Here is a 57,671-nt window from a genome sequence, read left to right on the forward strand (position 1 = left end):
TAACGATTTGGTCATCTTTCAGAATTTGTACGTCAATTCTGTCAGTAAGCTCAAATCCTGAGTCTTTTCGCATATTTTGAATACGGTTTACTAACTCCCTAGCAATTCCTTCTTCACGTAAATCTTCATTGATAGTAACGTCTAAAGCCACTGTTAAAGCGCCTTCATTAGCTACTAGCCATCCTTCAATGTCTTGCGATGTAATCTCCACATCATCAAGTCCCAAAGTAATATTTTTTCCGTTAATCTCAACGTCTATAGTTCCATTTTGCTCAATATTCTTAATATCATCAGCACTAAAACCTCTTACTACATTAGCAATCAGCTTCATATCCTTACCAAATTTAGGACCTAAAGTCTTAAAATTAGGTTTTATCTGCTTCACTAAGATATCAGAAGCATCTTCTAAAAGTTCTATTTCTTTAATGTTAACTTCATGTTTAATTAACTCAGAAACAGCTTCGATCTCTTCTTTTTGTTGTTGATTCTGAATAGGAATCATTATTTTTTGAAGTGGCTGACGTACCTTAATTTTTTCCTTAGCTCTTAATGATAATACTAATGAACAAATAGTTTGAGCACTATACATTTTACGCTCTAAAACAGCATCAATAACATTGGTATCTGCCACTGGGAAATCTGCTAAATGCACACTTTCAAAAGTTTCTTTTTTAGTCACAGCATTTAAATCTAAATACAAACGATCCATAAAGAATGGTGCAATTGGCGCTCCAAGCTTAGCGATGGTTTCCATACATGTATAAAGTGTTTGGTATGCCGAAATTTTATCAGTTTGGTAATCCCCTTTCCAAAAACGTCTTCTACTTAAACGCACGTACCAGTTACTTAAATGATCTTGTGTAAAGTCTGAAATTGCTCGTGCTGCTTTTGTTGGCTCATATTCTGCATAGTATTGATCTACACGTTGAATTAATGTGTTTAATTCTGAAAGTACCCAACGGTCAATTTCTGGACGTTCCTCTAAAGGAAGATCTGCTTCACTATAATTAAAACCATCAATATTGGTATATAATGTGAAGAATGAATACGTATTATAAAGTGTTCCGAAAAACTTACGACTCACCTCAGCAATACCTTCGCTATCAAATTTTAAGTTATCCCAAGGATTAGCATTACTAATCATGTACCAACGTGTGGCATCTGCCCCGTATTTAGATAAGGTTTCAAAAGGGTCTACGGCGTTACCTAAACGCTTAGACATCTTTTGGCCATTCTTATCTAAAACCAATCCATTAGACACAACGTTTTTATAGGCTACAGAATCGAAAACCATAGTTCCTATAGCATGAAGCGTATAGAACCATCCACGTGTTTGATCTACACCTTCAGCAATAAAGTCTGCCGGAAATGCTTCTTTATTATCAATTAAGTTTTTATTTTCAAAAGGATAATGCCATTGTGCATAAGGCATAGAACCAGAATCGAACCAAACATCAATTAAATCACTTTCACGATTCATCGGTTGACCTGATGCTGAAACTAAAACAATTTTATCAACTACATTTTTATGCAGATCGATAGTTTCGTAATTCGCTTCTGACATGTTACCGACTTCAAATTCAGCAAATATATCTTCAGACATTACACCTGCTTCTACAGATTTTGCTATTTCAGATTTTAATTCTGCAACAGAACCAATACAAATTTGTTCTTTTCCGTCTTCTGTTCTCCAGATTGGTAATGGAATTCCCCAAAAACGAGATCGCGATAAATTCCAGTCGTTTGCGTTTGCTAACCAGTTTCCAAAACGTCCTTCACCAGTTGATTTTGGCTTCCAGTTAATAGACGTATTTAACTCGTGCATTCTCCCTTTAACGTCGGTAACTTTAATAAACCAAGAATCTAACGGATAGTATAAAATTGGTTTATCGGTTCTCCAACAATTTGGGTAACTGTGCTTATATTTTTCGACTTTAAAAGCCTTATTTTCTGTTTTTAATTGAATAGCAAGCTCTACATCTACAGAACGTTCTGGTGCTTCACCATCATCATAATATTCGTTCTTTACATATTTACCTGCATATTCAGCCATTTCTGGTCTAAACTTTCCTTGTAAATCTACTAATGGCACTAAATTACCATTATCATCTTTTACTAAAAGTGGTGGAATTTCTGGTGAGGCTTGTTTGGCAACCAAGGCATCATCGGCTCCAAATGTTGGTGCTGTATGTACGATACCTGTACCGTCTTCAACCGTTACGAAATCTCCAGAGATGATTCTAAAAGCATTTTCAGGATTATCGTTTGGTAATGCGTATGGCAATAATTGCTCGTAAGTGATACCTACTAAATCTTTTCCAACGAATTCTTTAACCACATAAAAAGGAATTTTTTTATCACCTTCTTTATAGTCTATTAATTCTGGTTTAGTTTCAACGCGTTTAAATTTACCATCAAATTGTTTGTTGACTAAGTTCTTAGCCAAAACCACATTCATAGGTTTAAATGTGTATTGATTGTAAGTTTCAACTAAAACATAGTCTATTTTAGGTCCAACCGTTAATGCGGTGTTACTAGGAAGCGTCCACGGTGTTGTTGTCCATGCTAAAAAGAAAATATCACCTTCATTCTGAAGAAATTCTGGCAAGGATTCTGCATTGGCTTTAAACTGAGCAACAATAGTAGTATCGGTAACATCTTGGTAAGTTCCTGGCTGATTCAATTCGTGTGAACTTAAACCTGTCCCTGCCTTAGGTGAATACGGCTGAATGGTATACCCTTTATATATTAAGTTTTTTTCGTAAATCTGTTTGAGCAACCACCATACACTTTCCATGTATTTAGATTTGTAGGTAATGTACGGATCGTCCATATCTACCCAATAACCCATTTTTTTGGTAAGGTCGTTCCAAGTATCCGTATAACGCATTACGGTTTTTTTACACGCTTCGTTGTAATCTTCAACCGTAATCTTTTTACCAATGTCTTCTTTGGTAATACCAAGTTCCTTTTCTACACCAAGCTCTACGGGTAAACCATGTGTATCCCAACCTGCTTTACGTTTAACTTGAAAACCTTTCATGGTTTTATAACGTGGAAAAATATCTTTAATCGCACGTGCTAAAACGTGGTGTACACCAGGCAAACCGTTTGCTGAAGGAGGTCCTTCAAAAAAAACAAAAGGTGGTTTTCCTTCTCTTGTGGTTACACTTTTATCGAAGATATCGTTAGCTTCCCAATAGTTACCGATTTCATCTGCAACGTTTGGCAAGTTAAGTCCTTTGTATTCAGGGAACTTTGTGCTCATTATTCTGTTTTATTTTCGAGGTGCGAAATTACAGAATTTTAGGGAAATAGTTAAACGTTTTATAGGCTATGTATAGAATGAAAAAAAAATCCTTTTCAGACTTAAAATATCTGTAGAATAATTGTAAAAAAAGAAGGGTAAGAAAAAAATTCCTTACCCCCTCTTTTTTAAAGCTATAAACATATGATTTATTAAAGATTATTTTACAATAATCTTCTTAGCATGTACAACACCATTAACCATATTTAACTTTATAACATAAGTACCAGCACTTAAGTTATGAACTTCGTATGCTAAGTAAGTACCGCTTGAAACATTGGTTTGATATATCGCATTTCCAAGAACTCCAAAGACCTCTAAAGTATTAATTTTTTCATTTTCTGGATTATGAATAATTATTTTATTCCCACCTGATATATTATAAAATTTAAGATTAGTTTTTGTTCTATCCGCAATAGAAAGTGCAGCTTCTTCATCTTGAAAAACAATTTCTAATCTATCATTAAATTCCCCATCTGATGATACAAATTCAAAAGACTGAGTACTTCTTAAATCAAAATACATATTGGTGAAATTATCTCTTATATAAATTTCTTGATCTTCGGGTATATTTTCAGTTTCAGTAATTTCTATTGTATAACTATAGTCTCCAGAGGACCTTAAAGTTAAAGGCACTATTTTATTAGCAGTAATTGGATCATAAGCCTGAATAACAGCAAATTCATCCGCTAATACAAGGTTTAAATCATCTGCATAGGTTTCAACATTGATGGCCTCGTAACCATAATCATAAGCGTCTGATGTGTGTTCGCTAAAACCTAAAAGCAATTCTCGCTTGGTCGCTGGCCCGTTAACAGAATTAAATTCTAAACGTATTTTTTGCATCAGGCGTTCTTCTGATGTTTCAGAATCACTTTCATTTTCGGAACTTACAGTGCTTCTAAAGAAAACAGAACCATTATCATAAGAGTCATCCGCATCAGATTCTTTGACAAATACACGTTGACTGTTTTTGAAAGCAATGGTTCCACTAGATTCAATTTCCGTAATAAACCCTTGCCCAACGGGCAAATATCTAGATGGACTTTTTGTACCATCTTGACTTCCATTTGTAGCGCCTTCTATACCAACAAATTGATAGGCGCGTGTAGAACCTGTTTTATTAACTTGTGCATAACCTCCATTATACGCGTTTAAGTAATGCGATGCTCCGCTCCATTGTTGCCAAAGTTGAATGGTACCGTCTATAACACTTTCATTATCATCAATAAACTCATGCAGATCTATCGCAGAAGCATAAGGATTCCCTAATAAATAGTCTGTTTTAGATACCGCAGCAACGGATCCATTACCACCGGTATCTGTAACGTCAACTAAAATAGTTCCATTATTGGGTTTACCTTGAAATAAATATTGCTGAGCTGTATCAGAAATACCTGTCCCTTTTTGCGTGTAACCAACGCCTGGTTCTAATGCCGTGTTTGGATCAATAGCCTCATAATCATCATAGACAACTCCATTTTTGTAAGTATACAGCCAACGCGTACTCACTTTTCCTGTTTCTTGATAGGCGGTTGTAAATTCAAAATTAGTGCCATCCTGCTTTTTAAGCATATTTAGTCTAAAAATTGAATTATTACTATTGTCGGTGCTGACTGCATTATTGTTTATAAATGAAGTCTGACCTAAAACCCCTACTGGAGAGGCCCAATAGTTATACCAATAAGCACTTGAACTGCCTTCTTGGCGTCTTAATATTTTACCTGTTGCTGAAGTTACTAAATCACTCTCTATGCCTTGTAAAAGCTGAGAGTCTTGTTGCAAATCAATAGTTCCATTTAGCTCTAAATACTTAGTGACATTGAGTTGTAAATCTTCCGCAGAGCTCCCTACCGTAAAAACAATAGACTCATCGGCTGCCGTTTTCTCATCTACTAACAGCGCTAAAGCGTGAATACCTTTTAAACCTCTTGGTTCATCACTTAAACTTTGAGAGGTTGTTAAATTAATATTATTTTTAATGTGATAGATACCCCAAGTATAGGTTTCTTCTGATTGCAAGACATGATCCGCTACTTCATCTCCCGGAATAGCCCAAAGGCTTCCATATAACCAGGTCGTTTTATCATGCCAATTTCCATCTTGTACAGTAGTAAAAGGCATTGGTGCTGTTTGAGGCTCTACTGTGTTAATATGATATAAAATAGCATCATTACCATAATTAGATGCGTCGCTAAGTTGTGTTGAAGTAATCCCAGACATTGTATAATACAACTCTAAATCATTCCATAGGAGGCTACCAATATGATGTGGTGTAATTGATCCTTTCAAATCTCCTCCGTCGTTTTCAATCTCCTGATATACAATTTCTTGAATTTCACTTTCAGTTAAATTGTCATTAAATACTCTGACTTCGTCTATAGATCCCTCAAAATAACGAGTACTTGATTCATTTTCTCTACCAAGCATAAATTTTTCCTCAGTTGCTGTAGTTGCACTTTGCAATCCAACTAGAGTTCTAGAGCCAGAATTAAAAGACTGTGATGTCCCTAATTTTCCGTCATAGAAAACACTTACAGTACCACTACTAAAATCTAGATTAACCGTGATATGTCTCCAAATCCCTGTACGGAATACATCATTATTTCCAACAGATAAATTGGAAATGGATCCATCTGAAAATTCTGCGGCTATATTTACAATAAGGCTTGAATCGCTAATAAATATTTCAACACCATTGTCTTCCCCTAAAATGAAATAGGTATTATTATCGTCAACGGCACTTTTTACCCATGCCATTAAAGTAATATTATCATTATTACTGGCATTAAAATTAGACAAGAGTTCTGGACCTACAACATAGTCATCAACACCATCAAAATCCATAGTTGCAGCAGTTACATAAACATCAAAATCATCTCTGTAATCTAAATCTCCTCCAAATAATAAATCTCCATCTGTATCTGGTAAAATAGATAAGTCTGATGGATTCTCAATAGCTTCATTAACATCAAAAAGAGGATCATTAATATTAGTTGTTTCGAAGTTATCGTCTAAACCATCTCCGTCTGCATCATTTCCTGATTGTGTATTAGCCATCCCATTTTCTTGAATATCTGGTATTCCATCATTGTCACTATCAGAATCTATAAAATCGGGGATATCATCACCATCCGTATCGATTAAGCTTATAAAGCCAGAGCCGTAATTATCGTCTACACCATCTCCATTTAGATCTACCATTGTTGCTCCACTACCACTCGGAAGAATGTAACCACCTGTAGTTTGAGCCTCAACATTATCTGGTATACCATCATTATCTGAATCGATATCTAAATAATCTAGTATACCGTCATTATCTGTATCCATACAACTCACGTTTTCTGATAAGACTGAAAAAGGAATTAATTTTTTAGAAATAGTGGCACTTGAATAAGACACACTTAAAGACTCTTGTCCATTTCGCTCAAAAAATAATATAGTAATTGGATAAGTGCCCGGAGTTAGCGCAATAGTTCCCGATCTTTCTTGTGTAGAATGTAGCCCATCATTATCAACGATCTCACTGCCATCAATAAACAATTTAGAACCATCATCAGAAGTCGTATAAAACGTATATATTTCATCTGTATTAATTGTAATAAAACCAGTATATCGAATAGCAAAATTATCACTATCCCCAGGGCTATTTAATGCCCAAAGTGCATCCACATCAATTTCAGACACACTCCCCGTTGCTGTAGCTCCTGTGGTTGGAATATTATCAACACTTGGTGAAACATTTATATTATAAAACTCATAAGACAGACTTTCGGGAATTTTACCACACAAAACACTTTCATTTACATTTAGTATACCATCATTATCACTATCTAAATCTGTAGTATCCCCTATACCATCACTATCCGTATCCAAATCCACATTAAGAACGGCACTATTTTCGATTTGCACACACAAATTAGCGGCATGTGTTACCACTAAATTGTACACATTACCATCTAACCCCGTAACATCTAAAATATTTAAAGTATTAGATGTGACATCTGTATAAACACCTCCATTGTTTAGATTTACACCATTTAATTGCCATTGGTAGTTTAGGCCTGTACTTACGTCCGTAGTGTTACTTGAATAATCTGGTACACCTGATGATGTAAACGTCGTTGTGCTTGTTGCTGTTGCACTTGTTATGGTAAAGCTTGTCCCTGTACCTGTTACGATTAACTGATCGACTAAAGCTGTATCATCTACAGCAACTTCTGTCGCGGTAGTCACATTTGTAGTTGTACCTGTGTATGCCGTAGAAGTACCTATCACTAAACCACTAGTGTTGAAACCTGTACCATCTACTTGTCCGTCTGCATTGCTATCTGCATGGCCTGCTTCTATAACATCATTACAACCATCACCATCACTATCTGTATTCTGAAAGTCAAAATTACCATCACCAGAAGTGTCTATTGGTATTGTCGCTTCCGCAGCATCGTCTACTCCGTTGTTGTTACTATCATTAAATGCTGCGTCGTTACTATCTATTACCCCATCGTTATTGGTATCTAAATTTCCGTTGCCAGATTCATCGACATCATAAATACCATCGTTATCTGAATCTAAATCTAAATAATCTGGAATACCATCATCATCTGTGTCTCTACAATTATTTTCTGATAATACGGTAAAAGGAATATCTGTTATAGAAATAGTTGCGCTCTCATATGACATACTTAAAGACTCACCTCCAGATCTTTCAAAAAACAGTATCGTGATTGGATAAATGCCCTGAGTAAGTGCTACGGTTCCTGATTTTAGGGTTACACCATGTAAACCATCGTTATCAACAACTTCGTTTCCGTCAATAAACAATTTAGAACCGTCATCTGAGCTAGTATAAAATGTATAAGTTTCTGTTGTATTAATGTTAATAAAACCAGTATATCGAATAGCAAAATTATCACTATCTCCAGGTGTAATTGCAGCCCAAAGTGCATCTACATCTATCTCAGACACACTACCTGTGGCTGTGGCTCCAGTCGTTGGAATATTATCGACACTTGGTGAGACATTTAGATTATAAAACTCATAAGACAAGCTTTGGGTCATTTCAGTGCATGCAGCACCTTCATTGACATCTAGTATACCATCATTATCATTATCTAAATCTGCACTGTCCTCTATTCCGTCTCCATCCGTATCTGTTGTACTAATATCATTATTCAACAAAGAATTAATCTGATAGCCTTCAACTACTCCTGCTTTATTCTTATAATCACAAGCTGCAACGTTACCGACATCTCCACTCATTAATCCAACGCGCATCCTAGCAAGTCCATTCTGAGCATAGGAAGGTATAGGGATAGTTATAGGTACTTGTACTGTTTTAGTACCCCCAACATTATGATTATCTTGAAACGTAAATAAGAATTGCTCACCGTCATCATCAAAATCATCATCAATTGTATTAAAATTAAGCCATACCGCAATAGTAGATAACTCGGTTTGCCATCCATTCATCGTTACAGTAATATGACCGCTTACGGTTTCACCTGCAACAGCATCAACCACATAAGTATCTAGATAACAATTATAGGTGTCTAAAACAATTGACCTTTTATTTTGAATATCATCTAATTCTACTTTAGAAACATGAAACATCCAGTCATCATAATTTTCGATATTATTAGAAGGTACAAAAGACACCCCATACCCCTTAAGAGATATAAAAAGTAATATAAAAAGTAATTTCAAATTATTTTTTACCGTCATAGCAAATCACATTAACCATTGATTTTAAGGTGATTAGGCAAAAAATCAATATTTATATAAGACAAACATAGGATAAAATCTAGAAGAAAAACGATTAAACACTTATTTATTCGACAAAACGCTTATGTATCACAAAATCAGAAGGGATGCGCAACTAAACCAAAAACCCCACCAAATCCTCAATCTTAGAGATCAATTGAATTTTAATTACTGAATTTTTAAGAGCTATTTTATTGTATTTAGATACAAAAATGGTAGAAAACCCTAATTTCTCAGCTTCCAGAATACGTTGTTCTACACGTTGTACAGGGCGGATTTCGCCAGACAAGCCGACCTCGGCGGCAAAACAATATTCTCTTGGTAAAGCAACATCTTCATTAGAAGATAGAATGGAAGCGACCACGGCTAAATCTATAGCAGGATCGTCCACTGTAATTCCGCCAGTGATATTTAAAAAGACATCTTTGGCTCCCAATCGAAATCCTGCTCGTTTTTCTAAAACAGCCAATAACATGTTAAGACGCTTCGCATTAAAACCGGTAGCAGAACGTTGTGGAGTACCGTAAACTGCCGTACTAACTAAGGCCTGAACCTCAATCATTAACGGACGCATACCTTCTAGCGTTGCTGCAATTGCATTACCTGAAAGTTCACCGTCTTTTTGAGAAATTAAAATCTCTGAAGGATTAGAAACCTCACGCAAACCAGAACCTTGCATTTCGTAAATACCCAACTCATTAGTAGAACCAAATCTATTTTTATTGGCGCGAAGAATTCTAAAGACATGATTTCGGTCGCCTTCAAATTGAAGCACCGTATCTACCATGTGTTCTAATATTTTTGGACCTGCAATATTTCCGTCTTTCGTTATATGCCCAATTAACAACACGGGTGTCGCTGTTTCTTTAGCAAACTTTATAAGTTCTGTTGTGCACTCTTTAATTTGAGAAATACTACCAGCGGAAGATTCAATATAATCACTATGCAATGTTTGAATAGAATCGATAATAACAATGTCGGGCTCTAAAGCTTCAATCTGCTTAAATATATTTTGTGTTTTAGTTTCGGTAAGAATATAGCAATTACTACTACTTGGATTAATACGTTCTGCACGCATTTTTATTTGCTTTTGGCTTTCTTCTCCAGAAACATAAAGCGTTTTATACTGTAATTTTAAGGCGATTTGAAGTAATAATGTGCTTTTACCGATACCTGGTTCTCCTCCCAAAAGTGTTAATGAACCATGAACCATTCCTCCACCAAGAACCCGATTAAACTCTCCGTCTCGCATATCTAAACGCGCCTCTTGAGAGGTATCGATTTCGTTAATTAATAAAGGTTTTATGGTGCGTTTTGTAGTTGCCGTAGGAAGTTTCCAGTCACTTTTCTCTGGTTTTTGGATCACTTCTTCTGCAATAGTGTTCCATTCTTTACAAGACGTACATTGTCCTTGCCATTTAGAATACTGACTACCACAATTCTGACAAAAAAAGGTTGTTTTTACTTTAGCCATAACATTTACCGCACTAGCGGAAATCTATTTTAAAATTTAAAACGACTAAATTAAAACAATTTTAGTTGCTGGCTTTAAGCCAGCTAAAAACAGTGAAAACTTTTAGTGTTGAGAGTTGAATATGCCAATTAGAGAAAAGGTATACTTGTAATTTATCAAATAAGGACCTTAATAAATAATCTGAAAATTTTCAATAGTTCTATTCTTCATCGACTTTGTCTTCATCAATTTCTTCGTCTAAATCAACTACAGTAAGCTCATCAATTTTTTCAAAAATATACTCTCTGTTGATATGACTTACATCATTTAATGTAAGCGCAGATTCATAAAGCTTCTTTGCTTTTTTAGTTTTACCTAATCGCTCTGCAGATTGTGCTAAATAATATGTACCTAACAAGGATTCTGGGTGAAGCTTACTCGCTAAATCTCCTAATTTTGCAAGCGATTTTAAATCTTCACGTTGTTCTGCAATCTGAGCTACTTTCTCTATTTCTTCAGTACTAATAACCTTTTTAATTCCAAATAGCTCCTCAATTCGGTCGTATCTGTCAGTTAAATAACGATCTAGGGTTCCTTCATATGGCAAAACTTTTTCTTCTAATTCTTTTTCTCTAAGCGGATTATAGATATCGAAAATCTTTTCAAAAGATCGAGCCAATGCACTTGTTACTAAAGTATAATGAGTTTCATTTGAAAAATCATCGAAATAATAAGTTAAATGCTGATTATCTACGACTGAGATTTGGTCGTTAGTAGAAAGAATACTTTCTCTTATTTGAGGAATATCCTTCTCTGCAGTTGCCATGTAATAAAAGATATCGCTTTTAAAAAGTGATAGACGCTTAGATATAAAGTTATTTATTGAGCCTGAAAAATCAGGACTAATACACACGTAAGCCTGAAACGCTAAGTCTTCTTTAAATAAATAAGAATTAATAAAATTACCCATAGTATCATGACCAACTGCAACCCTAAACTTACTAGTATTGTATTTATTATCGATATATGGTAACAATTCATCGGAAACAAAATCATGAAATCTCAGTCCAGATTCTGTTGGTAAACCTGTTGCAGGATCATAATAAGCATCATAGAAACGATTTTCCCCTTGCATAACACCAACAATAATGGAGCCAGGCATATTATCAAAATAAGTTTGAAAATCTACTTGACCAGCTACAGGTTCAAATAAATAATCTCCGTCAAATACTATAATAACAGGGTACTTTATATCTGCTTTGGGATCGTAGTTTTTTGGAAGCTTAATTTTTAACTTACGTTTAGTATTTAACTCTGAAGAAGCTATTTGCTGATAAGTAACTTGTGCAAACGAAACTGCATAGATAAAACAAGCAAGAACTATAAGAATAGTTTTTCTCATGATAAGTAATGTTTAAATTTGGGAATTCAAACATACTTAATTATTCATTAATAATCGCTAAGTTGTATTATTTTTTCGATGAAATACAAATCTATTTCATTTTATCTTGAATTTCATACATTTTATCGAGCATAATATCTTTGTCTATAGTTTGAGAAGGCTCTAATAATAAACCAGATTTATAATGTTGTAATGCTCTTTTAAGATTTCCTTCTTTTTCATTACACATCCCAGAGTAATAAGCACTTAACATAGATTTTGAATATGTTTTATTAATTAACTTAGAAAGTTCTTTTAAAGATTCTAAATCATCTCGCTTATTACTTGCAGCAGCAATAGCTCTGATATCATTTTCGATTATAGTTTTTTCAAAACCATAGAAATGTTCAATCGCTTCATATTTTTTAACCAAGTACTCAAAAGGACTGCCGTTAAAAGTCAGTACTTTCTCTTTATATTCTTTAGCATTAATAGGTTTAAATGGCGTGAAAATTTGATTTAATGCTTTTGGAATCCCTCTTCCAACTAATGAATAATGATTAGCATCTTCGAAGTCATCGAACTCATAAATTAAATTTTTATTCTCTATTGCTGATATAGCATTGTTGTTTTCTATTATTGATGCTCGCATCGATTTTATATCTGCGTCTGCTGTTGCCATATAATAAAAGGTCTCTTGTTGTAAAATAGCAAGACGCTGCGTTAATCTCCCGACCATTTCTGGTGCAAAATCTGGGCTTAATGCTACATAAGCTCTAAATATAGGCTCATCTTTAAATAAATAATAATTAATAAAATTAGCACTTAAATCATGACCTACGATGATTCTAAAGTTAGAAGTATTATAATTACTTTCAAGAAAAGGCAATAATTCTGCTGCCATAAATTCATAAAATGCAGCACCGTTATGTGAAGGAAAATTGGTTTCATCATCATAATAAAAATCATCCGTTCTAGTCGTTGCTTGGTTTATACCAACAACGATACAATCTGGAATATCTTCCCAATACGACTGATAATCGATATTACCCGCAACGGGCTCAAATAAATAATCTCCATCTAAAACAATAATTAAGGGATATGATCGCTTTTCATCTGGATTATAATTTCTAGGTAATTGAATTTTTAATTCGCGTTCCCCTTCAAGCTTATAAGAATCAATAGTTTTATAAATTGCCTGAGCATAGCTATTTAACCCTATAAAAAGAGTCATCAGAAGCAAGTAAAAATTCTTCATATTGTACATGGAGTAAAAATTTTATAGAAAGGTAAAAAATAATTTATAATGTCCTATTTTTTCTATTGTAAATAGGTAAATATAACAAAGATACCCCCCCTAAAACAATAATAACTAAAGTTTGAGTTGACCACATAATCCATCCAAAAGCTCTGCTTGGATCTTCTGCTATTCCAAATAAAGAAAATGCAATAACTACAGCTTCGGGAAAAGACCCTATACCTCCATTGGTTGCTGCAATACTAAAACTAGCAAGTATAAAACCAATAAGCACTGGTGTTAAAGTGATATGCTCTAATTCTGGTAAAGCGTTAGTAGTGATGTAAAACATAAGCACATACATAGACCAAATAAACAAAGTATGACCTATAAATGCCCATTTATTCTTCATCTTAAAAATGCTTAACGCTCCCTCTAAAAGACCAATAATAAAGGATTTAACTTTCACAGCGAGCTTAGAATGACTTTTTTTTATAAATAAAAATATTAAAAGCACAGCTATGACAGATGATATCCCTACTAAAATTAACGATAATCCTGATGGATTAAATTTTTCTACAAAAAAACTATAGATAAATTCAAATTCTAAAAAAAAGGCAATTCCAACTATTGAGAGCAACATAATGGTATCTGCAATACGCTCGGCGACTACCGTCCCAAAACCTTTATCAAAAGGAATGCCCTCATAGTTTGTTAGGATTGTAGCTCGGGCGACCTCACCTGCCCTGGGAATCGTAAAATTAATAAGATATGCTGAGTACACTGCCATAATACTATTTGCAAACTTAGGCTTAAAACCCAAAGGTTCCGCCATATACAACCAACGATAAGCACGAGATAAATGACTTAACACTCCTAGTATAGCTCCCAAAATAATCCAACTATAGTCAGCATCTTTAAAATATTGAACTAGTATAGGCACTGAGATTTTAGACAAAGAATACCACACCAATCCAACTCCTAAGAGTAAAGGCAACACAATTTTTAAAATGGTTTTAGGTTGACCCACCAATTTATTTTAACAAATTGGTAGCTTCGTCTGGAAACACTAATGAAGGATTAAATACTTTGGCTTCTTCGATATCCATAGTACCATAAGTAATTAAAATTAGAATATCACCAACAGCCACTTTACGAGCTGCTGCTCCATTAAGCGTAATTTCACCACTGTTACGTGGCCCAGGAATACAGTAAGTTTCCAAACGTTCACCATTGTTATTATTAACAATCTGAACTTTTTCACCTTGTATAATATTAGCAGCTTCCATTAAATCTTCATCAATAGTAATACTACCAATATAATTTAAGTCTGCTCCTGTAACTTTTACACGATGAATTTTCGATTTTACAACTTGAATTTGCATGCTACAAAGATAATTAATTTAAAGCGATATTATCTATTAATCGTATATCGCCTGCATATACCGCAATAAATGCTCTATATGTATTATTTGATGATTTTATTTGTATTGGCTTTAAGGTTGCTACATCTGCAATTACAAAATACTCTAATTCTAAAAGTGATTGTGCTTTAAATTGCTCACTAACCCATTCCGTTACTACTTCTGCACTTTCTGTGCCAAACTTAGCCTTAGCGGTATTAATTGTTTTATAAATAAATGGTGCCACATCCCTATGCACTGCAGTTAACCTTGCATTTCTAGAACTCATAGCCAAACCATCTTTTGCTCTATAAATTGAACAACCAACGACTTTAACAGGTATTTGATGCAATTCAACCATTTTTTTTATGATCTGAAGTTGCTGAAAATCTTTTTCTCCAAAGTAAGCCACATCTGGTTTTACAATTTCGAATAAACGTTTCACTATAGTCCCCACTCCATCAAAATGACCTTTTCTAAAAGCTCCTTCCATTTCATGCTCTAAACCCTCAAAATGAAACGACTCAGAAACAACCTGATCCCCATATATATCTTCATTAGACGGTGTATAAACAATAATCTTACTATTGCTCACCGTATTTAACAATTCAATATCAGCATCAATAGTTCTAGGGTAATTAGTTAGATCTTCTGGATTATCGAATTGTGTTGGATTAATAAAAATACTAACAACAACAATTTGATTATCCCTTAGTCCTCTATTCACTAATGATACATGTCCATTGTGTAGAGCTCCCATTGTAGGCACAAACCCAATGGTGTTTCCTTCTGCCTTTAAAGCATCTATGTGATGCGATAAATCAATTTTATTTAAAAATACTTTCACTTTGATAATAAAAATTAACGCGTGCAAACATAATATAATACTAGCAATCTGCCCAAATTTTTGTAATTTTGCATGTTTTTTACTATTAATTTCAAAAGCAGCAGATTTATGAAAGATAAACGAATATTATATGTGTCTTCGGAAGTAGTTCCATATTTACCAGAAACTGAGATTTCTTCAATGTCATTTGAAGCACCGCGAATGGTAAACAAACAAGGGGGTCAGATAAGAATATTTATGCCTCGCTTTGGTAATATTAATGAAAGAAGACACCAGCTTCATGAAGTGATTAGACTTTCTGGGATTAATTTAGTGATTAACGATCTAGACATGCCTTTAATTATAAAAGTAGCATCTATCCCTAAAGAAAGAATTCAAGTTTATTTTATAGATAATGAAGATTATTTTAAAAGAAAAGCAACTTTAACAGATGAAAACGGAAACTTATTCCCAGATAATGACGAGCGTGCTATTTTCTTTGCTAAAGGCGTTATAGAAACTGTTAAAAAATTAAATTGGGCACCAGACATTATACATGTTAATGGTTGGCTTGCATCCTTACTACCATTATACTTAAAGGAATTTTATAAAACCGAACCATTATTTACAGAAAGTAAAATAGTAACTTCTGTATACAATCAAAGCTTTGAAGGTACGTTAGATAAAGACATGATCTCTAAAGTAGGTTTTGACGGGCTAGATGCAACAGCTACAGAATTATTAAAAACGCCTAATTATGTTAATTTAATGAAAGTGGCCATAGATAACTCTGACGCTATTATTAGAGGCTCTGAAGAATTACCTGAAGAATTAGACACGTATTTAACCGATTTAGAAAAACCAGTATTAGACTATTATTCAATTGAAGAATTTGCAGATCCGTATACTGATTTTTACAATAATACTGTATTAAATAGCTAATATTACTTATGAAAAAGAATAAAATTATTTTACAGCTTATAGCGTTTAGTTTAATTATAATCAGCTTTATAGCTTGCGAAAGTGATTTTGCAGACCTAGAATCTGACGTCTTAAATAGCGATATAGCAACTACGTTTGATACTGACTCTGATCAATACGATGTAATTACCTACACTAAGGCCTTAAATCCTGTACAAACAAATAACTTAATATTAAATACTCTAGGGGTTTATGATGATGCTTACGGACGAACAACATCGAGCTTTGTTACACAATTAACACCTTCAACTTACAGTCCTGATTTTGGAGATGAAGTAATCGTTGATTCTGTTGTTGTAACGCTTCCCTTTTTCAGTACTGCAACAGGCACCGATACTGACGGAAACCTTACTTATACTATTGATTCCGTAATATCTACAGGAGATAGCTATAACGACATAAAATTAAGAATCTTTGAAAATAATTATTTTCTTAGAAATTTTGATCCTAGTGGTGATTTTGGAGAAAGTCAAGCTTACTATTCTAATAAAACAGCATCTTCCTCAGAAATAATATCTGAAGGAGCTTTAGAAGGTACAGAATTAGATTTTTTAGCAGCACAAGAAACTTCTCACACAGCAGACACTAACATCATAAATATTAGTGAAGAAGTATATGTATTGGAAACAGCAGACACCGAAGATGATGATACAGATACTGTAGTAACCGAAAGACAAGCACCAGGAATAAGAATAAAACTTGATCCTACTTTTTGGGAACAAAAAATAATAGCAAAAGAAGGAGACCCTGTTCTAAGTAACGAAAATAATTTTTTAAATTATTTTAGAGGTCTTTACTTTAAAGCTGAGGCCGTTGATAACAAAGGGAGCTTTATGTACTTAAACACAAGTAGTGGTAATAATGCTAACGTTACCATTTATTACTCTAAATTAACAGCATCGACGACTGATGAAGCTGACGCAAGGGATAACGCAACATATGTGCTGAACCTAGCAACTAATAAAGTTAATTTTCAAGTTAATGATTTTACATTACCAATAAATGAAGGAGATTCTGATAATGGAGACAGTAGACTTTATCTTAAAGGTGGAGAAGGCGCTGTTGCAGGAATAAAATTATTTGATGGTGTTGACGATGAAACAGGACTAAGTAATTTTGATAAATTTAGAAATAAATTTGTCAATCTTGAAAACAACGAATACACAAGTTCTAAACGCTTAGTTAATGAAGCAAACCTAATATTCTATGTCGATAGAGATCAATTAGATATTTTAGGTGAAGATCCAGAAAACGAACCGGACCGTATATACCTATATGATGTAGCAAATAACAGGCCATTGACTGATTATGATAATGACTTTACAAATAGTATTTCACCTTCATTTTCAAAAACTAATCACCTTGGTCGTCTAGAACGTGTTGATGGAGAAAACGATGGAAAGGGTATAAAGTACAAATTAAAAATCACTGAACATATTAATAATTTATTATTAAGAGATTCTACAAACGTTGAGCTAGGTTTAGCGGTTTCAATGAACGTAAATCTTGAAGGAGCTTTTTTACAAAATAAGATCCAAAATTCTGATGATTCTAATTCAACACTTCCAATAAGTTCTATTTTATCACCTAGAGGAACCATATTACATGGTAACAATACATCTGACGAGAGTAAACGAGTATATTTAGAAATATACTATACAGAACCAAATTAATTAAAAAATAATCTATGTGTGGAATTGTTGGATATATCGGTCATCAAGAGGCTTATCCTATTATTATTAATGGACTTCAAAGATTAGAATATCGAGGTTACGATAGTGCTGGTATTGCCTTATATGATGGTACCAATATAAAACTATCAAAAACTAAGGGTAAAGTTTCTGATTTGAAAAATAAAATAGAAAGTGAAATTTCTACAGATGGCACCTTAGGTATTGGTCATACGCGTTGGGCAACTCATGGAGTTCCTAACGACGTTAATTCTCACCCACACAGTTCTAATTCTGGAGACCTTGTAATTATTCACAATGGAATTATTGAAAATTATGATTCTCTAAAGAAAGAATTAATCAAACGTGGTTATACTTTTAAATCAGATACAGACACAGAGGTGTTAATTAACCTTATTGAAGACGTACAAAAAAGTGAAAACCTAAAACTAGGTAAAGCCGTTCAAATTGCGCTGAACCAAGTTGTAGGTGCATATGCCATCGCTGTATTTGACAAAAAGAAACCAAATGAAATTGTAGTTGCAAAATTAGGCAGCCCTTTAGCTATTGGTATTGGAGATGACGAATTTTTTATAGCCAGTGATGCTTCCCCTTTTATTGAATATACTAAAAATGCCATTTATCTTGAAGATAAAGAAATGGCCATTATTAGACGAGGTAAAAAGATCAAAGTTCGAAAAATCGAGAATGATACTGAAGTTGACCCTTACATCCAAGAGCTAAAATTAAATTTAGAGCAAATAGAAAAAGGAGGTTACGAACATTTTATGTTAAAAGAAATTTTTGAACAACCAAGCGCTATTCTAGATACTTTTAGAGGTCGACTTCTCAGTAATGAAGCGATTATTAAAATGGTTGGTGTTGAAGATAACATGAAAAAATTCTTAGCCGCAGATCGTATTATAATTGTGGCTTGCGGTACATCTTGGCATGCAGGCCTAGTTGCTGAATATATTTTTGAAGATTTAGCAAGAATACCTGTTGAGGTAGAATACGCTTCAGAATTCAGGTATAGAAATCCTGTTATAACAGAAAAAGATGTTGTTATTGCAATCTCTCAGTCTGGCGAAACCGCAGATACTTTAGCTGCAATAAAATTAGCCAAATCTAAGGGAGCTTTTGTTTTCGGAGTATGTAATGTCGTAGGTTCTACTATAGCAAGAGAAACGCATGCAGGTGCTTATACACATGCCGGTCCAGAAATTGGAGTGGCTTCAACTAAAGCATTTACAACCCAAATAACAGTATTAACATTAATAGCCTTACGTTTAGCAAGAGCGAAAGGCACAATGTCGAGCTCAGAATTTAGACACCACTTAATTGAATTAGAAACTATTCCAGGCAAAGTTGAAGAAGCATTAAAATCTGATGCATATGTAGAAACTGTTTCTGAAATTTATAAAGATTCTAAAAATTTCTTATATCTAGGACGTGGCTTTAATTTTCCTGTAGCATTAGAAGGGGCTTTAAAATTAAAAGAAATTTCTTATATCCATGCAGAAGGTTATCCTGCTGCAGAAATGAAACATGGACCTATTGCCTTAATTGACGAACAAATGCCTGTAGTTGTTATTGCGACTAAAAAAGGACATTACGAAAAAGTAGTTAGTAACATTCAAGAAATAAAATCTAGAAAAGGTAAAATTATAGGTATTGTAACAAAAGGAGATACAAGTGTAAAAGAATTAGCAGATCACGTTATTGAAGTGCCTGATACATTAGAATGCTTATCACCACTATTAACCACAATACCATTACAACTATTGTCTTATCATATTGCTGTAATGTTAAATAAAAATGTGGATCAACCTCGTAATTTAGCAAAATCAGTTACGGTGGAGTAAGCGTAATTATTACATACAATTTTTATAACCGACTTAAAATTGAAATTATTCAATCTTAAGTCGGTTTTTTTATACCCTTATCACAAGCATTTATATTACAACAGAAATAAATCTTCCTGAGCTCAATATAATCTTAAGTAATTAAACATCGACAACATATTAAAAAGCACCGCAATTAAGTATTATTCGATTTTAAGATCTTATTTTGTCAATATGAAACTATACAACTACATTTTTTAAGAATTTATTTATAAATTATCATTTATTTAACTAAATTGCTAATCTAAATAAACTAAATCTCTAACATGAAGACAATCTTAAAGCTTTTTATCATGCTTTTTTGTGTGGTATCCTTTGGTCAAACCACAATAAAAGGTGAAATCACCGACAATACAGGATTACCATTACCTGGTGCAAATATTATTATAGTTGGCACAACTATAGGTACCGTATCTGATTTCGACGGAGTTTATACCCTAACCACAGATCAAAGCCCACCTTTTTCCATTCAAATTACATATACTGGATTTGAAAATCAAACTATAAAAGTCACCTCAAGCAGTCAAACAATTAATGTAACCATGGCTGAAGGCAACGAACTTGATGAGGTTGTGATCTCTGCATCTCGTACACCCGAACGTATTTTTGAATCGCCTGTAACCGTTGAGCGATTTGGACTTAAAGAAATTAAAAATACGGCATCTGCAGATTTCTATGGTGGATTAGAAAATCTAAAAGGAGTGGATGTAAACACAAGTAGTTTAACTTTTAAATCGGTTAACACAAGAGGATTTGCCACAACAGCTAATACACGATTTATGCAATTAGTAGACGGAATGGATAACTCTACCCCTGCTTTAAATTTCCCAATAGGAAATCTTGTTGGCCTTATTGAAACAGATGTGCAAAGTGTAGAATTACTGCCAGGCGCGTCATCTGCTTTATATGGTGCAAATGCCTTTAATGGTGTTTTATTTATGCGAAGTAAAAACCCTTTTGATTATCAAGGGATAAGCGCTTTTGTTAAAAAAGGAATCACTTCTCAAAAAGCTGCTGGCGATAATGAATATACAGATCTAGGTATAAGAATGGCTTATAAGTTTAGTGATAAATTTGCAGCAAAAGTAAACTTCGGTTATTTAAATGGTACAGACTGGGCAGCAACAAGTGAAGTAGATAGTGACTTATTTGGTGGTACAAGAGCAACCAATTTAAACTATAACGGTATTAACGTTTATGGAGATGAAGTATCTGCTAATATTAACGATTTAGCAGGAGGAACAGGTATTGTTCCAGATGTATTTGTAAGTAGAACAGGTTATAATGAACGTGATTTAACCGAAAATAAAGCACAAAGTATTAAAGCAGATTGGGGATTATATTACCGCCCAATAACAGATAGCAATTTCGAAATACAATATGTAGGTAAAGTGGGTACAGGTACAACAATATACCAAGGTACTAATAGATATAACATCGACGGATTCTTTCAAGAACAACATAAACTAGAATTAAAAAATGACAATTACTTTGTAAGGGGTTATGTTGTAGCCGATAAAGCTGGTGATTCTTATGATATGGTATTTACAGGAATTAACATTAACAGAGCTTGGAAAAGTGATGCCGATTGGTTTGGAGATTACATCAATACTTACGTGGCAGCAACATTAGGTGGTGGTGCTACAGATACACAAGCACATGCTGCAGCAAGAGCCGCTGCAGAAACAGGAAGATTTGAACCTGGCTCAACGCAATTTAATAATGCATTCAATAGAATTATTAAAGATCCAGATTTAGCTACTGGATCCCAATTCCAGGATGCTTCTAAATATTACCATGCAGATGGTAATTACAATTTTAGTCACTTAACAGATATAGCAGATATTCAAGTTGGTGGTTCTTATAGACAATATAAGCTGAATTCTTTCGGATCTATCTACACCGATTACGACGGGACCATTGATTATAGTGAGTTTGGTGTTTACACACAAATTCAAAAGGAATTAGAATTAAATGACGATATGAATTTAAAAATAACAGCCTCTGCGCGTTATGATAAATCAGAGTATTTTGACGGCTTTGTTTCACCTAGATTATCTTTAGGATTAACACTTAATGAAAATCATAATATTAGAGCCTCTGCCCAAACTGGTTTCAGAAATCCAACAACCCAAGATTTATTTATTGGTTTAGATGCTGGTAGAGCCATATTAGTGGGTTCTGCACCAGATAATTTAGAGCGTTATACAAGAGATTTCACAGCAAGTGATGGAACGGTATATACACAAACAGGTGCTGCTGCATACAATAACTCATATTCTGCATCATCAGTACAAGAGTTTGGTGAGACTGGTGATACCTCAGTATTAAGAGTGGCAAATCCAGATCTTGTATCTCCAGAGAAAGTAACTTCTTTTGAAGTTGGCTATAGAGGTAAATTCGATAAATTAACCATCGATTTTAGTACGTATTATAATAAATACCAAGATTTCATTTCTTCAGAAGTGGTTATAGCCCCGCTATATGGTTCTGTTGATGATGGTTCTGCAATTGCAGCGATAGCAAGTAGCGATTTTACCACTTATAGTGCTTACACAAATTCTCAAGTAGACGTAAATTCTTACGGGGCTTCTATAGGTTTATCTACAAAAGTATTAAGTGATTTCGATTTAGGCGGAAGCTACACGTTTACAAAACAAGATTTTGACCAAGCAGCTAATCCTAATTTTGAAACCAATTTTAACACACCAGAACATAAATTTAAAGCGCATTTTGGAAACACAGAGTTATTTAAAAATTTCGGTTTTAACGTAGCTTATAAATTTAGCGATGATTATTTCTGGGAAGCTACATTTGGAGATGGTATTGTACCAGAATTCCATACGGTGGATGCCCAAATTAATTATAAAATCCCAAGCTTAAAGTCGACTATTAAAATAGGTGGAACAAACATTGGAGGCAAAGAATATTTCACGGTCTTCGGATCGGGCTATATCGGTTCAATGTATTACGCTTCTTGGACAATTAATAACTTATAAACAATACAAAATGAAAAACATAAAATATGTATTACTGTCAGCAGTCCTTATAGGATTTACAGCTTGTAATGATGAAGAGGATTTTGAAGACCAGTTAGACAATCCCACTACAGAAGTGGTATTGCCAGCATTGACACAAGGTGAAGCCGACTTTTCAAAGTATATTGCTGTTGGTGCATCATTTTCTGGAGGGTTTATGGATAATGCATTATTTATTGCGGGGCAACAAAACTCATTTCCAAATTTACTATCTCAAAAATTTGCTTTAGTTGGTGGTGGCGAATTTACGCAACCATTAATGAATGACAATATTGGAGGATTTGTATTAGGAGCTACTGTTGTCTCAGCACCTAGGTTATATTTTGATGGTAGTGGCCCCGCGCTTTTACCTGCAACACCAACAACACAAATATCAGATGTATTATCCGGGTCATTTAATAACTATGGTATTCCTGGAGCTAAAAGTTTTCATCTCGGAATAGCTGGTTATGGCACTTTAAATCCTTATTTCGGCAGAATGGCCTCAACTCCAGCAGCTACCATTTTAGGTGATGCTATCGCACAAAACCCAACGTTTTTCACCTTATCCGAAATAGGTGGTAATGATGTACTATCATATGCTACTTCTGGAGGAACTGGCATCGATCAAACAAATAATTTCGATCCTTCAACTTATGGAACAAATGACATAACAGATCCTAATGTGTTTGCAGCTTCTTTTGGCGCCACTGTAGATGCCTTAACAGCAAATGGAGCAAAAGGAGTTGTTGCTAATCTTCCATATATTACAACATTAGCACATTTTACAACAGTACCATATAACCCGTTAGACCCAACCAATGAAGCTTTTGGACCTCAAATTCCTTTATTAAATTCTATTTTTGGGGCATTAAATCCAATTTTCGAAGCCGTAGACCCAAGTAGAGCTATCGTTTTTTCTGAAACCGATGCCAGCGCGGTAGTTATTAAAGATGAAACACTTGTTGACATTTCTACTACAATTGAAGGAGCCCTAAACGCAAGTCCAACATTTCCCGCATTTATTGCACAATTTGGTTTACCTGCAGAGGCAGTGCCTTTAGTGGCTAACTTACTAGGAAATACTTACGGGCAATCGAGACAGGCCACAGAAGATGACTTATTAGTTTTACCGAGCAGTTCAATAATTGGTACTGTAAATGAGGATTATGCTGAAGCCTTAGAGTTACAAGGATTACCAGAAGCGCTTGCTGCGCAGTTTGCTGCTGAAGGAATTACACTTCCACTAGAGGATAAATGGGTTTTAATTCCCAGCGAACAATCATCGATAAGAGTCGCAACAGATGCTTACAATGATATTATTGATGATATAGCAACCAGTAAAGGGCTCGCTTTTGTAGATTTTAAATCTATTTTAGAACAAGCCTCAACAACAGGGTTTATTTCAGGAAACTTTATTTTAACTACAGATTTAGTCACTGGCGGCTTAGTTAGTTTAGACGGAGTTCATTTAACGTCTAGAGGATATGCCTTAATGGCAAATGAAATGATGCGAGCTATAGATGAAACCTACGGATCTAATTTTGAAGCCTCAGGTAATTTTGTAAATGCAGGTGATTATCCCACAAATTTTCCGCCAACACTACAATAAATTCAACTTAAAAACAGTAATTTAAACGCCCGCTGTTTAAGGGCGTTTTCTATGCATAAAAAAGCCGCAAATTTTGATGCGGTATTTAAATTAAAACTCATATCTTTGCAGCGCGAAAAACCGACGTATTCAAGTAGATTGATTAAGTCTTTTTTTTACATTTAAACAATTGCAAAACAAAAACATAAGAGTAATGTCAAAAGTTACAGGTAAAGTTGCACAAATCGTAGGTCCAGTTATCGATGTAGAATTCGCTACTGATTCAGAGCTTCCAAAGATTTATGATTCATTAGAAATTAATAGACCAGATGGTTCTAAATTAGTATTAGAAGTACAATCTCACATTGGTGAAGATACTGTACGTACTATTGCTATGGATTCTTCAGATGGGTTAAGTAGAGGAACAGAAGTTCTTGCTACAGGTTCTCCAATACAAATGCCAATTGGTGAAGATGTTTATGGACGTCTTTTCAATGTTATTGGTGATGCTATTGATGGATTAGGTGATTTACCTAAAGCTGGTGAAGCGGGTTTACCGATTCACAGACAAGCTCCAAGATTCGAAGATTTATCAACATCTACGGAAGTTTTATTTACAGGTATTAAAGTAATCGATTTAATTGAGCCTTATGCTAAAGGGGGGAAAATTGGTTTATTTGGTGGTGCTGGTGTAGGTAAAACGGTATTAATCCAAGAGTTGATTAACAATATTGCAAAAGGTCACGGTGGACTTTCTGTATTTGCAGGTGTTGGTGAAAGAACACGTGAAGGAAACGATTTACTTCGTGAAATGTTAGAGTCTGGTATTATCAAATATGGTGATGACTTTATGCATTCTATGGAAGAAGGAGGATGGGATTTATCTAAAGTTGATAAATCTGGAATGAAAGAATCTAAAGCGACTTTCGTATTCGGACAAATGAATGAGCCTCCCGGAGCTCGTGCTCGTGTAGCGCTTTCAGGATTAACTATTGCTGAGTATTTTCGTGATGGTGCTGGTGAAGGACAAGGAAAAGATGTATTATTCTTCGTAGATAATATCTTCCGTTTTACACAAGCTGGTTCAGAGGTATCTGCATTATTAGGTCGTATGCCTTCTGCAGTAGGTTACCAACCAACATTAGCAACCGAAATGGGTGCGATGCAAGAACGTATTACTTCAACAAAAAGAGGTTCTATTACATCTGTACAAGCGGTTTACGTACCTGCAGATGATTTAACGGATCCAGCTCCAGCAACAACGTTTGCCCATTTAGATGCAACAACAGTATTGTCTCGTAAAATTGCAGAGTTAGGTATTTACCCAGCGGTAGATCCATTAGATTCTACATCAAGAATCTTAACGGCTGATATTTTAGGTGCAGAACATTACGATTGTGCACAACGTGTAAAAGAGTTATTACAACGTTATAAAGAATTACAAGATATTATTGCCATCCTTGGTATGGAAGAATTATCTGAAGAGGATAAAATGGCTGTTGGTAGAGCAAGACGTGTACAACGTTTCTTATCACAACCTTTCCACGTAGCTGAGCAATTTACAGGTCTTAAAGGTGTTTTAGTAGACATTAAAGAAACGATTAAAGGTTTTAATATGATTATGGATGGTGAATTAGATCACTTACCAGAAGCAGCATTTAACCTTAAAGGTTCTATTGAAGAGGCTATTGAAGCAGGAGAAAAAATGTTAGCTGAAGCGTAAATCAGTTAGCAGTAATCAGTCTTCAGTCTCTTCCGTGTGACTGCAAACCGTAAACTGCAACTGCAAACTAAAAGAATATGTATTTAGAAATTGTATCACCAGAAAACACATTATTTAGTGGAGAAGTTACTTCTGTTGCTGTTCCTGGCGTTAATGGTGAGTTTGAAATGTTAACCAATCACGCACCTATTGTATCTATTCTTACAAAAGGACATATAAAAGTTGCTGGTAACACTATTCAATTAGAAAAAGAAGTTGAAGCTAAATTTACAAAATCTGATAAAGGAGTTTGGTTAGCTATCAATTCTGGAACATTAGAAATGAAAGATAATAAGCTAATTATTTTAGCAGATTAATATTGAGTTCCATTATAAAATAAAAAAGCGCGAAATAATAATTTCGCGCTTTTTTTTGTTTCAAAATTCATCTAATGTTATAATCGTTTTATAGCTTCAAGTTCTACTTTAAGCTCTTGAAACATCGTCATAATACTACTTAATTTTAGCTCCTTTTCATCATACTCTTGGGTATTAATACAACATGTAAATTCCCAAATTTCTAAAATATTTTCACGAGCAATTAAATACGGTTCATAAGATTTATTATCAGAACTTAATAATAAATGAACAAGATCCCCTTCAGGTATATAAACACGTTTATACACCAAGCCATCATCTTTAGTTAAGATAATATAAGTTCTCCCATTTTTAACATCCGCAATAGCATCAACAAATTTAGCCACGATAAAAGCACCGTCTTTTACCGGCAACATAGAATCTCCTTTAATAGGAAATGCACGATGCGTACCAGTAGGTAAAAAAGGCAATTTTATTTTTTGAAGTTGCTCTATATATTCCGGATCATCATAACCAGAAAGGTAACCTGCAGAAGCTTTAGCGGGTATAATTTCTATTAAATCCTCATTGTCTTCATTAACCGTTACCGGAAACAAGACACGCTTATTACCAACCTCAATAAAAGAGGTGTTTTTTGCTTTGCGCAAATCGTTTCTGACTAATATATCTATAGGAATACTAAAATAACTAGACAAGTCGATCAATCGATCTATTGGGGGTTCTGAGCGTCCTTCTTCATAAGAACCAATCATAGACCGACTCCACGCTAATTCGTCTGCCAAACGTTCTTGAGACATCTTTTTTAGCGTCCGAAGATGCTTTATATTAACTTGAATTGGTTTCATTTATAATTTTATTTTGTTAGTCATCAATTAAAAACAAGGCATGTTAACATTATAAATCCGCAAAACTCATAATCCTTACCCTCTTCACTATTCATTATTCATTATTCACTATTTTAAATATTACTACAAATGTAAGCAATAAAAACTACACATAGTAGCTAATTTTACAAACCAATTAGGAACTATGTATTTAAACTGCCACACCTATTTTAGCCTTCGTTATGGAACCATACAACCAGAGCAATTACTTGCTATTGCCTCAGAAAATGGAGTTCAAACGCTTGCTTTAACAGATATAAATAGCACATCTGCTTGCTTAGATGTTATGCGGTTATCTAAAAAGTATAAAATAAAACCGGTGCTTGGTGTCGATTTTAGAAATGGTGCACAACAGCAGTTTATTCTTATTGCTAAAAATAATTTAGGCTACCAAAACATCAACACATATTTATCAAAATTGCTTCATAATGCGGAATTGCAAATACCCGAAAAGCCCGAGGAAGATTTAGAGAATTGCTTTGTAATTTACCCGTATAAAAATGAAGAGCAATTCAATCTAAAACCTAATGAATTTTTAGGTATTGCACCACAAGACCTCAACCGTTTAAAATTTTCCAAATGGAACCAATTCAAACATAAACTCGTCATTTTAAAAACAGTCTCTTTTCAAAATAAAAAAGGCTTTAATACACACCGCTTATTGCGTGCTATTGATAATAATACCTTGTTAAGTAAACTTCCTAAGTCTGAAGAAGGTAAAGAAAGTGACCAAATGCTCCCTTACAATGATTTATGTGAAACTTATGCAGAATACCCAAATCTTATTACAAATACAGAAGCACTCTTAAAAGACTGTTCTACCTATTTTGAACTTGAAAACCCAGAACCAAAAAACCAAAAATGTTTAACAGAAAATGAAACATCAGATTTTCAATTATTAAAACAATTAGCCTACAATGGTATTGCATATCGTTACGGAACTGAAGTAGAACAAAAGGTGTATGATCGTATTGAAAAAGAATTGCGCATAATTGAACAAAAAAGTTTCGTTTCTTATTTTTTAATCAACTGGAAAATTTTAGAATACGCACGCAGTAAAGACTATTACTACGTTGGTCGTGGTAGTGGAGCTAATAGCATTATTGCTTACCTATTACAAATCACAGATGTAGATCCAATTGAACTCGATCTATATTTTGAGCGCTTCATTAATCTATTCCGTCAGAATCCACCCGATTTTGATCTCGATTTTTCATGGAAAGACAGAGATGATATTACAAAATATATTTTCAACACCTTTAAACACACAGCGCTTATTGCAGTATATAACACCTTTAAATTTAAAGCTTCCGTTCGCGAATTAGGAAAAGTTTTTGGCCTACCAAAGTCCGAAATGGATAAACTCACCAGAGGAAAATACACCCTTAATCAACTCGATAACGTATCGCAACTCGTCATTAAATACAGTACGTATATTGAAGGATTTCCTAATTATTTAGGCATTCATGCTGGCGGTATTTTAATTTCAGAAGAACCAATTCACGCATACTGCGCTACATTTATGCCTCCAAAAGGTTACGCTACCACACAATTTGATATGGTGACAGCAGAAGATGCCGGTCTCTATAAATTTGACATCTTAAGTCAGCGTGGTTTAGGCAAAATCAAAGAAGCTGTAGAAATTATTAATGCCAATTATACAGAGCAACCACCAATAGACATTCACGACATTAAAGGGTTTAAAAAAGATGAACGCATCAAAGACCTACTACGCAATGCAAAAGCTATTGGTTGTTTTTATGTCGAATCACCAGCCATGCGCATGTTACTTAAAAAACTACAAGTAGACAATTATTTGGGCTTAGTAGCCGCAAGTTCTATTATTAGACCCGGTGTTGCTAAAAGCGGCATGATGCGTCAATATATTTTACGTTACCGTCACCCTGAAAAACGAAAAGAAGCACATCCTGTTTTACAAAAAATTATGCCAGAAACCTATGGCATTATGGTGTACCAAGAAGATGTGATAAAAGTCGCTCACCTTTTTGGTGGTTTGGATTTGGGAGAATCAGATATGTTACGACGTGGTATGTCTGGTAAATTTAGATCTCGAGATGAGTTCTCAAAAGTGAAGCAAAAATTTTTCGATAACTGTGAACAAGATGGAAAACCTTACGAGCTAGTGGCAGACATTTGGAGACAAATAGAAAGCTTTGCAGGTTATGCGTTTGCCAAAGGCCATTCGGCTTCTTATGCCGTAGAAAGTTACCAAAGCCTGTTTTTAAAAGCCTATTATCCGTTAGAGTATATGACCGCAACTCTCAATAATTTTGGTGGATTTTACAGCACAGAACTTTATGTACACGAAGCCAGAATGCATAACGGAATTATTGAAGCTCCATGTATTAATCGCTCTTTTAATCAAGCCATCATAAACCAAAAAACCATCTTTTTAGGTTTTATGTTTTTACAATCCTTAGAATCTAAAACCATAAATCGGATTCTTAATGAGCGCCAAGAACATGGCAAATTTAAATCGCTCGATGATTTTATAGAACGTGTTCCAATCTCTATGGAACAGATCTCCATTTTAATTAAAATAAATGCCTTTCGATTTACAAAAATTAACAAACGTGAGTTGCTTTGGGAAGCGCATTTAAAAATTAGTAAAACCGTCATCAAAGAAGACATCATTACGCTATTTAAAACCGAACGCGTGACATACAACACACCTGAACTACCGAGTACAGAGTTAGAAAATGCTTTTGATTCGATTGAATTATTAGGTTTTAGTCTTTGTAATCCATTTTATTTATTAGAAAAACGCTCGATTAGTAATTTACGCGCTAAACACTTAACACAACTAGAAAACAAACTTATTAGCATTGAAGGTTACTTGATTACCACAAAAAACACCAAAACATCGAATGGTAAAATGATGCATTTTGGAACGTTTTTAGATCGCGATGGTGATTTTTTAGACACCGTTCATTTTCCTCCTGTTGTAGCCAAATACCCATTTAGAGGGAAAGGAATTTATAGCATTATAGGAAAAGTAATGGTAGAATTTGATTGTGTCACTATTGAAGTTTCAAAAATGGAACGTTTGGCAATTATTGAAGATCCGCGTTATTCGGTAAAGTCTTTAAATCCTACATTTCAGAATAAAAAAAGCTTTCAAGATCTCAAATTGGCACAAGGATAAAACCAAAATCGACTCATCACTTTGAGTGGTTTATGAGGCACGAGTAAATTTGTATCGAGAAGCTCTCATTAATCATAAGGTTCTCGATACAACATTTTTTTCCGCTTTAGCTACAAAAATTGCCACTCGAACTGACGTTAATTATAAAAACAACAAATCCTACAAGGTCCTTTTTTGACCTTCTAGGTATACCATCTCTTAAATACACAAGGTTTTAAAAGCCTTGAAGAAAACTTAAATTATCTAAAATCAAGCATGAGCAACAACCGCAACATCGTACACATGGATCTCGACACCTTTTTTGTGTCCTGTGAAAGACATATGGATAGTAGTCTTAACGGCAAACCTATTCTTATTGGTGGCACAAGCGATAGAGGCGTTGTAGCGTCTTGCAGTTACGAAGCCAGAACTTTCGGTATACATTCTGCTATGCCAATGCGTATGGCCAAACAATTATGCCCAGAAGCCATTGTGCTTAGAGGAAATTCTGGGATTTACACTAAATTTTCAAATGACGTTACCGATGTGATTAAAGAAAGTGTGCCGCTTTATGAAAAAACATCTATTGATGAGTTTTACATGGATCTTACCGGAATGGATAAATTTTTTGGTTGCCACAAACTAGCTTCAGAACTCCGCCAGAAAATAATTAGAGAAACAGGTTTACCTATTTCATTTGGATTATCGCTTAACAAAACGGTGTCTAAAATTGCGACTGGTGAAGCCAAACCTAACAACGAAATTAGAATCCTTCCGGGTGATGAAAAACCATTTCTAGCTCCACTTTCGGTTAAAAAGATTCCTATGGTTGGCAATGTGACTTATAAAACCCTGTGTGACTTAGGCGTAAAGCGTATACAAACCGTACAAGAAATGCCTATGCAACTCATGCATAAAGTATTAGGCAAAAACGGTTTAATGATTTGGAAAAAAGCCAATGGCATAGACAATTCGCCTGTAATACAATATCATGAACGTAAATCTATTTCTACAGAGCGTACGTTTAATCAAGACACTACAGATGTTACCAAACTTAAAGGTATGGTCGTTGCAATGACTGAGAATTTAGCCTATCAATTACGTCGTGGTCATAAATTAACGGCTTGCGTGACGTTTAAGATTCGGTATTCAGATTTTCAAACCTATACACAACAGCAACGCATTCCATATAGCGCCATGGACCATATGCTCATTCCTGTGGTATTAGGTTTATTTAAAAAACTATACCACCGTAGACTTTTAGTGCGATTAATTGGTGTAAAATTTAGTCATTTGGTAGAAGGTGGCCACCAAGTAAACTTGTTTGAAGACAACGAAATGCACCTCAACCTAACCAATGCCATGGATAAAATGCGCGAACGCTATGGAGACCGAGCCGTAATGAGTGCGGCTGGTATGGAAGCCAAAACCATTAGTCGTTTTAACCCGTTTAATGGCGAACCTCCTCCGCTATTACCTAATCGACGTCGTTAGAATTTATAAACTCTCAGGTGACAAAAATTCGAAAAACAAAAAATGTGAACGAGAAATTGTATCTTTATAACATACGAGAATTAAAAAGATGGATTTAGAAGCAAGAAAATACAAGTTTATACAACAGCTATCTGAAGTCAATGAAACACTTTTAGATAAATTAGAATACGTCCTAAAAAAAGGAATACAAAATTCTGAAAGAATTACTCTAGATCAATATAACAACGAGATCGATGAAGCAATTGAAGATATCGAAAAAGGTGAATTTTATACCCAAAACGAGGCTAAGAAAATAGCTGATCAATGGTAAAAATTGTTTGGCGGAAATTAGCATTATTGCAATTAAAAGAAGCTTTCGATTATATAAAAAAAGACTCCTTACAGTCAGCTGAAAACGTAAGAAACGCAATCTTTTCTGCAACAGACAACTTAAAATACAATCCTGAAATTTATCCTTTAGACAAGTATCGCAAAAATAACGATGGCACCTTTAGAGCTTTTGAAATTTATAGTTACCGTATAGCCTATCAAATAACCAAATTAGAATACTTCGTGTTCGGCATACAAAACAAGAGCCTTTAGGCTATTAGAAATCTTTAAGCCTCCTATAGTTCTTCAAACCCTACTTACGACCCAACCAAGCATCACGATTTGCTTTCTCTCCTTCAGATAATTCATCTAAACTTGAAATAGCATAAGACGTATCGGCATCTAAAGTGAGTTTTACAGTATGTTGCTTTCCAAAGCGCTCGTAAACCACATCGACGGTTTGGTTAGGTTTCACCGTACCTAAAACCATATTTAAGTCTGAAGTTTCATTGAGTGCAACACCATCAATTTTAAGTAATTTATCTCCTTTTTCAAGTCCTGCGTTATAAGCTCCAGAACCGACCATTGTATTACTTGTAATCACTTGATTGTTCAAACGCAATCCAAAAGCAGGCTGTGCTGTGTTTTGTTGCAACTGAACACCAACCGTTTTAAATAAGGTTTCAAAATCGGGCATGCCGCTTTTGTAGATATAATTATTAAAAAAGGCATCACCAAATTCAGCACCCGCATAATCCTTTAACGTTTGTTGTAAATCAGCAATAGTATAATACGTTTCTGTTTTTCCATAAGTTTCCCAAACCAATGTCATGTAATCGTCTAGATTCAAGTTTTCTGCTCTAAGTGATAAATCTAAAGCCAGACCTAACATACTTCCATAAGAATAATAAGAGATAAATGTATTGTCGCGATTAATATCATCCACCGAACGTGCGGCATCTACAAATGGCGCTTGGTAGCTCATCTCAATAGGATTAAAAAACTGACGTCCTGGTGAATTCCACACGTAATTAAAAGTGCCTGTCAATCCTTTTATATAATCTTCTTGGGCTATAAGTCCGGCTCTGGTTAAGGTTAAATCGTCATAATAACTGGTAAAGCCTTCAGCAAACCAAAGCTCTCCACTCATGTTAGCGTCTTCAAAATTAAAGGGCTCTAAACTTTGTGGCCGTATGCGTTCTACATTCCAGCAATGAAAAAACTCATGAGACACCGTCCCAATATTACGATCGGCACCATCAGCTAAACTTCGCGTGCTGGTGACAATGGTAGAATTTCGATGCTCCATACCATCCCCTGTGGCATTAGGAATATAACAACCTAAAAACGTGTATTCTCCATAATCGTAAGTTGGTAATTCGCCAAAAACAGCCTTCTGCTGTAAGATTGCTTTTTTAACGTTTTCAAAATAGGCATCAAATTCTGTTGCAGTTCCATTATGGTGTAAAGCGAAATTGATTTTTTGACCATCTACCTCAAACGAACGCACCATATGGTCACTAATTTCCGTTGGACTATCCATAAAATACTGTAAGTTGTCAGCGGAATAGCTGTTATCTTTTAAGTGTTTTAACTGTGTTGCAATTTTCCAGTTTAGGTCTTCGCGCGGTTTAAATTCAATATTGAAGATGTCGTTTTCCAAACTCGGAGCATACATAAAGGTCGCTGGCATATTAAGATGCGCATGGGTTTCATCAACTTGTGCGTAGGTACCATCACCATGATTGGCGTATAAGGTGTAATTGACTATTATAGTGCCATCGTGATTGTTCACGTTCCAAGAATACGGATCTGGACGTGTCGTTTCTAACACATGGCCTTCACTATCTGTAACTTTTACGTTGTAAACATTCTTAGCAAATTCATGAATAGCATAGCGTCCTGGTGAGCTTCTCGACATTCTAAATACGGCTTCACCAGATTTTAAACCTTTAAAAGTAGCCGTGATTTGAGCTTCATGATGCACTGCATTTTCAAACGAAATGATATAACTTGAACTTCCACCAATAGTTGATTCCGTTTCAGAAGTTGTATCGTCTTTGCAATTCACTAAACATAAAAAGGACAGTAATAAAATTAGGCTTCGCATCTATTCAATTTTTTAGACACCCAAGATACTAATTTTTAAAACCTTTTAATCCTCTACGTATTCTAATATATCACTAGGCTGACAGTCCAAAGCTTTACAAATAGCTTCCAAAGTTGAAAATCGAATAGCCTTTGCCTTTCCTGTTTTTAAAATGGAAAGATTTGCGGTTGTGATACCAACCAGTTCTGCAAGTTCATTGCTCTTCATGCCACGCTGGGCTAATATGAGGTCTAAGTTGACTATTATGGACATGATTATACAGTTAGATCGTTTTCTTGTTGAATTTGATTTCCATTTTTTAAAAGTTCGCTAAAGATTATAAGAGCGATGCCAATTATGAATATCCATATATTAAAATTTAATCTTGGTCTAATCAAAACATTTGTTGGATTTAAAATAAGAGTATTATCAATACGAGATGTTATCGTCATTAATTCATAATAAAAGCTAAAAATAAACGACACTAAAAACTTAAATAAAGTAGCAAAAACTAACAACAACCCTAAACATTTAACATTCTTAAACAATTCTAAAGAGAATTCAATACGCCTATTTAATATGTTAAATATTTGTTTCAAAAAATAAACTAATAAAATTGCAAATATTACAGAGGAGTATGCATTCATACATAGCAACACATTCAACCAACCTATTGAAGACTTAACCCGAATGCCAATATCACTTTTTATACTAGAACTAGTTGATATAAAATTCTCTTTACCACAATGAGTTTTTATAGCGGTTTCATTTATACTTATACTTCTTTTAGAATTAGGTGAAATAGAAGAGCTGTCTATTAAACTATTATTAAGTAAATCATCTCCTTTTTTATAATAAGAAGTATAGTTAAATTCATCATCATAATTATAACTAACAATAGAGTCATAAAGTGTTAAGCTCAATCTTGCTGGTATCTTATAACCTACTGAATAATTACCTCGCACTAAAGCAAGACTAAGATTCTTTGTAAATAACTCGTTATATATGTTTAGTGAGAGAAAAAATAAAAATGACCAGAATAGGAATTTAAAAAATCTATAAAGGCTTTTAATTAAAGTATTTATGCTCATAATTATATGGTTAAATTATTTTCTTCCTTAGCGTATTTCGCCACCTTAAACACCTCGCTCAATACCATAAAAAACAGCCCTAAACAAATAAGCATCACATAAGGACTTAAGCCTAAGTTTATCTTTAATTGACTTTTAAAAACCAATTGCCCTACAAAAACCAATACAGAAGAAGCAATCCCAACACTAGTAAGCAAATAACCAATCTTATAAAAATTGACTATTACATCCATATGAAAAGGTTTAACCTTCTGAAAATAACGCAAGGTTTTCCTAAACAGATACACACAATAAATAGTTATAAAAGCCAAAGCAATAAAGACCAAGCCAAATAACTGTGCAGCCATTAAAGAGGTTTCAATATTAGACGTATCTGTATCCAATATCATATTCAAAGATTCTGGCTCAATAAACATGTAAACTGCAAAAAATGCAAGTAGCAATAGTGCAGGAATACAAGTCACTATCCAAACAAAATCTATTAAACTTTTTAAAATGATTAATTTTCGCATTGTAAATAATTATATAGTTAAGTCGTTTTCTTCTTTCATAGCCTTAGTATCTCTAAGAACTGTACTCATTAGCATTAAAAATAATCCCATTGTAATTATTAATAAATAGACCAATGTTTTTTCACTTAAACCAAGCAAAGCGTGCCGTTTAAAAAACCTATTGCTCACCTCATCAATAACCCATAAAGCAACTGAAGAAAAAACCATAAGTTTTCCCGAATCAAACATACCTCTCATAAGTTCTGTATTATAAAAATTATTTTTTAATAGCAATTTGGTCGCCTTTCTTAATTTCCAAAGCGCAACGACAAATACAGCATAAACCACAAGCTTAAAAAAGGTATAACGATAAAGCATGGCTTCCGTCTTATAAATTAATACATCCTCACTAAAACCAATAAAATCTTGTTTTATACCAAAGAGGGTCGTTGCTAAAACAAAAATCCCTAAACCAATGCTAATTAAAATAATAATAATAACATTTAGTATCAAATAAAGTGTTTTCGCAGAATTCATAATTATCGTTTTACGATAACAAATATAATAAAATTATCGAAAAACAATAATTTTATTATTGAAAAACAATGATTATTATATTAGACCTTTCTGGTTTTAAAAACCTAACAGGTATTAAGGTCTTTTCCTATATTTGAAACATGAAACATCCATAACTCGCTTTTGATACCCAAAGAAATGATAAAATGCATGCACCATGTGACCGATAAAAAACAATAAATATAAACACATGAAACCCAATACCATCATTTCAGAAAGTGCGAGACCAATTTGGCAAATCCCCATTGCTGCTTTATTTTTTACTATGGCTTTCGGGATTATGGGTTACAAGATTTTTCTTTGGGCTACTACAGATCGTCCACTTGGTATCCGAATTATAGATTTTGAAGGTGTTATTTATTTCGCGGGTATTGGTGCTAGTTTTTGTTCTAGAAAACGAATTCATATCGATATTTCAAATTCCCGATTTAGACCAACCATAGAGGTTGGACCTTTAAAAATAGGGTCTTGGCAAACCATTAAAAACTACCAATATGTTTCTGTATTTCATCAACCCACAGTAGGTGGTGATTATATATTTGAAGTGAATCTGTGGTACGACAACAACAAGCATTTTGAATTGTATGAAGAAAACAACTATACAGAAGCCTTTCTTATAGGTTATGAACTTTCAGAACAATTAAATATTGATTTACTAGATGCTACAGTTCCTAATGACTTTAAATGGATAGATAAAGACGAATGGAAAGCTAAAATGACAAAAAATAATATAGAATAAAGTTCTTTTAAACTGTTCTGGTTTTTAAAAACTTAACAGCTCAACAAAAGATTACACTATCTTTACAAAATGCAAGACACCTTTGTTACCATAGCTAGATTTCAATATTCTTCTGAAGCAGAAATTATGAAAGGCCGATTAGAATCAGACGGCATTCAAGTCTTCTTAAAAGATAACATCACCATTGATACCGATCCTTTAGTAAGCAACGCCATTGGTGGCATAAAATTGAAAGTCTTAGCTAAAGATGAAGATATAGCAAGAGAGATCTTACAATCTATTCAACAATATTCTGTAGATAATGAAGGGGAACCTATCACCTGCCCTAACTGTAAAAAAAACCGTATTGAACTCTATTCTACCATCACTAATTTTAAATCCTTAGTTTCTTTTCTTATTGGTTTCCTTACCGGAACCTTACCTTTCAGTACGCGTTACCAATACAAATGTGACGATTGTAAAACCGAATTTCCGCTTAAAAACTAAGCACCTTATCATAAGCGAGTTTTAACTTTTTAATCACATTTTCTAGCTCATCTTCGTTTAAATGTCCAAAACCAAAACGAATGGCACAGGTATTTTTATCTTGGTATAAAATAGTTTTCGGTAGAAATAAATCAACTTTCTCTGCTTCTTCTGCGAGCTTCACTAAAGAAATGGTTTCTACAAACTGCAACCATATAGCCAAACCCCCTAAAGGTTTTTCCCAAATGATAATCCCTTCAAAATAAAACGTCAAATAATGACACAAACAATCACGACGTTGCTTATAAGTCACAATATTTTTTTTCTTTAGACGGTAAATTTCACCTTCAGAAATAAGCTCGGACAACATTTGCTCTTGTATTAAATCGCCTTGTTTATCTAATAATTGCAAGTAATTTTTGGCTTCTTGAATAAAATTTTCTGGCGCTACCACAAATCCTGTATGAAAACTGGGAAATAACGATTGCCCTAATTTACCCAAATAAATAACCATACCATTGGTATTAGCACTTGCCATAGGTAACATAGCAGAACCATCAAACTGAAAATCGTAATCGTAATCATCTTCTACAATGGCAAACCCATAAGTTTTTGCTAATTCTAACAACTCTAAACGGCGCTTAGCACTTAAAGTTACAGTTGTCGGATAATCTCTATTGGCACAGACATACACACAACGAATACTTTGTTTTACAAAATGCTTTCGTATATAGTCTACATTTAAACCTTCTTCATCTACCGGAATGGTTCGAATTGTAGCGCCTGCTTCTTGAAAAATCATGTTGGATGCATAATTACTTAACTGCCCAACGAGTACCAAATCATTTGGCGCTATTAAAAGCTGAGACACCACATAAAGATTCATCTCAGTACTTCGCGTATTCATTAAATTATCCGAATTAATATGAAAGCCTCGTGTGGCATTCAAATAATTACAAAGCTGTGTGCTAAAAACAGAAGGCGTTAAAGCTGACGTTTTATTCCATTTATTAATAAGGGGCTTACGTTTCATCGCTGCACTATACCATCTAGAAAATTGATGCACAGGATGCAATCTTAAATCGGGTTGCCCGTCGTTAATAGTATATTTCGCGGTCGTTTCTTGTGTTGTGGAAGCCAAATGAAAGGACTTCTGAAACGGAAAACCGGCTACTTTTGCGTACGTATAAGCATGATCTAAATGTTGCGTTGTAGCTTTAATTTTAGTCGCAGATGTTTCAGGAAGCAAAACAAAAGTCCCTTTATTAGCTACAATATCGACCCAACCTTGTGATGCTAATTCTTCGTAAATAGCAACAGCTGTATTTCTGTGAATATTTAATAGCTGACTAAAGACGCGGGTTCCCGGCAATTTGCTACCTTTATCTAAATAACCGCGTTGTATTGCATTTATAATCTGCTGAGCAACTTGCACATATACAGGTTGCACAATAGATTTATCAAAAGTAACGAGTTGTTTTATAATTTGACTAACCGGACTATTCATTGTTTTATAACTGGACTACTTTAATCGTCCGGAAAGTTACGACTTTTGCAACGTTCAAAACCAAATCAGATGTAGAATGTAAGTTTTGAACCTTAACAATTTATTGCAAAATTTAAATTAATGAAAAATACAATCTATCTTTTCACATGTCTTCTAATTACTTGTTTTAAGCTGAATGCACAAGAGCAAGAAGTAAAAACAGATTCCTTAAGTGAAGTAGTCATTACCTCAACACGAATAGACCTACCCTTTAAAGAAAACTCGAGAACTATAAATATTATCACTGCTGCAGATATTAAAAGAAGCGCTGCAATTACCGTTGTAGATTTATTACAGCAAGTGGCTGGCGTAGATATTAGACGCCGTGGAACCGGTGGAAGTCAGGCCGATTTATTTATTAGAGGTGGCGGATTTGACCAAACCCTTTTATTAATCGATGGTATTAAAATGGATGATGTGCAAACAGGACACAATACCTTAAATGCGGCTGTACCAATTGAAGTGATTGAGCGTATTGAAATTATTAAAGGTCCTGCGGCTCGTGTCTTTGGACAAAATGCATTTACAGGTGCTATCAATATCGTTACAAAATCGACGTTAGATAATTCGGTTTCGGCAAGTGTAGAAACGGGCTCTTTTGGACAACTTAATGGTTCGGTAACCGTGGGTTCTGAATTAGAGAATTCTACACACATACTTCATGTGGATAGAATGACTTCGGAAGGCTACCGCAGTAATTCGGATTATGATAATTCTAATTACTTTCTAAAAAGCACGTTTAATAAAAATGCGCAAGCTATTGAAATGATCACCACGTTTTCTGAACGTAAATTTGGGGCTGAAAACTTCTACACAACAAGCCCTGATTTTAATGAATATGAAGAAACTCAAAATAGTTTAATAGCATTTACTACAAAGTTTCAATCTGAAAAACTTAAAATTCAACCACGTATCTACTGGAAACGTAACCAAGATATTTTCCTTTTAAAACGTTTTGAGCCTAATTTCTTTAGAAACGTTCATATTTCGAATAAAATAGGAGCAGAAGCGAATGCCTCTTACACCTCTAAACTAGGGGTTACTGGCTTTGGTATTGATATGTCTAAAACCTATTTACGCAGTAATAATTTAGGAGACCGTAATCGTTTTATGACGACCGTTTTCTTAGAACACCGTTTCCAATTTATAGATGACCGTTTAGATATTACACCTGGAGTTGCCGTAACGTATTTTTCAGATTTTAAATTTAATGGGTTCCCAGGGCTAGATGTTGGTTTTGATATCACCAATAATTTAAAAGCCTACGGAAATATTGGTTTTACTTACAGAATACCAACTTACACAGATCTCTATTACAACGACCCAAGAACCATTGGTAATGCAGACTTAGAACCCGAAGAAGCTTTTTCTCAGGAAATCGGAATAAAATACAATGCTCAAAAAATTAGAGCAAGCCTATCTGTTTTTAATAGAGATGCCACTAACCTTATCGATTTTGTGAGACCCAATACGGTTGATGAAATTTACACAGCCACCAATATTGCAGAAGTCAATACCAAAGGATTAGAATTAGATGTTGCTTACAATTTTAACGTGAACAATTACAAGCAAACTTTAGCTTTTGGGTATGCGTATTTAGACGATAATATTTTAGAGCAAAACGAAGAATTATCACGTTACTCTTTAAACACTTTAAAACATCATTTTACAACAAGATTAAGTACTAAATTATTCAAAAACATAAGCCAAAATATCATTTACAAATATGCAGAACGTACCACCGGACAAACCTATAATGTTTGGGATGCCTCTATTGTAATGAGCCTAAAACAAGTAGAGCTTTCGGTAACTGCAAGTAATATTTTTGATGCAGATTATATAGAATCTGGCTACACACCAATGCCACCGAGCAACATATTATTTGGTATGCGTTACAAATTTCGTTAATAGTTTTTCATTCCTGCGAAGACAGGAATCTAAAGTTACGTATAAAAATAGAATCCTCACCTTCTTAAAACAAATTAAAGCTTTTAAGAAATCTATCTTTTGATTAAACATTTTAAAAATCTGCAAGACCATTAAAAGTCTTGCAGATTTTCTATTGTCTAACAAAGCTTTCACGCTATTATTATATAACTTTAGCTTTGTCATTCCTTTTTACCATTCCCTTTGTCATTCCTGCGAAGGCAGGAATCCACTTACATCTTCTATCTATTCAAAACCGATAATGACTACCAAAACGCCACTTCGAGTGATTATTTGTAACACAAAGAAAAATAATCGTATCCAGAAGCAAATATCTTGTCATTCCTGCGAAGGCAACAATCCACTTAAACCCTATCTATTCAAAACAGATAATGACTACCAAAACGTCACTTCGAGTGATTATTTATAACGCAAAGAAAAATAATCGTATCCAAAAGCAAACATCTTGTCATTCTTGCGAAGGCAACAATCCACTTAACCCTATCTATTCAAAACAGATAATGACTACCAAAACGTCACTTCGAGTGATTTTAAGGAACGAAAACCAGTATCGAGAACCTATCAAAAAATAGCCTTTAAGGCTCTAAAACAAAATGTTTTTTAAATTTTCTGTAACAAAACTTTAACAAACGCTACTTATAGATTGTAACCCAATTGTTACCCAAATCTAATTAACGAAAGAAATAAGTACAGAAACGACCGTACTACAACCCAATCATTAGCCCTTTCTGTGGTCTATAATTTTGAATCATAGCACTTAAAAAAACTAATAATCGCTTAGCACACGTAACCCAGTTCGCTTCCAAAAAAAAGGTTGCATAAGTTAACAATGGTCGTATATTTATTAACTCAAAATTCAAACGGAATCTCATGGCAGAATGGTACTTAAATTTAGATTTTCTAGCACAAGTATATTGGCTCGTGGCTATTATCGGTTCGCTCATCTTTTCCATCGTTATGGTATTAACTTTTGTTGGAGGTGATGCTGATGAGATTGGTGATATTGATTCGGATATAGATGCCGATGCTGGATTTCAATTTATATCCTTTAAAAACCTTGTTGCTTTCTTCACCATCTTTGGTTGGAGTGGTATTGCCTGTATGGATGCAGGACTATCAAAACCTCTAACAATTATTATATCTATTATTTCTGGTTTATTAATGATGGTAATTATGGCCTCGCTTTTTTACTTTGTAAGTAAACTTTCGGATAGCGGAACTTTAAAATATAAAAATGCATTAGACGCTATTGGTGAAGTGTACTTAACCATAGGAGCAGACAGAGCTTCCATGGGAAAAGTGACCGTAAGCGTTCAGGGATCTATGCGCGAATTAGATGCGTTAACAGATTCCTTAACCGAGCTAAAATCCGGAACCATAATTAAAGTGGTCGATGTGACTTCTAACGGAATCCTCATCGTAGATAGAACACGCAAACCTATTCAACCTTCAAAAGTTCAGAATAGTCAAGCATTACCTAATAACCCAAAAAAGAAACTATTATAATTAAAATTTAACCAATCAAACCGATATGCAAATGAACTTACTAACCATTCAAGAAACAGTTAATCTACAAGGTCTTGGCGGACCTATGCTACTAATTTTCGTAGCGCTATTTATTGTAGTCACATTACTGATTTTAATAAAACGCTACAAACGTTGTCCTTCAGATAGAATCTTAGTGGTCTATGGAAAAGTTGGAGGCGGTCAATCGGCCAAATGTATCCATGGTGGTGCGGCTTTTATTATTCCTGTAATTCAAGATTATGAATTTTTAGAATTAACACCAATTTCAATTGAAGTGAACTTGGTTAATGCCTTATCTAAGCAAAACATTAGAGTTAACGTACCATCTCGTTTTACAATTGGGGTCTCTACAGAACCTGGTGTTATGCAAAATGCAGCAGAGCGTTTATTAGGTTTAGGAGCACAAGATGTTCAAGAACTAGCAAAAGAAATCATTTTTGGTCAGTTGCGTTTAGTCGTAGCGTCTATGGATATTGAAGAAATTAACAATGACCGTGACAAGTTTTTAACTAACATTTCGCAATCTGTAGAAACAGAATTAAAGAAAGTAGGTTTAAAACTGATCAACGTAAACATTACAGATATTGTTGATGAGTCAGGTTATATCGAAGCACTTGGTAAAGAGGCAGCAGCACACGCCATTAATGCAGCACGTAAATCGGTTGCAGAGAAAACTAGAGATGGTTCTATTGGTGAAGCTAACGCGGTACAAGATGAAAGAACTCAGGTAGCTGCAGCAAATGCACAAGCCGTAGAAGGAGAAAACACTGCAAAAATTGCCGTTGCAAATTCAGATTCATTACGTCGTCAGCGTGAAGCAGAAGCAGAACGTGTAGCAAATGCCTCTGAAAAAGTACAAACAGCAAAAGCTTTAGAAGAATCTTATGCTGCAGAACAATTAGCAGAAACAGCAAGAGCAGAGCGTGTACGTTCGTCTCAAATGGCAGATATTATTGTACCTGCTGAAATTGATAAGCAAAAAGCGGAAATTGATGCAGAAGCAGATGCAGAACGCACAAGAAGACAAGCAAAAGGGGAAGCGGATGCCATCCTTTTTAAAGCACAAGCCGAAGCACAAGGACAGTTTGAAATCTTAACCAAGCAAGCTGCTGGTATGGAGCAAATTGTAAAAGCGGCTGGAAACAATAGTAGAGATGCGGTATTATTATTAATTGCTGACAAATTACCAGAATTGGTAAGAATCCAATCGGAAGCTATTAAGAATATTAAAATTGACAAAGTAACCGTTTGGGATAATGGTAGCGGTGGAGAAGACGGAAAGTCATCTACAGCAAACTTCTTATCTGGCATGTACAAATCCGTACCACCTTTGCAAGAAATGTTTAATATGGCTGGGATGGATTTACCAGAGTATTTAAAGGGAAAAGATAAAAAAGCAATTGAAGCTATTGATGCTGAGATCGAAAAATAATCTTATGCCCAAAACATCCGTTTTAGTCTAGACGTCAGTTCGAGTGATTTATATCTCGGAAGCTTTCGAGATATAAATGGTATCTAGAACAGATGATAAGTGAAAGACCTAAAAAAGGCTTTAATTAATTTTGAAGCCTTTTTTAGGTCTTTCATTTTAAACATTAACTTAGGTTTTGTAACTTTAAATTCTAAACCTTTACGCCTTTTGAAACTTAATCTTCAAGACATACCACGTGTTAAAACCATCACTAAGGAAGATTTTATAAAAAATTACTTCAAACCACAAAAACCAGTGGTTATAGAACACTATATTGAAGATTGGCCTGCCTACACCAAATGGAACCTAGATTATATTAAAGAAGTAGCAGGAGACAAAACGGTACCACTTTACGATGACAGACCTGTTCATTTTAAAAATGGCTTCAACCAAGCCCATGCCAAAATGAAAATGAGCGATTATGTCGATTTACTAAAACGCGAACCTACAAAATACCGCATTTTCCTATGGAACATCCTAAAAGAAGTTCCACAATTACAAAACGATTTTACGTTTCCCGATTTCGGACTCCGTCTCATGAAAAAACTACCGATGCTATTCTTTGGCGGAAAAGACGCATACACCTTTATGCACTACGATATTGACTTGGCTAATATTTTTCACTTTCATTTTGAAGGCAAAAAACAGTGCATCCTATTCGACCAAAAACAAAACCCATACCTATATAAAGTACCTTACGCACTCATTACCCGAGAAGATATTGATTTTTCTAATCCAGACTTAGAAAAATGGCCAGCGCTAAAAAAAGCAAAAGGCTGGGGCTGCAACCTCAACCATGGAGAAGTCCTTTATATGCCCGAGGGCTACTGGCATTACATGCGCTACCTTACCCCTGGCTTTTCAATGAGCCTACGCGCTATACCTCGAAATCCTAAAAACTTAGGCAAAGCCATTTATAACATTTTTGTAATGCGCAACATAGATAATGCATTGAGAAAACTTAAAGGACAAAAATGGATCAACTGGAAAAACAAGCAAGCAATTCGTAACACCAAGTAATACAACCCTATTTCTAAAATACTATTTGTATATTTGACCCTCATTTTTAAAATCAAAAAACATGAAAAACAGTTTACTTGCAGTAGCTTTATTAGCATTTAGTTTTGGTAACGCTCAAGCTTTTGAAGGCAAAGGAGATCAAAAATTTCAAGTGGGTGCCAACCTTCAAGATTACGCAACCGGAGTTAATGTAAGTTTCGATCACGGTTTAGGTGAAAACATTTCTATAGGGGTATCTTCTTCTTACGCTTTAGGTGGCGCAAGCGGAATTGAAGATCTTGATTTTGAAGACCGTTTCGACTTAAAAGCACGTTTTAACGCCAACTTAGGTAACGTTATTAACATTGATGAGAATTTTGACTTCTATCCAGGTTTAAACTTAAGCTTAAAAAACTTTGGTGGTCATGTGGGTGCGCGTTATTTCTTTACAGAAGGCTTTGGGGTGTATACAGAAGCTTCTTTTCCTTTAGCGAAATACGAAGAAAATTCAATTGACATACATAACCAATTTGCAGTGAACCTTGGAATGACGTTTAATTTATAAACGCTCACCAATACACATATAAAAAGAGGTCGACTAAATTTATTTTAGTTGACCTCTTTTTTTTGTTATTAACTATTAATATTACATGGATCGTAACACAGATGTTATACAACGTGCTGTCCTATTGTCACATTGAGCGCAGTCGAAAGCGCTCACCAACCAAATCTAAACCAACATAATCCACTCCGAATCAAACATTCCCTTTTTATTTCAAATACGCATTAATTTTATCGTAAACCAAAGCAGATTCCCACCCCCGATACAACAAATAATCCGCCACCTTTTTCTTCTTCTTATATACATTTGGTTCCTTAACTTGGGCAATGCGTTTTTGCACCAAGTCATCTAAGGTTTGTTCATAAGCATCAAGATCAATTTCTTTAAGCGCTACATCCATACTGTATTTAGAAATGGCTCTAAATTTCAGCTCACGTACCAACCTATTTTTACCCCATTTTTTCATTCTAAACTTCCCACGTACAAAAGCCTTAGCAAAACGTTCCTCGTTTAGAAAGTTATGCTCAATTAAATGCACAATAATGTTATCAATAGCTTCTGGAATCATGCGCATGTCCCTTAACTTTTGCCGCACTTCTTTATGGCAACGCTCTTGGTAAGCGCAGTAATGCTCTAGTTTACGCTTGGCCTCATCTACAGTATAGGTTTTAATAGTATCCATAAGTTTCAAAAGTACAATATTGTTCTTTATTTACTTTAAAGCAGCGCAGCGTTTTTAACCTACACTAAAAGATTTCTAGGCTTTTAAAAAGAGAACATCAACTATATTTTACACACAACGGCAATCGCAGAACCCAAACCTTAAAACTAGAAAACACCATTAAAGAATTCTCAGTGTTTTTGCCAAATTCATGCATTATTAATCAAAAATTTTTAAAACAAGCTTAAAAACAGAGTTTTAAACGGCTTTAATTGCATTTCATAGATTATTGTTTGCGGTTTATTAATGTTTTGTTAATAAAAACATATCTTACTCAATACCAACAGGCCCAAGGTATTAATATACCTTTGAAGGCAATCAACGTTCTCATAACCCTCTCTTATATGAAAAAAAACTACTCGCTTTTTTTAATCACTTTTTTATGTTTCAGTTTGTTTGGGTATGGGCAAATCACTGAAGGTTTTGAAACAGGAATGCCTACAAGTTACACTACTGGAAATAGAAATTTATCTTCTGGCGTTTGGACTGGAACCAATATACTAAGAGGAACGACTGTTGTTAACGCTGGGACCTATTCATGTCAAATCAAAAGTCAAACTGGCTCACAAATCACTTCACCTAACATTGCTTCAGGAGGCTTAGGAACAATTAGTTTTTATGGAAGTGGTTCTACATCATCAAAAGTTCAAGTGAACTATCGTATAAATGGTGGAGCTTGGACTCCTGCTACCGGATCGACATTTAGTTTAACAACTACAACCCGTTTATATGTTGCCACTGTAAATAACGGAAGTGCAGATATAGAGTTTCAATTCTACAGAACTAATGGAACTGTATATATTGATGATATATCAACAACTAACTATTCAATATCAGATGGTACGACAAGTACTAGTGGGGAGGTTACCACAATGGCTGTTGAGCCTTGTGGCTCTGAAAGTTTTGAATCTGTATCTCTTACTTCAACTTATTCTGATGGTTCATATACAGGCGACAATGGAGTTACTTGGACTTATGTTAAGTCTAGAGATCAAGATGGTGATAACAATGGTTCTGGCATAAGTGGAAATGCTTTAATGTTAAGACGATTATCAGACGGTAGTAAAGTAACCTCTTCTAGTGTTTCTGGAGGTATTGCCAATTTTTCAGTTAAGTTGTATAAAGGATTTACAGGTGGTGGAGACAGACAAGTTGCACTCTATATAGATGGGATTTTAAAAGGAACATCAATTGCCTTTGATGATTATGAAGAACATACTTTTACTGTAACAGGAATTAATATCTCAGGAAATGTTAGTGTAGAATTACATAATATAAAATCAAAACAAGTTATTGTAGACGATATAGAATGGACATGCTACACCCCCTGCACACCACCAGCAGCCCCGACAGGAACTATAAATGGTGCTTCTGTTGTTTGTAATAGCGCTAATCTAGTATATAATGTTGCAGGAGGTACTATTGGTAATTCTTACTGGCAATCTTCCACTACGGGAACCAGCACAATTAATGATGCAGCATATATTTATAATGTAAGTACTTCTGGTAATTATTACGTTAGAAATTACAATGCGGCGACTATGTGTTGGTCCATAAACGCTGTTGGTCCTTTTAACCTTGAAATAAATAATCCTATAGCTATAACCTCACAACCAGAAAATACCTCTGCGACTACAGGTGCAAATGCCACTTTTAGTGTCGTAGCTACTAATGCTGTTTCGTACCAATGGCAAGTAAATACAGGTTCGGGATGGAATAATGTTACCGGAGGTTCGGGAGCTACTACGGATACTTACACCACAGCAGCGATATCTACACCAATGGATGGCAATCAATACCGTTCTATCCTTACTAATAGCTGTGGAAACACGACCTCTAGTGTGGTAACGTTAAACTTAACTAATGAGGCACCCAACAACGTAAGAAATATTCAAGGTTGTTTTGAAGATACAAGTGTGACTTTAAATTGGGATGCACCAGCTTCTGGTGTAACCCCAACAGGTTATGTGGTATTTGCAAGAGATGGAGGCACAGACCCAACAGGAACAAAAACAGATGCCAACACCTATACAGCTAATACTAACTTTGCAGCGGCAACACCGATAACACCAGCCTCTTTAGGCCGTGTGGTTTATAAAGGAATAGCAACTACAGCAACCATAACGGGTTTAACTGAGGATAACAACTATTCATTTACGGTCTACGCTTATGTTAGCGAATCGTTAACAGGATGGGCTAATGGTGCCACAGCAGGAAGTACCATTACTAATGGTTTGGCTCAAGGAGATATAATCAACCTAATGGCCACACCATTGACAAATCGAGTGACCTTAAACTGGAATAATCCACTACCTACAGCATGTTGGGATCAATTAATTATCGTAGCTAATCAAGGTGCTGTTACGTTTACACCATCGAGTAATGGTTCTGCTTATACAGGTAATGATAATGATGTTTACACAACAACAAATCAATTGGTGTACGAAACAACGTCTAGTGTGTCAACCAAATCAATTACAGGTTTAATAAATGGTACTAATTATTGCTTTAAAATATTTATTAGACGAGGAACCACATGGACAGAAGGTGTCGAAACGTGTGCAACTCCGACTTTAACCTATTGTGATTCTTATGGAAATGGAAGTGATACTTTTTTAACACTTACCAATAATGTTCAATTTAACACTATCGACAATGGTTCCGATGATACCGATAATGCTTATTCAGATTATACAGCAATATCTACGACGGTAACCCTTGGTCAAACTTATAATTTAGAAGTTAGAGTGAATACAGATGGTGAATACTTTACAACCACCATGGTTTGGATAGATTGGAACAACGATGGTGATTTTTCAGATACTAATGAAGATTACGACCTAGGAGTGGCATATAACGCTGTAGATGGTTCTACTGACGCCAGCCCATTATCTATTGAAGTGCCATCAAATGCTGTTATAGCGGCAACCAGAATGCGTGTTTCTACAAAATACTACGATACCGATTTCACAATAGATCCACCAACACCTTGCGAAACTGGCTTTGATGGTGAAGTTGAAGATTATACAATTAATATAATACAACCTGTAAACGCTGAAATAAACGTTAAAGGAAATAACATCTCTATCGCCAACGGATTTAATACCCCTTACGGTTTAAACAATACCTTATATGCATCTACAAACGTAGGAGCTACTGGTCCTGAAAAAACCTATTTTATTGAAAACATCGGTGCAACATCCTTAAATTTAACAGGGACACCAAAAGTAGAAATTATTGGAGCACATGCTAGTGATTTTATAGTAACATTACAACCGAGCACAACTATTGGCTCCGGGTCTAGTTCAGAGTTTAGAATAGAATTTATCCCAACTTCGGATGGTGTGCGCACGGCACAAGTAAGTATTGAAAATTCAGATAGCGATGAAAACCCATATATATTCGATATTAAAGGTTCAGCAGTATGCAGTACCGTATTAACCAGTGCTATTTGGCCAACGGAAGGTCCAGAAAATACAGAAATCACGATTACATCTGCTAACAATCTAAGCAGTGCCACGGCTACCATAAATGACATAGCGATGATAACAGTCACATCATCAGCTTCAGAATTAGTGGTTATATTACCCGCAGGTGCTACTAGCGGAGATATTACGGTGTTATTTTCAACAGGTTGTTCTTCTGCAAATGCGTTTACAGTATTAAATAATGAGATCACAAGTTGTGAAACCACGTCTGCATCGACACCTCCAACCGGCTTATTTATAAGCCAAATATCTGATGCGACCACGGGAAGTTCGTCGTTAATTGAAATATTTAACGGAACTGCTTCGACAGTTAACTTAAATAATTATAGCATTAGAGTTTTTAATAATGGAAACGGATCACCATCTTCTACGCTAAATTTAACAGGAACAATAGCTTCTGGAGCCATACACGTTATTAGTATTGGCACATCGTCTTGCGATTTTTCTGCAGCAGGTTTAGACGGAAGTTTACCTCACCAAGCATTTGATACTGCTAGTGGAATTAACTTCGATAATGATAGTTCAGATTTAATAGAACTTTACAACATTACGACGTCGACCTCAATAGACGTTTTTGGAGTTTTTGGCAGCGACAATTGGGCTAATGGTTTAGGCGCAGGTGATAACGGTATAAATTTTAGCAGGTTAAATACAGCGAGTATATTACCATCAACAGTTTTTGACCTTGCCGATTGGCAGGTTACAGATTGGACCACCTGTGAGGACGCAAATTATAGTAACTTTGGCACTTATGATTTTGCTTTGGCTACGCCGCCTACAGTATCAGTTCTAGCTCCACCTGTCTTTAATTGTACGAACCCAATTCAGATATCAATAACAGCAACTGAGGGAGTAACATCTGGCTTGGAGTTAACTTACCAATGGTTTTATTTAGAACCAGAAACTTCAACGTTTATCTCCATACCAAATAACGCTTATTTCAACAATGTAACGACATCAACATTAGACCTTATAAATCCATTATTATTTATAGATTATCAATTCTATTGTCAAATTAGAGAAGACGTAGCAACCTGTCAAAAAACGAGTAATGCTGTAAAATTAGAAATAGCTACTGCAGTTTGGGACGGTACAGCATGGTCTACACCTCCTGGTTTAGATAGTTTCGTAATAATTGACAGCAATTACGATACAGCCATAGGCAGCACACAGACAAGTTTTGAAGCGTGTAGCTGTACAATTACAACAAACTCCGAGTTAATCATCAATGACAATACGTATGTGGTTGTAGAAAACGATCTTGTTGTAGATGGTAAATTAACAATTAATCCTTATGGTTCTTTTGTGCAGATTAATAACACAGGAACAACGTCGGGTAATGTCTTATCCGATAGAACTAAAATAAAAGTCATAAAAAAGACGCCAATATTAGAAACGCACTATGAATATGTCTATTGGAGCGTACCTGTTTCTGGTGAACAAATCAGTAATGGATTAGCGGAAGCTAACGCAAATAGAATCTATTCATACAGTGGCCAAAACTATCTAGATGCGACAAAAGAAACAGGAAATAATAATGCAACAGTTCCAGGACAAGATGATGTTGATGACAATGGTGATGATTGGATATTAACAAATAGCACAACTATAATGCAATCAGGAGTTGGCTATGCTGCGACACAAAATAGTTTTACCGTTTTTCCTACACAAATCGATTATATCTTTGAAGGCCCTTTTAACAATGGCATCTACAATGTTCCTATTTACAGAAATGACTCAGAATTAAATGATAATAACTGGAACCTCATTGGTAACCCATACCCTTCAGCTATTGATGCAGACCTTTTCTTAGCGGCCAATGCTAGTATTGACCAAACTGTTGATGCGCCTATTAACGGAGCGCTATACTTTTGGTCGCATGAGACCGCTGCGACTGATTCTACTAATGGTAATGAAAACTTAAATTACGCACAAAGTGATTATGCCATTATCAACGGATCGGGTGAAACCATGGGTGGAGACGGTATAACTCCAAACAGATTTATTCCGTCTGGTCAGGCATTCTTTATTTCAATGGGCAATGAAGCAACCGCTACAACAGTAAGTGGCAATATTAAAACAGCAGACGTAGTGTTTAATAACAATATGAGAGTCACAGAAGATAATAATCAATTTTTTAGATCAGCAACCACCGATGAGACTAACAAATTATGGTTAAACTTAAATACAGACAACGGAGCATTTAATCAAATTTTAGTAGCCTATGTTAACGGTGCGACTGATGTAGATGATGGGATGTATTATGATGCAAAAAGAAATTTATCTACAGAAGTAAACGCAGTTATATATTCATTACTTGAAAATACGGATAGTAAACAATTTGCCATTCAAGGTAAAAATCCGAATAACCTAAACTTAGAAGAAGTAATTCACCTTGGTTTTTATACAAACATTATAGAACCTACAATTTATAGGATTTCAATACACCAACTAAAAGGTGCCTTTATGATGGAAAATGCCGTTTACGTTAATGACAAATTATTAAATACAACGCACAACCTTAAAAATTCAGATTACACATTTACTTCTGAAACTGGTGAGTTTAACAACCGCTTCCAAATTGTATTTAACCCTTTAACACTTTCAATAAAAGATAATGTCATCGATACCAACACCATAACCATCACAGAGCTACAAAATGGCATGGTTGAGTTTAGAGTTAAAAACACACATACCATAAAACAAGTGGCCATTATAGATCTTACAGGACGACGAATCTATAACCTAAAAGGAAACAGTGCTACGGAAGTATATAATTTATCAAAATTAAGCCAAGCAGCATACATCGCTAAGATCACGTTATCTAACGGACAAGTACTTAACAAAAAAGCAATAAAACAACGCTAACCAACCATGGTTTAAGACTGAAAGAGCCGCATTTATATGAGGCGCTTTCTACTGACAGTCCTTTTAATAATATTCAAACTTATTTTATAAAGACTTAGAGGTGCTATCAAACAGATAATTCCTAGCGTTTTTTTCGACTCCTACAAATAACTAGGAAAAAGACATAAAAATCTTACAAAAAAGTAAGAAAACACAACAAAAAACACTTAAAATGCTATTTTCTTCGCTAAAAAGCGTGTTTTTTAGCCTGTTTTCTTAAATTCTTGAAGTTTTTATTAAATAAATTTATACCTTACAAGTGCTTGACTTACAATCCCCAAAGTTTGTCTTACATAACTTAACCGACTTCAATTATGTTTACATCTTACAAACACTCCATCCTATTGGCCTTATTTTTGTGCTTTCCCTTATCGAGCTACACACAGGCAACACTTCCATTATCAAGAACCATATGGGACACCCCACCAACAGGCTGGACAGACTCATCATCAGATACTTATACATCAATTTTTGCTTGTTCAACTTCAAATAGTACTAAATTCAATTCAGATGGACAAAATAAAATAGTTTATTTTAATACTACACCCGATGAATTGACATTTGTTACTAAAACGACAAATATACTATCGACATCATCGCTGCTGGTAGAGGAATCAACAGATGGCATCAGCTATACTGAGGTCGTAGAATTAACATCGAACCTTATTAACCTATCAATGGGTTGTGAATTTAAAGGCCCATATCTCTTAAATTCGAATACGCGCTATGTAAAATGGACCTATACAAAACCATCAATAGGAGGGGAAAATATGGCCATAGATGATGTAGAAATAACAGCTAGTGCCGTAAGTCCTTGCACAATAGTATCGCTAGGGTTAACAGATATTTATTGCGATGATAACCTAACAATATACCCGCTTTTAGATGACAATATCACCTTTAAATTAAACCCAACAGGAACCAACTTAGGAACAACTTATAATGTATCGGTTGATGGGATAAACTCTGTAACACCTACTTCAGGTATTTACGGCGTTGAAACAGACTTTACACTACAAGCAGGATCTGCATTTAATGGAGATGTTATAGTAACAATAACAGATATCAGTGGTAATTGCACACAAAACGTTGTACTAACAAATCCCGGACCTTGTTCTGGAATAATCCCAACACCAACCATAACAGTTTCTCAAAATACATTGAGCAACCTAGATTACACATATGGCTCAGGCCCATCAGCAGAACAATCTTTTGATATAGAAGGATTATTACTGATTGCAGGCATAAGAGTTAATGCCCCTACTAATTTTTTAATTTCATTAACTAGTGGAGGTCCTTATACATCGACATTAGATATCCCTATTCTTCCAATAAATTTAGCAAATGGCACAAATACAATATATGTTGTTTTAGAGGACGGATTAGAAATTAACACCTATAGTGGCACAATTACCACAACCTATTTAACTTCGGGGTTAACAACAACACCTTCGGTCAGTGTTAGCGGTGAAGTAACTACTGGCTCATCTAACCCTGAAATAGACATAGAGCGCAACACAGGAACCTCTATACCAACTGGATCAACTGCAAATACCACTTACAATACTGTCTTTTTAACCACAACTATAGGATCTTCTTCAGCCGCAAAAGATTTTTATGTAAGTAATGAAGGTACAGCAGACTTGAGCTTAACATCAATTACGTCCTCTAATTCAGAATTTACAATAACACTAAACCCTGCAGCAACTACCATTACAGCCGGAACAGAAGAAATCTTTCAAATAACATATACACCTACAGCAACTGGCCTAAGCACTTCTACTATCAACATAGTAAGTAATGATGCCGATGAAAACCCATACACATTTGAGGTAAGTGGAATCGGAGAGTGCGTTTCTGGATCTATAGATCTACTCCCTAATACAGGACCCGTCGGTACAACGGTTAATGTAACATCTACTACAGCTAATTTCGGATTATCAACAACAGCGAGTATTGGTGGAATTAGTGCTAACGTAAACGTAATATCAGCTTTAGAAATAGAAGTTACAATACCAACAGGAGCGCTTACTGGAAGTATAGAAATCTATGATGATTTAGGCTGTTTAAGTTATGAAGTTTTCACCGTAGTGAATAATTTAATAGCAGATTGTGACGGAAACTCCACAACAATGCCTGTCAACCTTTTCATAAGTGAAATTACAGATGCAGGATCAGGATCTCATTCCTATATTGAAATTTATAATGGCACCGGAACAAGTGTTAACCTCAACGATTACGAGATAAGAATACATAACAACGGAGCAACATCGGCAACAGCCACAATTGAACTATCAGGAAGTTTAGCAAATGATAATGCATATCTTCTCGCTATAGGTGGTGAGAACGCAGAAGATCCTGAAGGTGGTTTTACAGCAGATCAATTTAGCAACACAGGTGGGGTTAATGATAATGATAACATAAGACTATATTTTGACAATGGAACTACAGAAACATGGTTAGACCTATGGGGAGAAACATCAGGAGACCCTTTTACCATTACATCTAAAGATTACACTTATAGCAGAAAAAATTCAGGTATAACTGCACCTAGTACAATTTGGAATCCTGCAGATTGGGAAACTATAACCCCTGTAGATTATAGTGATATTAGTAATTTCGATTTCTCTACAGGCGAAGCACCAACAATAACCCTGCAACCATTAGACACCGGTACATCTTGCAGCTTGTCTGCTAGCTTCACTATAGCAGGTACAGAAAGCTATAATGAAACAGATGATACAAAAAATTTAACCTACCAATGGTACTACAATGCCCCTGGAGCCGCTACATGGACGGAAATAGTCCCAAGCGACACCAATTATACAGGGCAGCAATCAGCAAACCTCATAACTAACAATAACTACGCCCTAAAAGGATACCAATACTACTGTCAATTACGAGAAGATAGCGCAACCTGTTATACAGCTTCTAATGCAGCCAAGTTAGAGGTGTTAACATCTGAATGGAACGGAACAAATTGGTCTACAGCACCAACAATTGACCGTGTTGTAATCCTTAATGAAAACTACAATACCACTACAGAAGTGAGTTTCAGCGCATGCAGACTAATTATTAATGCAGGTAAAACGCTAACAATAACAGATAGTAAATACGCTGAAGTCTATTACGACGTTACCAACAACGGAACATTCAACATAGAAAACAATGGATCATTGGTACAAATAGATGATAATACCACCAATACTGGAAACCTCAGCATGGAGCGCACCACATCGATACGCAAGCTAGATTATGTCTATTGGTCAACTCCAATACAAGGGTTTAACATTAATGACGTATCACCGGCATCACCTACCAATAAAATTTACAAATGGCACCCTACAGTAACAAATACAAATGGAAGTGAAGGCAATTGGCAATCGGCAACAGGAGAAACAATGACCCCTGGCGTAGGGTATATCATTAGAGGCCCAGAGGCTTTTGGAACAACACTTACAGATTACACAGCTACTTTTAATAATGGAGTACCTTTCAACGGAACATATACAGTACCTGTCTCTAGAGGATCAAACCCTATCACCTTCGACATTATAGATGACAACTGGAACTTATTAGGTAATCCCTACCCCTCTGCAATAAGCGCAGACGCATTGCTTTCTACAAACACAAATTTAAAAGGATACATCAACATATGGACACATGGTACATTACCAAACAACGCCACTTCAGAACCTTACTATGACTATTTTTCAACAAACTATAATGAAGAAGACTATTTAACATATAACAGTACCGGACCCAATACCGGACCCAATACTTTTGATGGAACTATAGCTGCTGCACAAGGATTTATGGTAAATATGGTTGATGGATCTGCAACAACTGATAATGTGGTTTTTAATAATACCATGCGAAACACAGCACTGAGCAACTCTGGTTTTTACAGAACAGCAAATGTTGAAAAACACAGAATATGGTTAGATTTAGTACCCGAAGGAGAGTCTTCTAAACGTATCCTTATTGGTTATATTGAAAATGCCACCGATGAAGCAGACCGAATGTACGATGCAATTGCAGAATTAAGTAGCGTAAATAACTTCTACTCCATTATAGATAACCAGCCTTACAAAATTCAAGGGTTACAATTACCTTTTAATGCAACAGATGTAATTCCTTTAGGTATAAAAGCGACAAACACTTCTAATTACACGCTTGGTATACATACAGTAGATGGTTTATTTGAAACTGAAAGCCAAACCGTGTATTTAAAAGATAATACCTTAGGCATTACACACAATCTAGGCCTACAACCTTATATGTTCACTCTAGAAGAAGGAACTTTTAACGAGCGTTTCGAGATCGTATTCAGACAAGAAGACGTCTTATCCACTGATGATAATGTCATCGATGCCAACACCATAACCATTACAGAGCTACATAATGGCATGGTTGAGTTTAGAATAGGAAATACACACACAATTAAACAGATTGCCATTATAGATATTACAGGAAGAGTAATCTACAATCTAAAAGGCAACACTTCTGCCGAGGTTTACGATTTATCTAAACTGAGTAAAGCGGCATACATCGCTAAAATAACTTTATCTAACGGACAGATTATTAGTAAAAAAGCAATTAAACAAC

General features: G+C 35.0%; 36 protein-coding genes (2 of these 36 only partly in view). 20 read left to right on the top strand and 16 right to left on the bottom strand.

Annotation, left to right across the window (positions count from 1 at the left end; all coding sequences use genetic code 11):
- The 8 genes from ileS to panC form a co-directional block, all read right to left on the bottom strand.
- On the bottom strand, positions 1-3,268 hold the 5' portion of the coding sequence (ileS, locus tag HM985_RS03270; protein ID WP_179374854.1) for an isoleucine--tRNA ligase. It extends 137 nt beyond the left edge of the window; the window shows 3,268 of its 3,405 coding nt (coding positions 1-3,268); the start codon lies at positions 3,266-3,268; its stop codon lies beyond the left edge, outside the window.
- 198 nt (positions 3,269-3,466) lie between these two features.
- A complete protein-coding gene (locus HM985_RS03275; protein WP_179374855.1) occupies positions 3,467-9,031 on the bottom strand; it encodes a PA14 domain-containing protein in 5,565 nt (1,854 codons plus the stop codon).
- A 154-nt stretch (positions 9,032-9,185) separates the two neighbouring features.
- Complete coding sequence (gene radA, locus HM985_RS03280; protein ID WP_179374856.1) at positions 9,186-10,544, bottom strand: DNA repair protein RadA; 1,359 nt, start codon at positions 10,542-10,544, stop codon at positions 9,186-9,188.
- 199 nt (positions 10,545-10,743) lie between these two features.
- Entirely contained in the window at positions 10,744-11,925 is a 1,182-nt protein-coding gene (locus HM985_RS03285; RefSeq protein WP_179374857.1) for an alpha/beta hydrolase-fold protein, read from the bottom strand.
- 91 nt (positions 11,926-12,016) lie between these two features.
- Complete coding sequence (locus HM985_RS03290; protein WP_179374858.1) at positions 12,017-13,162, bottom strand: alpha/beta hydrolase; 1,146 nt, start codon at positions 13,160-13,162, stop codon at positions 12,017-12,019.
- Positions 13,163-13,205: 43 nt separating this feature from the next.
- The gene (locus tag HM985_RS03295) at positions 13,206-14,171 is read right to left on the bottom strand and encodes a lysylphosphatidylglycerol synthase transmembrane domain-containing protein (RefSeq protein WP_179374859.1); all 966 of its coding nucleotides are present in this window, start codon (positions 14,169-14,171) and stop codon (positions 13,206-13,208) included.
- Positions 14,172-14,175: 4 nt separating this feature from the next.
- Positions 14,176-14,526, bottom strand: a complete 351-nt coding sequence (panD, locus tag HM985_RS03300) for an aspartate 1-decarboxylase (RefSeq protein WP_179374860.1) — start codon at positions 14,524-14,526, stop codon at positions 14,176-14,178.
- A 13-nt stretch (positions 14,527-14,539) separates the two neighbouring features.
- Entirely contained in the window at positions 14,540-15,391 is an 852-nt protein-coding gene (gene panC, locus HM985_RS03305) for a pantoate--beta-alanine ligase (RefSeq protein ID WP_179374861.1), read from the bottom strand.
- 108 nt (positions 15,392-15,499) lie between these two features.
- Here panC and HM985_RS03310 point away from each other — a divergent pair, with 108 nt between their 5' ends.
- From HM985_RS03310 to HM985_RS03340, 7 genes are all read left to right on the top strand, one after another.
- Positions 15,500-16,312, top strand: coding sequence for a glycogen/starch synthase (locus tag HM985_RS03310; RefSeq protein ID WP_179374862.1), 813 nt, complete (start codon positions 15,500-15,502; stop codon positions 16,310-16,312).
- An 8-nt stretch (positions 16,313-16,320) separates the two neighbouring features.
- Positions 16,321-18,024 carry a DUF4270 domain-containing protein gene (locus HM985_RS03315; protein WP_179374863.1) on the top strand — a complete coding sequence of 568 codons (1,704 nt, stop codon included), beginning with the start codon at positions 16,321-16,323 and terminating at the stop codon, positions 18,022-18,024.
- A 14-nt stretch (positions 18,025-18,038) separates the two neighbouring features.
- Positions 18,039-19,886 carry a glutamine--fructose-6-phosphate transaminase (isomerizing) gene (gene glmS, locus HM985_RS03320; protein WP_179374864.1) on the top strand — a complete coding sequence of 616 codons (1,848 nt, stop codon included), beginning with the start codon at positions 18,039-18,041 and terminating at the stop codon, positions 19,884-19,886.
- A gap of 305 nt (positions 19,887-20,191) precedes the next feature.
- The gene (locus HM985_RS03325) at positions 20,192-22,924 is read left to right on the top strand and encodes a TonB-dependent receptor (RefSeq protein WP_179374865.1); all 2,733 of its coding nucleotides are present in this window, start codon (positions 20,192-20,194) and stop codon (positions 22,922-22,924) included.
- Between the two features lie 10 nt (positions 22,925-22,934).
- Positions 22,935-24,554, top strand: coding sequence for an SGNH/GDSL hydrolase family protein (locus HM985_RS03330; protein WP_179374866.1), 1,620 nt, complete (start codon positions 22,935-22,937; stop codon positions 24,552-24,554).
- A 193-nt stretch (positions 24,555-24,747) separates the two neighbouring features.
- Positions 24,748-26,256, top strand: a complete 1,509-nt coding sequence (gene atpD, locus HM985_RS03335; RefSeq protein WP_179374867.1) for a F0F1 ATP synthase subunit beta — start codon at positions 24,748-24,750, stop codon at positions 26,254-26,256.
- A 77-nt stretch (positions 26,257-26,333) separates the two neighbouring features.
- Positions 26,334-26,612, top strand: a complete 279-nt coding sequence (locus HM985_RS03340) for a F0F1 ATP synthase subunit epsilon (protein WP_179374868.1) — start codon at positions 26,334-26,336, stop codon at positions 26,610-26,612.
- Between the two features lie 77 nt (positions 26,613-26,689).
- Here the strand turns inward: HM985_RS03340 and HM985_RS03345 are convergent, their stop codons facing one another.
- A complete protein-coding gene (locus HM985_RS03345; protein WP_179374869.1) occupies positions 26,690-27,457 on the bottom strand; it encodes an XRE family transcriptional regulator in 768 nt (255 codons plus the stop codon).
- A 184-nt stretch (positions 27,458-27,641) separates the two neighbouring features.
- Here HM985_RS03345 and HM985_RS03350 point away from each other — a divergent pair, with 184 nt between their 5' ends.
- From HM985_RS03350 to HM985_RS03365, 4 genes are all read left to right on the top strand, one after another.
- Positions 27,642-30,662, top strand: a complete 3,021-nt coding sequence (locus tag HM985_RS03350; protein ID WP_179374870.1) for a DNA polymerase III subunit alpha — start codon at positions 27,642-27,644, stop codon at positions 30,660-30,662.
- 255 nt (positions 30,663-30,917) lie between these two features.
- Positions 30,918-32,135, top strand: coding sequence for a DNA polymerase IV (dinB, locus tag HM985_RS03355; protein WP_179374871.1), 1,218 nt, complete (start codon positions 30,918-30,920; stop codon positions 32,133-32,135).
- Positions 32,136-32,223: 88 nt separating this feature from the next.
- On the top strand, positions 32,224-32,445 hold the full coding sequence (locus tag HM985_RS03360; protein WP_179374872.1) for a hypothetical protein: 222 nt from the start codon (positions 32,224-32,226) through the stop codon (positions 32,443-32,445).
- On the top strand, positions 32,439-32,717 hold the full coding sequence (locus HM985_RS03365; RefSeq protein WP_179374873.1) for a type II toxin-antitoxin system RelE/ParE family toxin: 279 nt from the start codon (positions 32,439-32,441) through the stop codon (positions 32,715-32,717). Before HM985_RS03360 ends, HM985_RS03365 begins: the two co-directional genes overlap by 7 nt.
- Positions 32,718-32,757: 40 nt before the next feature.
- Here HM985_RS03365 and HM985_RS03370 read toward each other — a convergent pair whose 3' ends face one another.
- The 5 genes from HM985_RS03370 to HM985_RS03390 are packed head-to-tail and all read right to left on the bottom strand — an operon-like array spanning position 32,758 to position 36,652.
- Complete coding sequence (locus tag HM985_RS03370; protein ID WP_179374874.1) at positions 32,758-34,554, bottom strand: M61 family metallopeptidase; 1,797 nt, start codon at positions 34,552-34,554, stop codon at positions 32,758-32,760.
- A gap of 45 nt (positions 34,555-34,599) precedes the next feature.
- Complete coding sequence (locus HM985_RS03375) at positions 34,600-34,806, bottom strand: helix-turn-helix domain-containing protein (RefSeq protein ID WP_173588227.1); 207 nt, start codon at positions 34,804-34,806, stop codon at positions 34,600-34,602.
- Positions 34,807-34,808: 2 nt separating this feature from the next.
- A complete protein-coding gene (locus HM985_RS03380; protein WP_179374875.1) occupies positions 34,809-35,624 on the bottom strand; it encodes a DUF2975 domain-containing protein in 816 nt (271 codons plus the stop codon).
- A 2-nt stretch (positions 35,625-35,626) separates the two neighbouring features.
- Positions 35,627-36,136 carry a DUF2975 domain-containing protein gene (locus HM985_RS03385; protein WP_179374876.1) on the bottom strand — a complete coding sequence of 170 codons (510 nt, stop codon included), beginning with the start codon at positions 36,134-36,136 and terminating at the stop codon, positions 35,627-35,629.
- A 9-nt stretch (positions 36,137-36,145) separates the two neighbouring features.
- Positions 36,146-36,652, bottom strand: coding sequence for a DUF2975 domain-containing protein (locus tag HM985_RS03390; protein ID WP_179374877.1), 507 nt, complete (start codon positions 36,650-36,652; stop codon positions 36,146-36,148).
- A gap of 229 nt (positions 36,653-36,881) precedes the next feature.
- On the opposite strand from HM985_RS03390, the gene HM985_RS03395 reads away from it, so the two are divergent.
- Together HM985_RS03395 and HM985_RS03400 are read left to right on the top strand one after the other, a co-directional pair.
- Positions 36,882-37,430 carry a hypothetical protein gene (locus tag HM985_RS03395; RefSeq protein WP_179374878.1) on the top strand — a complete coding sequence of 183 codons (549 nt, stop codon included), beginning with the start codon at positions 36,882-36,884 and terminating at the stop codon, positions 37,428-37,430.
- Between the two features lie 69 nt (positions 37,431-37,499).
- Positions 37,500-37,916: a putative signal transducing protein gene (locus tag HM985_RS03400; RefSeq protein WP_179374879.1), complete on the top strand. Its 417-nt coding sequence runs from the start codon at positions 37,500-37,502 to the stop codon at positions 37,914-37,916.
- Here the strand turns inward: HM985_RS03400 and HM985_RS03405 are convergent.
- Entirely contained in the window at positions 37,906-39,402 is a 1,497-nt protein-coding gene (locus HM985_RS03405; protein ID WP_179374880.1) for an aminotransferase-like domain-containing protein, read from the bottom strand. The two genes, HM985_RS03400 and HM985_RS03405, sit on opposite strands and share 11 nt — an antisense overlap.
- A 120-nt stretch (positions 39,403-39,522) precedes the next feature.
- On the opposite strand from HM985_RS03405, the gene HM985_RS03410 reads away from it, so the two are divergent.
- The 5 genes from HM985_RS03410 to HM985_RS03430 all read left to right on the top strand — a co-directional run bounded on the left by HM985_RS03410 (position 39,523) and on the right by HM985_RS03430 (position 45,950).
- Positions 39,523-41,349, top strand: coding sequence for a TonB-dependent receptor plug domain-containing protein (locus HM985_RS03410; protein WP_179374881.1), 1,827 nt, complete (start codon positions 39,523-39,525; stop codon positions 41,347-41,349).
- 909 nt (positions 41,350-42,258) lie between these two features.
- Positions 42,259-42,894 carry a hypothetical protein gene (locus tag HM985_RS03415; RefSeq protein ID WP_179374882.1) on the top strand — a complete coding sequence of 212 codons (636 nt, stop codon included), beginning with the start codon at positions 42,259-42,261 and terminating at the stop codon, positions 42,892-42,894.
- Between the two features lie 31 nt (positions 42,895-42,925).
- Positions 42,926-44,347, top strand: coding sequence for a flotillin family protein (locus tag HM985_RS03420; RefSeq protein ID WP_179374883.1), 1,422 nt, complete (start codon positions 42,926-42,928; stop codon positions 44,345-44,347).
- A gap of 207 nt (positions 44,348-44,554) precedes the next feature.
- Positions 44,555-45,406 (top strand): cupin-like domain-containing protein, encoded by an 852-nt coding sequence (locus HM985_RS03425; protein WP_179374955.1) that lies wholly within the window; start codon positions 44,555-44,557, stop codon positions 45,404-45,406.
- Positions 45,407-45,467: 61 nt separating this feature from the next.
- The gene (locus tag HM985_RS03430) at positions 45,468-45,950 is read left to right on the top strand and encodes a DUF6646 family protein (protein ID WP_179374884.1); all 483 of its coding nucleotides are present in this window, start codon (positions 45,468-45,470) and stop codon (positions 45,948-45,950) included.
- Positions 45,951-46,155: 205 nt separating this feature from the next.
- Here HM985_RS03430 and HM985_RS03435 read toward each other — a convergent pair whose 3' ends face one another.
- On the bottom strand, positions 46,156-46,629 hold the full coding sequence (locus HM985_RS03435) for a regulatory protein RecX (protein WP_179374885.1): 474 nt from the start codon (positions 46,627-46,629) through the stop codon (positions 46,156-46,158).
- A 383-nt stretch (positions 46,630-47,012) separates the two neighbouring features.
- Between HM985_RS03435 and HM985_RS03440 the strand changes: the two genes are divergently transcribed.
- The gene (locus HM985_RS03440; protein WP_179374886.1) at positions 47,013-53,024 is read left to right on the top strand and encodes a GEVED domain-containing protein; all 6,012 of its coding nucleotides are present in this window, start codon (positions 47,013-47,015) and stop codon (positions 53,022-53,024) included.
- Between the two features lie 353 nt (positions 53,025-53,377).
- On the top strand, positions 53,378-57,671 hold the 5' portion of the coding sequence (locus tag HM985_RS03445; RefSeq protein ID WP_179374887.1) for a lamin tail domain-containing protein. 5 nt of this gene lie beyond the right edge of the window; the window shows 4,294 of its 4,299 coding nt (coding positions 1-4,294); its start codon is at positions 53,378-53,380; its stop codon lies off the right edge, out of view.

Origin of the sequence: Winogradskyella wichelsiae, from assembly GCF_013403925.1 — a bacterium.
GTDB classification, from domain to species: domain Bacteria; phylum Bacteroidota; class Bacteroidia; order Flavobacteriales; family Flavobacteriaceae; genus Winogradskyella; species Winogradskyella wichelsiae.

Bases quoted from the DNA above. Each gene is read 5' to 3' on its own strand.
- radA (WP_179374856.1), bottom strand. From the start codon at position 10,544: ATGGCTAAAGTAAAAACAACCTTTTTTTGTCAGAATTGTGGTAGTCAG.
- HM985_RS03415 (WP_179374882.1), top strand. From the start codon at position 42,259: ATGGCAGAATGGTACTTAAATTTAGATTTTCTAGCACAAGTATATTGG.
- HM985_RS03370 (WP_179374874.1), bottom strand. From the start codon at position 34,554: ATGCGAAGCCTAATTTTATTACTGTCCTTTTTATGTTTAGTGAATTGC.
- HM985_RS03385 (WP_179374876.1), bottom strand. From the start codon at position 36,136: ATGCGAAAATTAATCATTTTAAAAAGTTTAATAGATTTTGTTTGGATA.
- HM985_RS03410 (WP_179374881.1), top strand. From the start codon at position 39,523: ATGAAAAATACAATCTATCTTTTCACATGTCTTCTAATTACTTGTTTT.
- dinB (WP_179374871.1), top strand. From the start codon at position 30,918: ATGAGCAACAACCGCAACATCGTACACATGGATCTCGACACCTTTTTT.
- HM985_RS03435 (WP_179374885.1), bottom strand. From the start codon at position 46,629: ATGGATACTATTAAAACCTATACTGTAGATGAGGCCAAGCGTAAACTA.
- HM985_RS03330 (WP_179374866.1), top strand. From the start codon at position 22,935: ATGAAAAACATAAAATATGTATTACTGTCAGCAGTCCTTATAGGATTT.
- HM985_RS03400 (WP_179374879.1), top strand. From the start codon at position 37,500: ATGCAAGACACCTTTGTTACCATAGCTAGATTTCAATATTCTTCTGAA.
- HM985_RS03405 (WP_179374880.1), bottom strand. From the start codon at position 39,402: ATGAATAGTCCGGTTAGTCAAATTATAAAACAACTCGTTACTTTTGAT.
- panD (WP_179374860.1), bottom strand. From the start codon at position 14,526: ATGCAAATTCAAGTTGTAAAATCGAAAATTCATCGTGTAAAAGTTACA.
- glmS (WP_179374864.1), top strand. From the start codon at position 18,039: ATGTGTGGAATTGTTGGATATATCGGTCATCAAGAGGCTTATCCTATT.
- HM985_RS03290 (WP_179374858.1), bottom strand. From the start codon at position 13,162: ATGAAGAATTTTTACTTGCTTCTGATGACTCTTTTTATAGGGTTAAAT.
- HM985_RS03310 (WP_179374862.1), top strand. From the start codon at position 15,500: ATGAAAGATAAACGAATATTATATGTGTCTTCGGAAGTAGTTCCATAT.
- HM985_RS03325 (WP_179374865.1), top strand. From the start codon at position 20,192: ATGAAGACAATCTTAAAGCTTTTTATCATGCTTTTTTGTGTGGTATCC.
- HM985_RS03440 (WP_179374886.1), top strand. From the start codon at position 47,013: ATGAAAAAAAACTACTCGCTTTTTTTAATCACTTTTTTATGTTTCAGT.
- HM985_RS03345 (WP_179374869.1), bottom strand. From the start codon at position 27,457: ATGAAACCAATTCAAGTTAATATAAAGCATCTTCGGACGCTAAAAAAG.
- HM985_RS03390 (WP_179374877.1), bottom strand. From the start codon at position 36,652: ATGAATTCTGCGAAAACACTTTATTTGATACTAAATGTTATTATTATT.
- HM985_RS03360 (WP_179374872.1), top strand. From the start codon at position 32,224: ATGGATTTAGAAGCAAGAAAATACAAGTTTATACAACAGCTATCTGAA.
- HM985_RS03315 (WP_179374863.1), top strand. From the start codon at position 16,321: ATGAAAAAGAATAAAATTATTTTACAGCTTATAGCGTTTAGTTTAATT.
- HM985_RS03340 (WP_179374868.1), top strand. From the start codon at position 26,334: ATGTATTTAGAAATTGTATCACCAGAAAACACATTATTTAGTGGAGAA.
- HM985_RS03275 (WP_179374855.1), bottom strand. From the start codon at position 9,031: ATGACGGTAAAAAATAATTTGAAATTACTTTTTATATTACTTTTTATA.
- HM985_RS03285 (WP_179374857.1), bottom strand. From the start codon at position 11,925: ATGAGAAAAACTATTCTTATAGTTCTTGCTTGTTTTATCTATGCAGTT.
- HM985_RS03375 (WP_173588227.1), bottom strand. From the start codon at position 34,806: ATGTCCATAATAGTCAACTTAGACCTCATATTAGCCCAGCGTGGCATG.
- HM985_RS03365 (WP_179374873.1), top strand. From the start codon at position 32,439: ATGGTAAAAATTGTTTGGCGGAAATTAGCATTATTGCAATTAAAAGAA.
- HM985_RS03420 (WP_179374883.1), top strand. From the start codon at position 42,926: ATGAACTTACTAACCATTCAAGAAACAGTTAATCTACAAGGTCTTGGC.
- HM985_RS03380 (WP_179374875.1), bottom strand. From the start codon at position 35,624: ATGAGCATAAATACTTTAATTAAAAGCCTTTATAGATTTTTTAAATTC.
- HM985_RS03395 (WP_179374878.1), top strand. From the start codon at position 36,882: ATGAAACCCAATACCATCATTTCAGAAAGTGCGAGACCAATTTGGCAA.
- HM985_RS03430 (WP_179374884.1), top strand. From the start codon at position 45,468: ATGAAAAACAGTTTACTTGCAGTAGCTTTATTAGCATTTAGTTTTGGT.
- atpD (WP_179374867.1), top strand. From the start codon at position 24,748: ATGTCAAAAGTTACAGGTAAAGTTGCACAAATCGTAGGTCCAGTTATC.
- HM985_RS03350 (WP_179374870.1), top strand. From the start codon at position 27,642: ATGTATTTAAACTGCCACACCTATTTTAGCCTTCGTTATGGAACCATA.